General features: G+C 73.6%; 48 protein-coding genes and 1 pseudogene (1 of these 49 running past the window's edge). 33 read left to right on the top strand and 16 right to left on the bottom strand.

Going from position 1 to position 57,497, the window contains the following annotated elements:
* From FJR00_RS08985 to FJR00_RS08970, 4 genes are all read right to left on the bottom strand, one after another.
* Positions 1–68: the beginning of a glycosyltransferase gene (locus tag FJR00_RS08985; RefSeq protein ID WP_141338418.1), read on the bottom strand. The gene continues 1,108 nt to the left of window position 1, outside the view; the window shows 68 of its 1,176 coding nt (coding positions 1–68); the start codon lies at positions 66–68; its stop codon lies off the left edge, out of view.
* 16 nt (positions 69–84) lie between these two features.
* Positions 85–1,353, bottom strand: a complete 1,269-nt coding sequence (locus FJR00_RS08980) for an NAD-dependent epimerase/dehydratase family protein (protein ID WP_141338417.1) — start codon at positions 1,351–1,353, stop codon at positions 85–87.
* A gap of 57 nt (positions 1,354–1,410) precedes the next feature.
* Positions 1,411–3,351 carry a BCCT family transporter gene (locus FJR00_RS08975; protein ID WP_238330404.1) on the bottom strand — a complete coding sequence of 647 codons (1,941 nt, stop codon included), beginning with the start codon at positions 3,349–3,351 and terminating at the stop codon, positions 1,411–1,413.
* 97 nt (positions 3,352–3,448) lie between these two features.
* A complete protein-coding gene (locus tag FJR00_RS08970) occupies positions 3,449–4,660 on the bottom strand; it encodes a S1C family serine protease (protein WP_238330403.1) in 1,212 nt (403 codons plus the stop codon).
* A gap of 322 nt (positions 4,661–4,982) precedes the next feature.
* Between FJR00_RS08970 and FJR00_RS08965 the strand changes: the two genes are divergently transcribed.
* Genes FJR00_RS08965 through ehuA form a run of 4 tightly spaced genes read left to right on the top strand, consistent with a single transcriptional unit; the run spans position 4,983 to position 8,163 of the window.
* Entirely contained in the window at positions 4,983–5,951 is a 969-nt protein-coding gene (locus tag FJR00_RS08965) for a transporter substrate-binding domain-containing protein (protein ID WP_141338415.1), read from the top strand.
* Between the two features lie 11 nt (positions 5,952–5,962).
* The gene (locus FJR00_RS08960; RefSeq protein ID WP_141338414.1) at positions 5,963–6,712 is read left to right on the top strand and encodes an amino acid ABC transporter permease; all 750 of its coding nucleotides are present in this window, start codon (positions 5,963–5,965) and stop codon (positions 6,710–6,712) included.
* 7 nt (positions 6,713–6,719) lie between these two features.
* Entirely contained in the window at positions 6,720–7,358 is a 639-nt protein-coding gene (locus FJR00_RS08955) for an amino acid ABC transporter permease (RefSeq protein ID WP_141338413.1), read from the top strand.
* Positions 7,348–8,163, top strand: coding sequence for an ectoine/hydroxyectoine ABC transporter ATP-binding protein EhuA (ehuA, locus tag FJR00_RS08950; RefSeq protein WP_238330402.1), 816 nt, complete (start codon positions 7,348–7,350; stop codon positions 8,161–8,163). The genes FJR00_RS08955 and ehuA overlap by 11 nt, the downstream gene beginning before the upstream one ends.
* A 52-nt stretch (positions 8,164–8,215) precedes the next feature.
* Here ehuA and FJR00_RS08945 read toward each other — a convergent pair whose 3' ends face one another.
* From FJR00_RS08945 to FJR00_RS08930, 4 genes are all read right to left on the bottom strand, one after another.
* The gene (locus FJR00_RS08945) at positions 8,216–9,751 is read right to left on the bottom strand and encodes a sensor histidine kinase (protein WP_238330401.1); all 1,536 of its coding nucleotides are present in this window, start codon (positions 9,749–9,751) and stop codon (positions 8,216–8,218) included.
* 11 nt (positions 9,752–9,762) lie between these two features.
* Positions 9,763–10,476 carry a response regulator transcription factor gene (locus FJR00_RS08940; RefSeq protein ID WP_141338412.1) on the bottom strand — a complete coding sequence of 238 codons (714 nt, stop codon included), beginning with the start codon at positions 10,474–10,476 and terminating at the stop codon, positions 9,763–9,765.
* Positions 10,477–10,562: 86 nt separating this feature from the next.
* On the bottom strand, positions 10,563–11,279 hold the full coding sequence (locus FJR00_RS08935; protein ID WP_141338411.1) for an HAD family hydrolase: 717 nt from the start codon (positions 11,277–11,279) through the stop codon (positions 10,563–10,565).
* A gap of 45 nt (positions 11,280–11,324) precedes the next feature.
* Positions 11,325–13,043: a DNA repair helicase XPB gene (locus FJR00_RS08930; protein ID WP_141338410.1), complete on the bottom strand. Its 1,719-nt coding sequence runs from the start codon at positions 13,041–13,043 to the stop codon at positions 11,325–11,327.
* 99 nt (positions 13,044–13,142) lie between these two features.
* Here FJR00_RS08930 and FJR00_RS08925 point away from each other — a divergent pair, with 99 nt between their 5' ends.
* Together FJR00_RS08925 and FJR00_RS08920 are read left to right on the top strand one after the other, a co-directional pair.
* The gene (locus FJR00_RS08925) at positions 13,143–15,485 is read left to right on the top strand and encodes a glycoside hydrolase family 65 protein (protein WP_141338409.1); all 2,343 of its coding nucleotides are present in this window, start codon (positions 13,143–13,145) and stop codon (positions 15,483–15,485) included.
* Between the two features lie 43 nt (positions 15,486–15,528).
* Positions 15,529–16,476, top strand: a complete 948-nt coding sequence (locus FJR00_RS08920; protein WP_141338408.1) for a hydroxymethylglutaryl-CoA lyase — start codon at positions 15,529–15,531, stop codon at positions 16,474–16,476.
* A 67-nt stretch (positions 16,477–16,543) separates the two neighbouring features.
* Here FJR00_RS08920 and FJR00_RS08915 read toward each other — a convergent pair whose 3' ends face one another.
* Positions 16,544–17,380, bottom strand: coding sequence for a SurA N-terminal domain-containing protein (locus FJR00_RS08915; RefSeq protein ID WP_141338407.1), 837 nt, complete (start codon positions 17,378–17,380; stop codon positions 16,544–16,546).
* A gap of 113 nt (positions 17,381–17,493) precedes the next feature.
* Here FJR00_RS08915 and FJR00_RS08910 point away from each other — a divergent pair, with 113 nt between their 5' ends.
* Entirely contained in the window at positions 17,494–18,504 is a 1,011-nt protein-coding gene (locus tag FJR00_RS08910) for a lysylphosphatidylglycerol synthase transmembrane domain-containing protein (protein ID WP_181409561.1), read from the top strand.
* Here the strand turns inward: FJR00_RS08910 and FJR00_RS08905 are convergent.
* Together FJR00_RS08905 and FJR00_RS08900 are read right to left on the bottom strand one after the other, a co-directional pair.
* Positions 18,474–20,072 carry an ABC transporter permease gene (locus FJR00_RS08905; RefSeq protein WP_141338405.1) on the bottom strand — a complete coding sequence of 533 codons (1,599 nt, stop codon included), beginning with the start codon at positions 20,070–20,072 and terminating at the stop codon, positions 18,474–18,476. The genes FJR00_RS08910 and FJR00_RS08905 overlap by 31 nt on opposite strands.
* On the bottom strand, positions 20,069–20,959 hold the full coding sequence (locus tag FJR00_RS08900) for an ABC transporter ATP-binding protein (RefSeq protein ID WP_141338404.1): 891 nt from the start codon (positions 20,957–20,959) through the stop codon (positions 20,069–20,071). The genes FJR00_RS08905 and FJR00_RS08900 overlap by 4 nt, the downstream gene beginning before the upstream one ends.
* A gap of 87 nt (positions 20,960–21,046) precedes the next feature.
* Here FJR00_RS08900 and FJR00_RS08895 point away from each other — a divergent pair, with 87 nt between their 5' ends.
* The 3 genes from FJR00_RS08895 (at position 21,047) to FJR00_RS08885 (ending at position 23,984) form a co-directional block, all read left to right on the top strand.
* Complete coding sequence (locus FJR00_RS08895) at positions 21,047–23,077, top strand: M13 family metallopeptidase (RefSeq protein WP_141338403.1); 2,031 nt, start codon at positions 21,047–21,049, stop codon at positions 23,075–23,077.
* Positions 23,078–23,208: 131 nt separating this feature from the next.
* Positions 23,209–23,601 (top strand): thioredoxin, encoded by a 393-nt coding sequence (trxA, locus tag FJR00_RS08890; RefSeq protein ID WP_141338402.1) that lies wholly within the window; start codon positions 23,209–23,211, stop codon positions 23,599–23,601.
* Positions 23,598–23,984 (top strand): DUF302 domain-containing protein, encoded by a 387-nt coding sequence (locus tag FJR00_RS08885; protein WP_141338401.1) that lies wholly within the window; start codon positions 23,598–23,600, stop codon positions 23,982–23,984. Before trxA ends, FJR00_RS08885 begins: the two co-directional genes overlap by 4 nt.
* 58 nt (positions 23,985–24,042) lie before the next feature.
* Here FJR00_RS08885 and FJR00_RS08880 read toward each other — a convergent pair whose 3' ends face one another.
* Positions 24,043–26,376 carry a helicase-associated domain-containing protein gene (locus FJR00_RS08880; RefSeq protein WP_141338400.1) on the bottom strand — a complete coding sequence of 778 codons (2,334 nt, stop codon included), beginning with the start codon at positions 26,374–26,376 and terminating at the stop codon, positions 24,043–24,045.
* Positions 26,377–26,445: 69 nt separating this feature from the next.
* On the bottom strand, positions 26,446–27,945 hold the full coding sequence (locus FJR00_RS08875; RefSeq protein ID WP_141338399.1) for a gluconokinase: 1,500 nt from the start codon (positions 27,943–27,945) through the stop codon (positions 26,446–26,448).
* 47 nt (positions 27,946–27,992) lie between these two features.
* Between FJR00_RS08875 and menD the strand changes: the two genes are divergently transcribed.
* A complete protein-coding gene (gene menD, locus FJR00_RS08870; RefSeq protein WP_141338398.1) occupies positions 27,993–29,720 on the top strand; it encodes a 2-succinyl-5-enolpyruvyl-6-hydroxy-3-cyclohexene-1-carboxylic-acid synthase in 1,728 nt (575 codons plus the stop codon).
* Between the two features lie 7 nt (positions 29,721–29,727).
* Here the strand turns inward: menD and FJR00_RS08865 are convergent, their stop codons facing one another.
* Positions 29,728–31,041 (bottom strand): GNAT family N-acetyltransferase, encoded by a 1,314-nt coding sequence (locus tag FJR00_RS08865; RefSeq protein WP_141338397.1) that lies wholly within the window; start codon positions 31,039–31,041, stop codon positions 29,728–29,730.
* 221 nt (positions 31,042–31,262) lie between these two features.
* On the opposite strand from FJR00_RS08865, the pseudogene FJR00_RS16655 reads away from it, so the two are divergent.
* Positions 31,263–31,664: pseudogene (locus FJR00_RS16655) on the top strand (MFS transporter); the annotation flags it as partial.
* A gap of 56 nt (positions 31,665–31,720) precedes the next feature.
* On the top strand, positions 31,721–32,449 hold the full coding sequence (locus FJR00_RS16300) for an MFS transporter (protein WP_238330400.1): 729 nt from the start codon (positions 31,721–31,723) through the stop codon (positions 32,447–32,449).
* Here FJR00_RS16300 and FJR00_RS08850 read toward each other — a convergent pair.
* Positions 32,439–32,939, bottom strand: a complete 501-nt coding sequence (locus tag FJR00_RS08850; protein WP_075956655.1) for a GNAT family N-acetyltransferase — start codon at positions 32,937–32,939, stop codon at positions 32,439–32,441. The two genes, FJR00_RS16300 and FJR00_RS08850, sit on opposite strands and share 11 nt — an antisense overlap.
* Positions 32,936–34,264: an isochorismate synthase gene (locus FJR00_RS08845; RefSeq protein ID WP_141338395.1), complete on the bottom strand. Its 1,329-nt coding sequence runs from the start codon at positions 34,262–34,264 to the stop codon at positions 32,936–32,938. Before FJR00_RS08845 ends, FJR00_RS08850 begins: the two co-directional genes overlap by 4 nt.
* A gap of 35 nt (positions 34,265–34,299) precedes the next feature.
* On the opposite strand from FJR00_RS08845, the gene FJR00_RS08840 reads away from it, so the two are divergent.
* The 20 genes from FJR00_RS08840 (at position 34,300) to FJR00_RS08745 (ending at position 57,450) form a co-directional block, all read left to right on the top strand.
* Complete coding sequence (locus FJR00_RS08840) at positions 34,300–35,004, top strand: demethylmenaquinone methyltransferase (RefSeq protein WP_141338394.1); 705 nt, start codon at positions 34,300–34,302, stop codon at positions 35,002–35,004.
* Positions 35,005–35,041: 37 nt separating this feature from the next.
* The gene (locus FJR00_RS08835) at positions 35,042–36,892 is read left to right on the top strand and encodes a DUF294 nucleotidyltransferase-like domain-containing protein (RefSeq protein ID WP_141338393.1); all 1,851 of its coding nucleotides are present in this window, start codon (positions 35,042–35,044) and stop codon (positions 36,890–36,892) included.
* Between the two features lies 1 nt (position 36,893).
* The gene (locus tag FJR00_RS08830; protein ID WP_141338392.1) at positions 36,894–37,640 is read left to right on the top strand and encodes an exonuclease domain-containing protein; all 747 of its coding nucleotides are present in this window, start codon (positions 36,894–36,896) and stop codon (positions 37,638–37,640) included.
* A gap of 124 nt (positions 37,641–37,764) precedes the next feature.
* On the top strand, positions 37,765–39,060 hold the full coding sequence (locus FJR00_RS08825) for a geranylgeranyl reductase family protein (protein ID WP_141338391.1): 1,296 nt from the start codon (positions 37,765–37,767) through the stop codon (positions 39,058–39,060).
* Between the two features lie 91 nt (positions 39,061–39,151).
* Positions 39,152–39,517: an NADH-quinone oxidoreductase subunit A gene (locus FJR00_RS08820; RefSeq protein ID WP_075956650.1), complete on the top strand. Its 366-nt coding sequence runs from the start codon at positions 39,152–39,154 to the stop codon at positions 39,515–39,517.
* 90 nt (positions 39,518–39,607) lie between these two features.
* Positions 39,608–40,162, top strand: a complete 555-nt coding sequence (locus FJR00_RS08815) for a NuoB/complex I 20 kDa subunit family protein (protein WP_075956649.1) — start codon at positions 39,608–39,610, stop codon at positions 40,160–40,162.
* Complete coding sequence (locus FJR00_RS08810; protein WP_141338390.1) at positions 40,159–40,962, top strand: NADH-quinone oxidoreductase subunit C; 804 nt, start codon at positions 40,159–40,161, stop codon at positions 40,960–40,962. The genes FJR00_RS08815 and FJR00_RS08810 overlap by 4 nt, the downstream gene beginning before the upstream one ends.
* 146 nt (positions 40,963–41,108) lie before the next feature.
* On the top strand, positions 41,109–42,419 hold the full coding sequence (locus FJR00_RS08805; protein WP_238330414.1) for an NADH-quinone oxidoreductase subunit D: 1,311 nt from the start codon (positions 41,109–41,111) through the stop codon (positions 42,417–42,419).
* Positions 42,416–43,354, top strand: coding sequence for an NADH-quinone oxidoreductase subunit NuoE (nuoE, locus tag FJR00_RS08800; RefSeq protein WP_141338389.1), 939 nt, complete (start codon positions 42,416–42,418; stop codon positions 43,352–43,354). Before FJR00_RS08805 ends, nuoE begins: the two co-directional genes overlap by 4 nt.
* Complete coding sequence (gene nuoF / locus FJR00_RS08795) at positions 43,351–44,664, top strand: NADH-quinone oxidoreductase subunit NuoF (protein WP_075956647.1); 1,314 nt, start codon at positions 43,351–43,353, stop codon at positions 44,662–44,664. Before nuoE ends, nuoF begins: the two co-directional genes overlap by 4 nt.
* Positions 44,661–47,237: an NADH-quinone oxidoreductase subunit G gene (locus FJR00_RS08790; protein WP_141338388.1), complete on the top strand. Its 2,577-nt coding sequence runs from the start codon at positions 44,661–44,663 to the stop codon at positions 47,235–47,237. The genes nuoF and FJR00_RS08790 overlap by 4 nt, the downstream gene beginning before the upstream one ends.
* Positions 47,234–48,646 (top strand): NADH-quinone oxidoreductase subunit NuoH, encoded by a 1,413-nt coding sequence (nuoH, locus tag FJR00_RS08785; protein WP_075956646.1) that lies wholly within the window; start codon positions 47,234–47,236, stop codon positions 48,644–48,646. Before FJR00_RS08790 ends, nuoH begins: the two co-directional genes overlap by 4 nt.
* The gene (gene nuoI, locus FJR00_RS08780) at positions 48,639–49,367 is read left to right on the top strand and encodes an NADH-quinone oxidoreductase subunit NuoI (RefSeq protein ID WP_141338387.1); all 729 of its coding nucleotides are present in this window, start codon (positions 48,639–48,641) and stop codon (positions 49,365–49,367) included. The genes nuoH and nuoI overlap by 8 nt, the downstream gene beginning before the upstream one ends.
* Positions 49,364–50,305, top strand: coding sequence for an NADH-quinone oxidoreductase subunit J (locus FJR00_RS08775; RefSeq protein WP_141338386.1), 942 nt, complete (start codon positions 49,364–49,366; stop codon positions 50,303–50,305). Before nuoI ends, FJR00_RS08775 begins: the two co-directional genes overlap by 4 nt.
* Complete coding sequence (gene nuoK / locus FJR00_RS08770) at positions 50,305–50,604, top strand: NADH-quinone oxidoreductase subunit NuoK (RefSeq protein ID WP_075956645.1); 300 nt, start codon at positions 50,305–50,307, stop codon at positions 50,602–50,604. Before FJR00_RS08775 ends, nuoK begins: the two co-directional genes overlap by 1 nt.
* Before the next feature lie 127 nt (positions 50,605–50,731).
* Positions 50,732–52,591 (top strand): NADH-quinone oxidoreductase subunit L, encoded by a 1,860-nt coding sequence (gene nuoL / locus FJR00_RS08765; protein ID WP_141338511.1) that lies wholly within the window; start codon positions 50,732–50,734, stop codon positions 52,589–52,591.
* Complete coding sequence (locus FJR00_RS08760) at positions 52,591–54,120, top strand: NADH-quinone oxidoreductase subunit M (RefSeq protein ID WP_181409559.1); 1,530 nt, start codon at positions 52,591–52,593, stop codon at positions 54,118–54,120. Before nuoL ends, FJR00_RS08760 begins: the two co-directional genes overlap by 1 nt.
* Positions 54,120–55,661 carry an NADH-quinone oxidoreductase subunit NuoN gene (nuoN, locus tag FJR00_RS08755; RefSeq protein ID WP_181409558.1) on the top strand — a complete coding sequence of 514 codons (1,542 nt, stop codon included), beginning with the start codon at positions 54,120–54,122 and terminating at the stop codon, positions 55,659–55,661. The genes FJR00_RS08760 and nuoN overlap by 1 nt, the downstream gene beginning before the upstream one ends.
* On the top strand, positions 55,658–56,704 hold the full coding sequence (locus FJR00_RS08750) for a polyprenyl synthetase family protein (protein ID WP_377466494.1): 1,047 nt from the start codon (positions 55,658–55,660) through the stop codon (positions 56,702–56,704). The genes nuoN and FJR00_RS08750 overlap by 4 nt, the downstream gene beginning before the upstream one ends.
* A gap of 56 nt (positions 56,705–56,760) precedes the next feature.
* Complete coding sequence (locus FJR00_RS08745) at positions 56,761–57,450, top strand: response regulator (RefSeq protein ID WP_141338384.1); 690 nt, start codon at positions 56,761–56,763, stop codon at positions 57,448–57,450.
* Positions 57,451–57,497 lie beyond the last annotated feature (47 nt).

The following is a 57,497-nucleotide window of genomic DNA, read 5'->3' as shown; positions in this document are numbered from 1 at the left end:
CGGGTGATGCGCGTGACGACCCCGTCGACCTTGGGCAGGAAGACCTCGGTGAACAGCGCGACGCGCACAGGGGTATGCCGTCGCTCAGGCGGACTGCGGGGCGGCGGCCTCCGCGGGGCTCGAGGTCGGCGACGGTCCCGGCCCCGACGGAGGGGTGGGCACCCGGGAGGTGGGCACGCCCGGCTGCTGCTCCACCGTCCACACCGAGGTGCAGGGGATCTTGTCCAGGTCGGCCCGGTCGGCGTAGCGCCGGGCGACGTCCTCGACCTCGAGCAGGAGGCCCTCCTCGAGGAGGGTCGGCTCCAGCCCCAGGTCCAGGAAGGTGTCGTTGCTGACGTGCAGCTCGTTCTCGGCCGCCTCGTGCCGGGGGTTGGGGACCAGCTCGACGGAGGCGTCGCTGATCCGGGCGACCATCTCGGCCAGGTCCCGGACCCGGTGGGTCTCGGTCATCTGGTTGAAGATCTTCACCCGGTCGCCGCGCCCGGGCGGGTTGTCCAGGGCGATCTGCACGCACCGGACCATGTCGCGGATATGGATGAAGGCCCGCGTCTGGCCGCCGGTGCCATGGACGGTCAGGGGGTAGCCGACGGCGGCCTGCATGAGGAAGCGGTTGAGGACCGTGCCGTAGTCGCCGTCGTAGTCGAACCGGTTGATCAGCCGCTCGTCGCGCAGCGTCTGGTCGGTGTGCGTGCCCCAGATGATGCCCTGGTGCAGGTCGGTGATCCGCAGCCGGTCGTTCTTGGCGTAGTAGGCGAACAGCTGCTGGTCCAGGCACTTGGTCATGTGGTAGATCGAGCCCGGGTTGGTCGGGTACAGGATCTGCTGGCCGATGCGCTCACCCTGGTCGGTCGTGACCTCCACGTCCAGGTAGCCCTCGGGGATCTTCATGCCCGCGGTGCCGTACCCGTAGACGCCCATCGTGCCCAGGTGCACGAGGTGGGCGTCCAGGCCGGACTCGACGAGGGCGCACAGCACGTTGTGTGTGGCGTTGGTGTTGTTGTCGACCGTGTAGCGCTTGTGGGCCGGCGACTTCATCGAGTAGGGGGCCGCGCGCTGCTCGGCGAAGTGCACCACGGCGTCGGGCCGCTCGGTGACGAGCAGGTCCAGGAGGGCGTCGTAGTCCTGGGCCACGTCGATCTCGGCGAACCGGATCTGCCGGCCGCCCACCTCCTGCCAGGCCGAGAGCCGCTCCTCGGGGGTGACGATCGGGGTGAGCGAGGAGGCGCCGAGCTCCTCGTCGATGCGGCGTCGGGACAGGTTGTCGACGATGAGGACGTCGTGGCCGAGGTCGGACAGGTGCAGGGACGCGGGCCAGCCGCAGAACCCGTCACCGCCCAGGACGGCGATCTTCACGTGAGCACTCCTTGTCGCAGGGTCGCCGCGGCGTGGAACGGCGGTGTGGTGAGCGTATCAACGCGGCTCGCCGGCACCCTCCCTCGGCGGCATGACGTCCGTGTCGTCGAGCCCGGGGACGGCGGGGTCCTCGTCCGCCGGCACGACCTCCGTGCCCTCGGCCGCCACGACGGTGGCCCCGTCGGTGGCCACGACCGTCCCGCCCTCGGAGACGACGGTGCCCCCCTCGGAGACGACCGTCTGGGCCTCGTCGACGTGCAGCTCGGCGTCCTCCCCGAGGGTGCCGTGGTACTCCACGACGTAGTCGGGCTGCTCCGGGTGGGCGATCTCCGGGGCGTTCTCCGGCTCGGTGCCGTGGACGTAGTCGGGGGCCACGACGACGACGTCCTCCAGGGTGCCCTCCTCCGAGCGGCGCTGGAACTCCTCCGGCGGCAGCACCTTGCGCCAGCGGCGGGTGGTCAGCACGCCGACCTCCCCGGCGTCCTCGCGGAGCGCGCGCAGCAGCGAGTAGATCTGCAGGTAGCCGAAGACGAAGAACGGCAGGCCGATGAGGATGGCGGTGTTCTGCAGGGCGGTCAGCCCCCTGGTCCCCGTCGCGGTGAGCAGGACCGCGGCGATGACGCCGATGGCGACCACCCAGAAGACCCGCTGGTGCACCGGCGACTCCTCCTCGTGGCCGCTGCCCATCGTGTCCATCACCAGGGCCGCCGAGTCGATCGAGGTGATGAAGAAGAGCACGACGACGAGCACGCCGACCGCCGAGGTGATCGAGGCCAGCGGGAAGTTGGCGAGGAACTCGAACATCGCCCCCGGGATGTCGCCCTCGTCGACGACGGCCTCGACCAGCCCGCCGTCCCCGTTGAGCTCGATGTCGAAGACGCCCATGCCGAAGATGCCGAACCAGACGACCGAGAAGAGCGTGGGGAAGGCAAGCACGCCGAAGACGAACTGCCGGATCGTCCGGCCGCGGGAGATGCGGGCGATGAAGATGCCCACGAACGGCGACCAGGTGATCGTCCACGCCCAGTAGAAGACCGTCCAGCCGCTCTGCCAGCCGGTGTCGGCCAGGGTGTCGTTCCAGAACGCCAGCTGGGGCAGCATCGACAGGTAGGTGCCGGCCGACTCCACCATCCCCTTGAGCATCATCACGGTCGGTCCGGTGAGCAGGATGAAGACCAGCAGGCCGACGGCGATGAGGATGTTGGTGTTGGACAGCCGCTTGATGCCCTTGTCCAGGCCGAGGGCCACCGAGACGGAGGCGACGATCGACACCGCGGTGATGATGAGGATCTGCGACAGCGCCGACTCGGAGACGCCGAAGAGCCGGGCCAGCCCGCTGTTGATCTGCATGGTGCCCAGGCCGATCGAGACGGCCACGCCGAACAGGGTGCCGACGATCGCCAGGATGTCGGTGGCCCGGCCGACCGGCCCGTGGATCCCCTCGCCGAGCAGCGGCTGGAACATCGAGCTGACCCGCGGCGGCAGGTTGCGCTTGTACATGAAGTAGCCGAACGCCAGCGCCGGCAGGGTGAAGATCGTCCAGGTGTGCAGCCCGAAGTGGTAGAGCGTGAAGCCCATCGCCTCGGTGGCCGCCTCCATCGACGCCGGCTCCACGCCCTGGCGCGGCGGGTTGGCGAAGTGGTTGACCGGCTCGGCCACGGCCCAGAACATGAGGATCGTCCCGATGCCGGCGGCGAAGAGCATCGCGAACCAGGACAGGTTGGAGTGCCCCGGCGACTCGTCGTCGGCCCCGAGCCGGACCTGGCCGAACCGGCTCATCGCCAGGTAGAGCAGGAACAGCAGGAAGACGGTGACGCCCAGGACGTAGAACCAGCCCAGGTTGGTGATGAGCCAGGCCGAGCCGCCGGCGAACAGGGCGTCCATCTGCTCGGTGAGCAGCAGGGTCGCCAGGACGAACAGGACGATGAGTCCTGCCGACCCGAAGAACACCACCGGGCTGGTGCGCAGCCGCAGCGCGTCGTGCAGTCTCGTGAGCATCGTCGTCTCCTCGTGCGGGCGCAGGCCGCGGCCGCCGGTCGGGGTCGGGGGGCGAAGAACCGCGACGACGATACAGAGAGTGCTCAGGTCAACGGAATCAGCCGCCGTCGGGGCGGGTCGCCAGGGTGACGGTCACCTGGACCCGCTCCCCGTCGCGGACCACCTCGAGCTCGACCTGCTCCCCGGACGCGCGCTCGCGCACCTGGCCCACCAGGGCGATCGCCGAGCGCACCTGCTCCCCGTCGATGGCCACGACGAGGTCGCCGTCCTGGATGCCGGCCTCCGCGGCGGGGGACCCGGGCTCGACCTGGCGGACCTCGGCCCCGGTCAGGGCCGCGCCGTCGGTCTCGGCCGCCCCGTCGCGCAGACCCACCCCGAGGAAGGCGTGCTCGGCGGTGCCGTCGGTGATGAGCTGGTCGGTGATCACCTGCACCTTGGCCGCCGGGATCGCGAAGCCGATGCCGATGGAGCCGGCCTGCGACGTTCCCGCGGCAGGCAGCGCGGCGATCGAGGAGTTGATGCCGACGAGCTCGCCCGCGGCGTTGACGAGGGCACCGCCGGAGTTGCCCGGATTGATCGCGGCGGAGGTCTGGATCGCGTTGGTCACCACCTCGGTGGCCACCGGGTCGCCGCCGGGCGTGGTGCCGGTGGCGCGGGTGGTGACCGGCCGGTCGAGCGCGCTGACGATCCCGGTGGTGACCGTCCCGGACAGGCCGAGAGGGTTGCCGATCGCCATGACCGGGTCGCCCACGGCCAGGGCACCGTCGTCGCCGACCGCCACCGGCTCCAGGTCCGCCGGGGCGTTCTCGAGGGCCAGCACGGCCAGGTCGCTCGAGGGGTCCTGGCCGACCACCGAGGCGGGGTAGCGCCGGCCGTCGGAGAGGACCACCTGGACCTGCTCGGCCGTGCCCACGACGTGGGCGTTGGTCACCACGTGCCCGTCGGTGTCCCAGACCACGCCGGAGCCCGACCCCTGGCCCTGCCGACCGACCACGTCGATGGAGACGACGCCGGGGGTCACCGCGTCCGCCACCGCGGCCCAGTCCTGGTCCTTGGACAGGGACACGGGCGTGCCCTCCGCCGCGCCGTCGTCGCCGGTGTCCTGCGGCGCCGCCGAGGGTGCGCTGGTGGCCGCCGGGTCCTCGTCGTCGAGGCCCTGCACCGCGGCGTAGGTGCCGACGGAGGCGAGCACGGCCGAGAGGAGGGCGGCCGCCAGGACGTCGACCCACCGCCGTCCGCCGCGGCGGCGCGGGGGCGACGCCGGCACGTGCTGGGTGGTGGTGTCCGGGCCGGGCTGGGGGGTCGTCATGGTCACCATGGCAGCACGTCCCGGTGGATCTGCCCTGGGGGTAGGCTGAGCGTCGGCTGGGAGCCGGAGCCCCCCGGCACGGGGGCAGGGAACCACAGCGTCGGTGCCGCGCGGGTCACGAACCGGTCGCGCGCAGGTTGCTATCGGATAACGATGACGCCCTTGAGGGGGCGGACCGGGGTCGGACGGTTGAGCGGTCCACGAGCCTCTGGCACGGTCGAGGGGTTACCAGTCAGTCCAATCGGGGCGACGTGTTCCCCGGCGTGCTCGCACGCGACGGGGAGGCATGTGCCTCGTCCAACCGAAAGGACCGTGGTCGACCATGACCCAGCACACCCTCCGCAGCGGCGGCACGCCTGCCCGCCGCCGAGTCTCCCTCATCGCGGCCGTGGCGGCCGCCGGCCTCGGGCTGGCCGCCTGCGGCGGCGAAGACGGCGGCGACGCCGGCGACGGTGGCGGCGACGCCGAGAGCGCGTCGACGCTCGAGCGGCTCCAGGAGGAGGGCACCATCAAGGTGGCCTTCGCCGGGGAGATCCCCTACAGCTACGAGGAGGACGGCGAGCTCACCGGCGCCACGATCGCCCTCGACCGGGAGATCTTCGCCGCGATGGGCATCGACGAGGTCGACGGGCAGCTCGTCGAGTGGGACGCGCTCATCCCCGGCCTGAACGCCGGCGAGTACGACGCGGTGTCCGCGGGCATGTCGATCCTGCCGGACCGCTGCGAGCGGGCCGCCTTCGCCGAGCCGACCATCATGTACACCAGCACCCTCATGGTGCCCGAGGGCAACCCGGAGGGCCTGAGCGACTTCTCCAGCTTCGAGGGCAACGACCTGACGCTCGCCGTCCAGTCCGGGGCGATCGAGCAGGGGTTCGCCGACGACATCGGCTTGGAGAACACCATGACGGTCAACTCCGCGCAGGACGGGATGGACGCGGTGTCCAGCGGCCGCGCGGACGCGTTCTCGCTGACCAACATCACGCTCTCGAAGATGGTCGAGGAGAACCCTGACGCCGGGGTGGAGACGACCGGCGGGTTCGTCGCCGAGGTCGACGGCGTCAAGCAGATCAGCGCGGGCTCGACGGTCTTCCGCCCGGAGGACACCGAGCTGCTCGAGGCCTACAACGAGGAGCTGGCCAAGATCGTCGGCGACGCGGACCGCTTCGAGGAGGTCGTCGGCGAGTTCGGCTTCACCGACGCTGAGCGTCCGCCGGAGGGCCTGACCGCCCAGATGCTCTGCGACGGTGACCTGGAGGCCGCGAACGAGGCTGCCGACCAGGCCGACGGCTGAGTCGTCGGTCCGTGACCGAGTTCTTCTCGGACCTCGGCACGGCCCTGCCGAGACTGCTGGGAGAGGGTCTGCGCGACACTCTCCTGTCCTTCCTCGGCGGGGCCGTGCTGATGGTGGTCGTCGCCGTCGTGCTCGGCGTGGCGATGCACCAGGGGCCCCGCTGGCTGCGGGTCGTCGCGCGGGTGGTCGTGGAGTTCTTCCGCGGCACCTCGCTCGTGGTCCAGCTGTTCTTCCTCTTCTACGTCCTGCCCAACCTCACCGGCCTCGGCAGCCTGGGCGGCACGTGGACGGCCATCCTGGCCCTGGGGCTGAACTACGGCGCCTACGGGGCCGAGGTGGTCCGGGGCTCGCTCAACGCCGTCCCGGCGGGGCAGTGGGAGACCGCCACCGCCCTGTCGATGCCCTGGGCCACCAAGATGCGTCGGATCATCTGGCCGCAGGCCTGGGCCCTGATGCTCCCGGGGTTCAACAACCTCATGGTCATGCTCGTCAAGGGCACCGCCGTCGTCGGGCTGGTCCTGCTCAACGACCTCACCTTCGAGTCCGAGCAGGTGCGCCGGGAGGTCGGCACCTGGCCGGCCTTCCTGGCGGCGCTGCTCATCTACTTCGTCATCGCCTGGGTGGTCTCGCTGGCCCTGCGTGGCCTGGAGGCCCGGGCCCAGCGTCGGCTCGGGCTCGGCGACTTCGAGGTCCGCAAGGCCCGGCAGGACGCCGACAAGGTCATGGCGGGCGCTGCCGCCGACGACCAGGACGGGCGGTGATCTGAAGATGTTCGAGACCGAGCTCTTCCTGGAGGCCCTGCCCATCCTCGTGATGGCCTTCCTCAAGGTCACCCTCGTGGTCACCGTGGCCAGCTCGCTGCTGGCCGCCGTGCTGGGCCTGGTGTGGGCGATCGCCCTGCGCGAGCTGCCGGGGGCGCTGGCCCGGCCGCTGGCGTTCGTCCTGGACTTCATCCGGATGACGCCCCTGCCGGTCCACCTGCTGGTGATCTACTACGCCTTCACCCAGCTGAGCCCGATGACGGTGGGCATCCTGGTGTTCGGGGTGCACTACTCGACCTACATGGCCGAGTCCTACCGCGCCGGGATCGAGTCCATCCGCAAGGGGCAGTGGGAGGCCGCCAAGGCCCTGTCGTTGCCCCCGTCCCGGACGTGGCGTGCGGTCATCCTGCCGCAGGCGATCCGCAACACGCTGCCGTCGCTGGGCAACTGGGCCATCGCGATGTTCAAGGACACCCCGTTCCTGATCTTCATCTCGGTGCCGGAGATGGTCACCCGCGCGCGCGAGTTCGGCGGGCAGAACTTCTCCTACATCGAGGCGATGACCCTCGCCGGCCTGCTCTTCCTGCTGGCCAGCTATCCCACCGCGGTCCTCATGCAGAAGCTGGAGAAGAAACTTGCCTACTGACCCGGACCACCGACCCACCACCGACGCCCGGACCTCCGAGGAGGAGCCCCGGGTCCGGTTCGAGGACGTGCACAAGAAGTTCGGCCGGACCACCGTCCTGGAGGACCTCAACTTCGTCGTCGGACGCGGCGAGCGGGTGACCCTCATCGGGCCGTCCGGCTCCGGCAAGACGACGATCCTGCGCCTGCTGATGACCCTGGAGACGCTCACCGGCGGCTACATCTGGGTGGACGGGGACCCGCTCACCCACGACCGGCGCGACGGCAAGCGGGTCGAGCTGCGGCCCAAGCAGGTCGCCGAGGTGCGCAAGCGCATCGGCATGGTCTTCCAGCAGTTCAACCTGTTCCCCAACATGACCGTCCTGCAGAACATCGTCGAGGCACCGGTCCACGTGCTGGGCCAGAGCCGGGACCAGGCTGCCGAGAACGCGCTCTCGCTGCTGGACAAGGTGGGGCTGCGGGACCGCGCCGACGCCCATCCCACCGAGCTCTCCGGTGGCCAGCAGCAGCGGGTGGCGATCGCGCGGGCGCTGGCGATGGACCCGGAGATCCTCCTGCTCGACGAGGTCACCTCCGCCCTCGACCCCGAGCTCGTGGGCGACGTCCTCAACGTGCTCAAGGACGTGGCGGCCAGCACCGACATCACCATGCTCATCGTCACCCACGAGATGCAGTTCGCGCGTGACGTGTCCAACCGGGTGATGATGTTCGACAGCGGGCGGGTGCTCGAGGAGGCGCCGCCCGAGCAGCTCTTCTCCAACCCGCAGCACGAGCGGACCCAGAAGTTCCTCGAGGCCGTCGTCTGACCGGCCGGGGCCGGCCGGCAGGCCGTGCCCCTTGCGCGCGGGCCCGTCAGGCTCAGGAGCCCGTCGACACCTCGTCGACGGGCTCCGGTGCGTCCGCCCCGTCGGGCGCGGCCGCCGGGAGCTCGACCCGGAAGGTCGCGCCGCCGCCCGGCGTGGGCCGGTGCCGCACCGACCCGCCGTGGCGGGCCACGATGGCGGCCACGATCGCCAGGCCCAGCCCGGTGCCGCCCGAGGCCCGGCTGCGGGAGCGGTCGGCCCGGTAGAAGCGCTCGAAGGCCCGCTGGGCCGCGTCGTCGTCGAGGCCGGGCCCGTGGTCGCGGACCTCCACGGCGACCGTGCCGTCCACCCGCCCCACGGCGACCTCGACCGGGGTGCCGGCGGGGGTGTGGGTCAGGGCGTTGGCCACCAGGTTGGTCAGCACCTGGCGCAGCGCCCCGTCCTCGCCCACGACGACGCAGGAGGCGGAGCGCTCCCCGTCCTCCAGGGCCACCAGCCGCACCGTCCGGTCCGGCGTCCGCACCCGCGCGTCCTGGACGGTGTCCGAGGCGAGGACGGTCAGGTCGACCCGGGTGGGTGACATCGGCGGCTCGGAGTCCAGCCGGGTCAGGGTGAGCAGGTCCTCCACGAGCCGCGACATCCGGGTGGCCTCGTCCTCGATCCGCCGCATCGCCCCGGGCACCTCGCTCGGCGGCACCGCGCCCACCCGGAACAGCTCGGCATACCCCTTGACCGTGGCCAGCGGCGTGCGCAGCTCGTGCGAGGCGTCCGCCACGAAGTCGCGCATCCGGCGCTCCGACCCCTCCCGCACCGCGAACGAGTGCTCGATCTGGGCCAGCATCCGGTTCAGCGAGTCGGCCAGCGAGCCGACCTCGTCGTTCGTGCCGCGCGGGGGGATGCGGCGGGCGAGGTCCCCGGCCGCGATGGCGGCCGCGGTGTCCTCGATCCGGGTCAGCGGGCGGAAGGCCCGGCGCACCGCGAACCACCCCAGGACCCCGACGAGGACCAGGGTGGTCAGCCCGATGACCGCGGTCAGCCAGGCCAGCTGCCGCACGGTGCTCTCCACGCTCGTCAGCGGCAGCGCCACCGCGATCGTCCCGCCGGTGCGGCCCTGCCCGTCGGTCAGCTGGGCGGCCAGCACCCGCCAGGACCCGACCCCGTCCTCGCCCCGGACGGTGAAGTGCTCGCCGAGCCGGGAGTCGTCCACGTCGACCCGGTCCAGCGCGGGCATGCTCACCTCGAGGCGGCGCGGCTGGAAGACCCGGGTCTGGGCGGGGGCGTCCGGGTCGGCGGGCGTGAAGACGACCACGTAGGGGTTGGGCGGCACGAACGTCTGCTGCTCCAGGTCCACCTGCTCGCCGGTGGCCTCCTCGACGATCTGGCTGTAGGTCCGCTGGGCCAGCGGCTCGATGTAGGCGCCCAGGTCGGCGTCGGCCCGGTCCACCAGGTAGCCGCGCAGCATCATGAGGGACACCGACGTCGTGAGCACGTAGGCCGCCAGCACGAGCAGCACCACCACCGCGACGAGCCGGTGGGTCAGCGACAGGCCGTGCAGCCGCTGGTAGGTCCATCCCTTCAGCCGGCCGACCACGGCCGGGACCCTCAGGCCGGGCGGGGCGCGCGCAGCACGTAGCCCACGCCCCGCTTGGTGTGGATCAGCGGCTCGCCGACGACGTCGATCTTGCGACGCAGGTAGGAGATGTAGGACTCCACGATGTTCATCTCGCCCCGGAAGTCGTAGTCCCACACGTGGTCGAGGATCTGGCTCTTGGACAGCACCCGGCCCGGGTTGAGCATGAGGTAGCGCAGCAGCTTGAACTCGGTGGGGGAGACCTCGATGACCTTCCCCGCACGGCGGACCTCGTGGCTGTCCTCGTCCAGCTCCAGGTCGGCCACGCGCAGCACGTGGTCGTCGTCGGGGTCGACCAGCCGGGTGCGTCGCAGCACGGCCCGGATGCGGGCGACCACCTCCTCGAGGCTGAACGGCTTGGTGACGTAGTCGTCGCCGCCGACGGTCAGGCCCTTGATCTTGTCGTCGAGGGAGTCGCGCGCGGTGAGGAAGACGATCGGCAGGTCGGCGCCGCGCTCTCGCAGCGTCCGGGTGACGCTGAAGCCGTCCATGTCGGGCAGCATGATGTCGAGCACGGCCAGGTCGATCTCGTGCTCGCCGGCCAGCTGCAGGGCGGTCCGTCCGTCGGGGGCGGCGTGCACCTCGAAGCCGGCGAAGCGCAGGCTCGTGGTGAGCAGCTCGCGGATGTTCGTCTCGTCCTCGACCACCAGCAGGGTGGCCTCCGGCTCCTGGGTCGTCGCGCTCATGGACCCATCGTCCTCCTCCCTGCTGGGAGTCGTCTGGGAGCAGGCTGGGAGCCTCGTCCCCGCGGTCGGTCGGGGACCCGTCCGGCTCAGCCGGCGCTGCGGTCCAGGGGCGTGCGGTCCTCCCGCGCGGTCGGTGCCGGCTCGGCCGACAGCAGCCCGGCCCAGTCGGCCTCGAGCAGCTCGGCGGGGGTGCCGGCCACGTGCACCGCACCGGCGTCCTCGAGCTCGACCCGGCCGAAGCCCCCCGAGAGGAGCGCGACGCACGGGGAGCCCATCCGGGCGGCGGCGGTGACGTCGTAGGTGGTGTCGCCGACCACGAGGGCCGAGGAGCCGCCCGCCGCCTCGAGCGCGCTGGCGAGGATGTCCGGGGCGGGCTTGGAGTGCTCGGCGTCGTCGGAGCTGGTCGTGGCGGCCAGGGTGCCGTCGGGCAGGTCGAGCAGGCCCACCACGTGGTCGGTGAAGCGGGCCTTGCCGGAGGAGGCCAGCGCCACCCGCACGCCCCGGTCCGCCAGCAGCAGCACCAGGTCGCGGGCGCCGGGCAGCAGCACGATCTCGGGCAGGAGCCGGTCGTACTCCTCCTCCCACCGCTCCCGCAGGGCCTCGCCGTGCTGCTCCTCCACCTCGTCGCCGGCGACGGCGGCGACGAGCTTGTCGCCGCCCATCCCGATGGCCCGGTGCACCTGCCACAGCGGGGGGTGGAGGTCGTGCGCGGCGAAGGCGCGGGCCCACGCCAGCGCGTGGTGGTAGGTGGTGTCGGCGAGGGTGCCGTCGACGTCGAGCAGGACGGTGTCGTGGGGAGCCATGTCCCCATTCCACCCGGTATGCCCTCCCGCGTCACCCCGGGGGGTTCAGGCGCGGTCGAGGGTCTCCAGGTCGTCGGCGTCGACGATCCGGTAGGCGTAGCCCTGCTCGGCGAGGAAGCGCTGGCGGTGGGCCGCGAACTCCGCGTCCACCGTGTCCCGGGCGACCGTGGTGTAGAAGTGCGCGGTCCGGCCGTCGCCCTTGGGTCGCAGCACCCGCCCGAGCCGCTGGGCCTCCTCCTGGCGGGAGCCGAAGGTGCCCGAGACCTGGATGGCCACGGACGCCTCGGGCAGGTCGATGGAGAAGTTGGCGACCTTGCTCACGACGAGCAGGTCGATCTCGCCCTCGCGGAACTGGCGGAAGAGCTCCTGACGGCGGGTCACCGTCGTCTCCCCGGTGATGAGCGGCGCGTCCAGCCGGTCGGCCAGCTGCTCGAGCTGGTCGAGGTACTGGCCGATGACCAGCGTGGGCTCGCCCCGGTGCCGCTCCACGAGCGTCTCGACGACCGCGTCCTTGGCCGGGGCGCAGGCGGCGAAGCGGTAGCGCTCGTCCGGCTCGGCCGCGGCGTAGGCCATCCGCATCGACTCCGGCAGGGAGACCCGCACCTCGACGCAGTCGGCGGGGGCGATCCACCCCTGGGCCTCGATGTCCTTCCACGGGGCGTCGTAGCGCTTGGGCCCGATGAGGGAGAACACGTCCGACTCCCGGCCGTCCTCCCGCACGAGGGTCGCGGTCAGCCCGAGCCGGCGACGGGCCTGCAGGTCGGCGGTCATCCGGAAGATCGGGGCCGGCAGCAGGTGCACCTCGTCGTAGACGACCAGCCCCCAGTCCCGGGCGTCGAGCAGGTCCAGGTGGGGGAAGACACCCTTGCGCTTGGTGGTGAGCACCTGGTAGGTGGCGATCGTCACCGGCCGGATCTCCTTGCGGGCGCCGGAGTACTCGCCGATCTCGTCCTCGGTGAGGCTGGTGCGGCGCAGCAGCTCCTCGCGCCACTGGCGGGCGGAGACGGTGTTGGTGACCAGGATCAGGGTGGTCGTCTGCGAGCGGGCCATCGCGCCGGCCCCGACGAGGGTCTTGCCGGCGCCGCAGGGCAGCACGACGACCCCGGACCCGCCATCCCAGAAGCCGTCGACCGCCTGCTGCTGGTAGGGGCGCAGGGACCAGGCCGGGGTCCGGCCGCCGTGCCCGTCGTCGACGCCCTCGGTGGCCAGCTCGATCGGGTGCGCCTCGCCGTCGACGTAGCCGGCGAGGTCCTCGGCCGGCCAGCCGACCTTGAGCAGCTCCTGCTTGAGGTGGCCCCGCTCGGAGGCGTGCACGACGACGGTGTCCTCGTCCACGCGCTCGCCGACGAGGGGCTTGATCCTCTTGTGGCGCAGCACCTCGGTGAGCACGGCCCGGTCGGTCGTGCGCAGCACCAGCCGGGTCGGCGGCAGGCCGGTCCGCGGGTCCTCCTCCCCGTCCACCGGTTCCTTGAGCAGGGTCAGCCGGCCGTAGCGGGCCATGGTGTCGGCGACGTCGACGAGCAGCGGCTGGGGCACGGGGTAGCGGCTGTGGGTCAGCAGGGCGTGCACCACCTGCTCGGCGTCGTGCCCCGCGGCCCGCGCGTTCCACAGGCCCAGGGGGGTGACCCGGTAGGTGTGCACGTGCTCGGGCGCCCGCTCCAGCTCGGCGAACGGCGCGATGTCACGACGGGCCGCCTCCGCGTCGGGGTGGTCGACCTCGAGGAGGAGGGTCTTGTCGGACTGGACGATCAGGGGGCCGTTCATCGTGGGGACAACGGCGGGACGGGGGGCGGACATTCCGCCGGGGCGTCGGCCGGGGCCCACGGGTGGCGCGGGCGCGGTCCAGCCGGTATGACGGTGCACGTGGCTGCCCCGGAGCTGGACGTCGACCCCTGGCGGGTGACCGAGCCCGACGTCGACGTGTCCGACGACGTGCTCGCGGTCTCGGAGACGCTCTTCTCCCTGGCCAACGGCTTCGTCGGGATGAGGGGCACGTTGGAGGACGGGCGGCCTGCCCGCGTGCGCGGCACCTTCCTGTCGGGCGTCTTCGAGCACTACCCCCTGTCCTACCCCGAGCGCGGCTACGGCGACCCCGTGCAGGGCCAGGCCATCGTGTCGGTCGCGGACGGCACCGTCGTCCGGCTGGTCGCGGACGGCACGGCGATGGACGTGGGGAGCGTCCGTCCCCGGCACCACTCCCGCACCCTCGACCTGCGCGCCGGCACCCTGGACCGCCGCGTCGAGTGGGCCCTGCCCTCGGGCACGACCCTGCAGGTGAGGTCCCGACGGCTGGTCTCCCTGGCCGAGCGGTCCGTGAGCGCGATCCGGTATGCCGTGCGCGCCGTCGACGGGCCCGTGCACCTCGTCCTGCGGTCCGACCTCGCCGGGCTGGTCGACCGGCCCTCGGTCACCAAGGGCGACCCCCGGGTCGGGGAGGCGCTCGCCGAGCCGTTCGAGGTGGTCCGCCAGCGGTGCGGGGACGCCGGCGGCACCATGGTGGGCCGCACGCGGTCCTCCGGGATGGTCGTCGGTGCCGCCGTGGAGCACCTCGTCGACGGGGCGGGCGAGGTGACCACCGAGGCCCGCGACCACACGGTGCGCACGGGCGTGACGGCATACCTCGAGGCGGGGGAGGAGCTGGTCCTGACCAAGGTGCTGGGCCACGCCTGGGTCCACGAGGGCGACCCGGACGACGTGCTGGACCTGGCCGAGGCGGCGGTCGCCTCCGGGCTGGACCGCGGCTGGGAGGGTCTGGAACGGGCCCAGCGGGAGGTGCTCGAGGACCTGTGGCAGACCGCCGACGTCGAGGTGGACGGCGATCCGCAGCTGCAGCAGGCCCTGCGCTACTGCCTGTTCCAGCTCTTCTGCTCGGCGGCGCTCATCGGTGACGCGCCGGTCGGGGCCAAGGGGCTGACCGGGCTGGGCTACGACGGCCACACGTTCTGGGACATCGAGGGCTTCGTGGCTCCGGCGCTGAGCCTGCTGCGCCCGGAGGCCGCCCGACGGCTGCTGCGCTGGCGGGCGGGCACGCTGGAGGAGGCGCGGCACCGGGCTCAGGTCCTCGACCTGCAGGGCGCCACCTTCGCCTGGCGGACCATCGACGGGCACGAGTGCTCGCCCTACTGGCCGGCGAGCACTGCGGCCATGCACGTCAACGCGGACGTGTGCCGCGCCTTCTGGCTGCACCGCAACGTCACCGGGGAAGCCTTCGACGACGACCTGCGGCTCTTCGAGATCCTCGTGGAGACCGCGCGGCTGTGGACCTCGATGGGTCACCGGGACGCCGACGGCGGCTGGCACCTGCTCGGCACGACCGGGCCGGACGAGTACACCGGCGTCGTCGACGACAACGTCTTCACCAACCTCATGGCCCGCCGCAACCTGCTGTGGGCCGCCGACGCCGCTGAGGAGCAGGACGAGCTGGCCGGGGGGATGGGGGTGACGCCGGAGGAGGTCGCCAGCTGGCGGGACGCGGCGACCTCGGTGCACGTCCCGTGGGACGAGGAGCGGGGGGTGCACCCGATGAACGACCACTTCACCACCTACCGCGAGTGGCGCTTCGCCGACCACCGGGACTGCTACCCGCTGCAGGAGCACCACCACTACGCCAAGATCTACCGCCGCCAGGTGCTCAAGCAGGCCGACCTCGTGCAGGCCCTGTGGTGGTGCCGCGACGACTTCACCGACGAGGAGGTGGCGCGCGACCTCGACTACTACGAGGCCCGGACCGTGCGCGACTCCTCCCTCTCGGCCGCGGTCCAGGCGGTCGTCTGCGCCCAGGCCGGCCACGCCGACCTCGCCCTGCGCTACCTGCGGGAGGCCGCGACCGTCGACCTGCTCGACGTGCAGGGGGACACCGACGACGGGCTGCACCTGGCGGCCGTCGGCGGGTCCTGGCTCGCGCTCGCGGCGGGCCTCGGCGGGCTGCGGGAGGACCGCGAGGAGCTCGAGCTCTCGCCCGTGCTGCCGCAGGCGTTGGAGCGCACGGCCTTCCACCTCACCTGGCGGGGACGGGTGCTGCGGGTCGAGACGACCCGGGAGGGCACCACGGTCACGCTGCGCCGCGGCGAGGGGCCGGTGTCCGTCGTGGTCGACGGGGCGGCCCTGGAGGTGCGGCCGGACGCTCCGGCGCGCGCACCGCTGCGGACCCCCACGCCGCTCCTGCCCGAGCCGACGCAGCCGGTCGGTCGCGAGCCGGCCGGCTGACCGCCGCGGGAGGTCCGCACCGGCCTGGTGGATGATGGGGCCCATGACGACGGAGTCCCGCCAGCTGCCGATGACCGTGCCCATGCCCGGGCTGCCCGACCGGGTCACGATCTACGAGGTCGGACCCCGCGACGGGCTGCAGAACGAGCCGACCGCGGTGCCGGTCGAGGTCAAGGCGGAGTTCGTCCGGCGGCTCCTGGACGCGGGGCTGGACACCGTCGAGCTGACCAGCTTCGTCCCCCAGCGGTGGGTGCCCCAGCTCGGCGACGCCGAGGAGCTGCTGGACCTGCTCGGCCCCCTGGGCACCGGCCGGCAGCGCCCGGTCCTGGTGCCCAACGAGCGGGGCCTGGACCGGGCCCTGGACAAGGGCGTGAACGCCGTGGCCGTGTTCGCCAGCGCCACCGAGACCTTCGCCCGCAAGAACCTCAACCGCTCGGTCGGGGAGTCCCTGGAGATGTTCGCCCCGGTGGTGCGGCGGGCCCTGGACGGCGGCGCCTGGGTGCGGGCCTACGTGTCCATGTGCTTCGGCGACCCGTGGGAGGGGCCGGTGCCCGTCGGCCAGGTCGTGGACGTGTGCTCCCACCTCATGGACCTGGGCTGCGACCAGCTCTCGATCGGCGACACGATCGGCGTGGGCACCCCCGGCCACGTCGTGCGGCTGGTCACCGCCCTGGACGACGCCGGGATCGGGCCGGACCAGGTCGCGGTGCACTTCCACGACACCTACGGCCAGGCGCTGGCCAACACCCTCACCGCGCTGCAGCACGGGGTGCGGGTGGTCGACGCGGCGACCGGCGGCCTGGGCGGGTGCCCCTACGCCCGCTCGGCGACCGGCAACCTGGCCACCGAGGACCTCGTCTGGGCCCTCGACGGGATGGGCGTGGAGACGGGCGTGGACCTGGACGCCCTCGTGTCCACGAGCACCTGGATGGCCGAGCAGCTGGGACGCCCGGCCCCCTCGCGGGTCGTGCGGGCGCTCGCCGGCGGCTGACCGGCCCCGCCGGGGGCCGGTCGCCGGCAGGCGCGGCCGGGGCGCGTGGAGCTGGCGCTCGGGGTGCTCAGAGGTGGCGGGTGATCTCGGCGTCCGCCTCCAGCTCGTCCAGGATCGTGGTGAGGGCCTCGTTCTCGCGCTGCTCGGTGAGCTGCTGCTCGAGCACGTCGCGGACGTCCTCGAAGGGCGGCACCCCCTCGGCCCCGTCGGTGGCTGCCGCGCCGTCCATCCCGTCGGTCAGCTCGGCGTAGTAGTCCTGCAGCTCCTGCTCCGTCGGCGGCTCGACCCCGCCGCGCTCGGCGACGATCTCCTCGATGAGCAGCAGCCGGCCCATCTCCTCGCGCACCTGCTCCTCGGGCAGCCCCTGCTCGCCGAGGGCGGCGACCAGCTCGTCGGCGGACCCCAGGCCGTTCTGCTCGGCCAGCGAGGCCAGCTCGGCGTCCACCTCCTCGGCGTCGGCCTCCAGGCCCAGCCGCTCGCCCTCCTGGCGGAGCAGCTCGCTGGCCACGAGCGACTCGAGCACGCCGTCGCGCAGGGCGGCCTCGTCGACCGGGGAGCCGGCGGCCGTGGCCTGCTGCCGGGCGGCGTCGCGCTGCTGCTCGAAGACCTCGACGAAGTCGGCGCGGCTGATCTCCTCGCCCTCCACCTCCGCCACGGGGTCGGGCAGCTCGTCGGGGTCGACCGTGGTGCCCGCCGCGTCCACCGACGACCCGTCCTCGGCCGTGCCCGTCGCGCCGCCGCCCGCCGTCGCCGTGGCGGCGTCCACCCCCGGGTCGGCCCCCTCCGGGCCCTCCTGGGCCGAGCAGGCGCCGAGGGTGAGCGCGGCCGCCAGGGCGAGGGCACCGACCATCCCGCCGTTCGTCGTGCGGCCAGGTCCGGTCGGGGTCGTCCGTGTGCGTCGCATCCGCCGGACGTTAGGCGGCCCACCTGGGTATGCCTCCCAGGTCCCGTCCAGGCGCCGTGCAGCGACGTCGTGGGGCGGCTGGACGCCCGGCCGGGCCGATACGCTTCCCGACCATGAGCGGTCCGGGCGAGCTGCGGACCGGGGGCCCCGCGGAGCACGGGCGTGGGCGCGCCCGCGTGCTCCGTGCCCTGGACCTCCTGCGCTCGCCCTGGGCCCGTCGCGGGTTCCTGCTCGCCGCGGTCGCCGCCGCGGTGCTGGCGCTCGTCGTCGAGCGGGAGGCGGCCGGGCGGGCGCTCGACCAGGTGTCCTGGTCCTTCGTCGCCCTCGCCCTGGGACTGTCGGTGCTCAACGTCCTCTTCGCCGCGCTGTCGTGGAGGGCCGTCGCCGGCGGGCTCGGGGTCCCGCTGGGGGTGCGGGACGCGGCGGTCGTCTATCTCGTGGGGCAGGTCGGCAAGTACCTGCCCGGCTCGGTGTGGAACCTGCTGGCCTCCGCCGAGCTGGGGCGCGACCGGGGCGTGGGCCGGCGGCTGACCGTGGGCACCCTGCTGGTGGGGGTGCTCCTGTCCGCGGTCGTCGGCGGTGCCCTGGTGCTGGTGACCCTGCCGGGGGCCCGGGGGACCCCGCTGGAGCCGCACGGGTGGCTGGTGCTGCTCGCCCCCGTCGTGCTGCTCCTGGTGCTCCCCCCGGTGCTCGGCAGGGTGCTCGAGCTGGCCCTGCGGGTCACCGGGCAGGCCCCGGCGCGACGGCGCCCGGACGCGGGGTCGGTCGCGGCGGGGTCGGCGTGGTCGCTGGCCTCGTGGGTGGCGATCGGCCTGCAGGTCCTCGTGCTGGCGGTGGCGGTCGGGGCGCAGCCCGGCGTCCCGCTGCTGCGGACCTCCCTGGGCGGCTACGCCCTGGCCTGGCTCGTCGGGACGGTCCTGGTGTTCCTGCCCGCCGGTGTGGGGGCCCGCGAGGCGGTGCTGGCGCTCGTGCTGGCCCCGGTGCTCGACGCCGGAGCCGTCCTCGTGGTGGTCCTCCTCTCCCGGGTGCTCCTCACCCTGGCCGACCTCCTCGCCGCGGGGAGCGCCATGCTCGTCCAGCGGTGGTGGCCGCCTCAGCCCACCCCCAGGTCGCGCCGCCGGTAGCCGACGAGCCCCGCCCCCGACAGGCCGAGGGCGACGAGGAGCACCATGGCGATCGGCGTCCAGGCCATCTCCTCCACCGGCAGCGCGGGCAGCGGCTCCCAGGGGGACAGCCGGGTCAGCCACTCCGGCAGACCGAGCACCGCGCCCACCCAGACCATGAACAGCGACCACCCGACGACGACCCACACCAGCCACCCCAGCCGGGGGGCCCAGCCGTGCAGCGCCACCGCCAGTCCGAGGACGAGCAGGGCGCCGGGCGTCAGGACGAGCGAGGCCCAGGTGGTCCGGGCGACGACGTCGCCGCTGCCGGTCTCCAGCGCGTACGGCAGGCCCAGGAGGGCCCCGAAGAGCGCGGCGGCAGCCACGCCGACCGCGACGGCGACCAGCAGGTGCGCCAGCGCCAGTCGGGTCCGCGGGACGGCGGTGGAGAGCACGAGCTCGGCGTGGCCCCGCCGTTCCTCCACGGCCAGCCGTTGCCAGACCTGGACCACCAGGACGGCGACCAGGATCGCGACCAGGCCCAGCATCGCCACGTAGAACGCGTCGACGAGCTGCTCGGCGCCGCCGCCCATCCGTCGCAGCACCATCTCGAACTGCGGCAGGTCGGCGATCATCCGCCCGAAGCTGCCCGTCAGCGACCCCATCCCCAGGGCGAAGACCGACAGTCCCACGAGCCAGCCGGCGACACCCGGGCGGTGCAGCCGCCAGGCGAGCGCGATCGGCGACCGCAGGCCCCGGGCCGCCCGGGCCGGGCCGGGGCGCACGGCATACACCCCCGAGCCGTGGTCCCTCCGCGCCTCGAGGGCGAACGCGCCCGCCACGAGCGCGGCCGTGAGCAGCAGGGGCAGGAGAAGGACCCCCCAGCGCTCGTCCGCGTAGGGGCGGGCCAGCGCCATCCACTCCACGGGCGAGGCCCAGCGCAGGAGCTGCGCCGTCGAGCCGTCCGTCGCCGCGTCGGCGACCGCCCGCAGCAGGTAGGCCGCCGCGAGGACGGCCAGGCCCAGGCCCCGGGCGGCGCGGGCGCTCGCGGTCAGCTGGGCGGTGACCGCCCCGACCCCGACGAAGACGGCGCCGGTGAGCGCGGTGCCGGAGCCGAACGCCAGGGACCCGGCCGGCGGGGCACCGACGCCGACCATCCCCGCCGTCACCAGCATCCCGAGGACGGCCACGGCGGCCAGACCCACGACCACGGCGGCGGTCAGCGGGGCCGACCGGTCCACGACGCCGGAGCGCAGCAGCTCGGTGCGGCCCTCCTCCTCGTCGGCCCGGGTGACCCGCACCACGCCGAGGACGGCCATCAGCCCGGCCAGGGTGGCCAGGAAGGTGCCCACCCGCCAGACGGTGAAGCCCCCCGGCGTGGTCAGGTCGTAGGGCGGACCGAGCATCGCCCGCATGGTGGGGTTGGCGGCCATCACGTCCAGGGCGCCGGCGCCGGCCAGGCCGCCGACGATCGTCTCGTAGGCGGCGGCGGTGGCCGGGGCGAGCACGGCCAGGCCGAGGATCCAGGCCAGGTGGAACCACCGGCTGCGCCGCAGCGCCAGCGCGACGAGGACGCGGGTGCCGGTCATCGCCCCGTGCCGTCGTAGTGGCGCAGGAAGAGCTGCTCCAGAGTGGGCGGCGAGGTCCGCAGGCTGCGCACCCCCAGGGGCGTCAGCCGGGCCAGCAGGTCGCCCAGGGCGGTGTCGTCCACCTGGCAGGTCAGCCGGTGCCCGTCGACGATCGCGTCGTGGACCCCAGGGGCCGCGCACAGCTCCTGCGGCACGGGGCCCCCGAGCTCGACCTCCACCTGGGTGCGGGTCAGGTGGCGCAGCTGGGCCAACGTGCCGCTCTCCACGACCCGGCCGGCGCGGATGATCGAGACCCGGTCGCAGAGGTGCTCCACCTCGGAGAGGATGTGGCTGGAGAGCAGCACGGTCCGTCCGTCGCCCCGCCACCGGCCGACGACCTCACGGAACTGCGCCTCCATGAGCGGGTCCAGGCCGGAGGTCGGCTCGTCGAGGAGCAGCAGCTCGACGTCCGAGGCCAGGGCGGCCACGAGGGCGACCTTCTGCCGGTTGCCCTTGGAGTAGGTCGAGCCCCGTCGCCGCGGGTCGAGGTCGAACCGCTCGAGCAGCTCGTCCCGGCGGCGCGGGTCGATGCCGCCCCGCAGCCGGCCGAGGAGGTCGATGACCTCGCCGCCCGTGAGCCCCGGCCACAGGGCCACGTCCCCGGGGACGTAGGCCAGCCGCCGGTGCAGCTGCGCGGCGTCGGCCCAGGGGTCGCCCCCGAGCAGCCGCGCCGAGCCGCCGTCGGCCCGCAGGAGGCCGAGCAGGACGCGCAGCGTCGTCGACTTCCCCGAGCCGTTGGGCCCGAGGAACCCGTGCACCTCCCCCTGGGCCACGGACATCGTCAGGCCGTCGAGGGCGACCGTGCTCCCGAACCGCTTGGTCAGGTCGCGGATCTCGATCGGGTCCATGCCCGGCAATCTACGCCCGGACCGACCAGGGGTCCGGGGAGCGGCGCCGACGCGCGGCCGGGACGCGTCGCCGCATACGGTGGGGGTATGCAGTTCCTCACCCAGAGCCAGACCCCCACCGATCCCGACGGCGCCGGGACGCCGGCCGCCGGCATCGACCGTTCCCTCATGGACCCGTCGGTGCGGCCGCAGGACGACCTGTTCGCCCACGTCAACGGGACCTGGCTGGCGACCGCCGAGATCCCCGCCGACCGGGCGCGCTACGGAGCCTTCGACATGCTCCGGGAGACGGCCGAGGCCCACGTGCGCGAGCTCATCGAGCGTGCCGCCGAGCGGCTGCCGGAGCCGGAGAGCCCCGAGGGCAAGGTCGGTGCGCTCTACGCCAGCTTCATGGACACCGCCCGGGTCGCGGACCTGGGCACCGACCCGCTCGTGGAGCCCCTGGGCCGGATCGCGGCGGTGACCGGCCCGTCCGACGTCGTGCGCGTGAGCGCCCAGCAGGAGCGCGAGGGCGCCGACGGCCTGGTGCACACCTGGGTCACCGCCGACGCGGGCAGCCCCGAGGAGTACGTGGCCTACCTGCACCAGGGGGCGATCGGGCTGCCGGACGAGGCCTACTACACCGACGACGAGCACGCCGAGGTCCGCGCGGCCTACCGGAGCTACCTGGGCCGGCTGCTGGAGCTGGCGGCCCCCGCGCTGGACCGGGCCGGCCTCGACCTGGGTCCCGACCCCGTCGCCGCGGTGTACGGCCTGGAGGAGCGGATCGCGGCCGCCCACTGGGACCGGGTCGCGGCCCGCGACGCCGTCCGGTCCTACACGCGGCTGGAGCGTGCCGAGCTCGCGGACCGCACGCCCGGGTGGGACTGGGACGCCTGGGCCGAGGGCCTGGGCGCGCCTGCGGGAGCCCTCGACCGGGTCGTGGCCCGGCAGCCGGACGTGCTCGCCGCGGTCGCCCTGGCCCTCCAGGAGGTCCCGGTGGACACCTGGCGGGCCTGGCTGGCCGTCCGGCTGCTGGACGCCACGGCGCCCTACCTGACCGACGAGCTGGTCGCCGCGCACTTCGACTTCCACGGCCGGGCCCTGTCCGGCACCCCGGAGAACAAGGAGCGGTGGAAGCGCGGCGTGGCGCTCGTGGAGGCCCTGCTGGGCGAGGCCGCCGGCGAGCTCTACGTCGCCGAGCACTTCCCCCCGGCGGCGCGGGAGCGCATGGAGCAGCTCGTGACCAACGTCGTCGCCGCCTTCCGGGAGCGGATCGGCCAGCTGGAGTGGATGAGCCCGGAGACCCGGGACCGCGCCCTGGAGAAGCTGGCCGCCTTCCGGCCCAAGATCGGCCACCCGCCCACCTTCCGCGACTACGCCGCCTACCGGCTCGACCCGACCGACCTGGTCGGCAACGTGCGGCGCGGCAACGCGTTCGAGACCGACCGGCAGCTGGCCAAGGTCGGGCGGCCGATCGACCGCGACGAGTGGCTGATGACGCCCCAGACCGTCAACGCCTACTACCACCCGATGCTCAACGAGATCGTCTTTCCCGCGGCCATCCTCCAGCCGCCGTTCTTCGACGTCGACGCCGACGACGCGGCCAACTACGGCGGGATCGGGGCGGTCATCGCCCACGAGATCGGGCACGGGTTCGACGACCAGGGCAGCCGCTACGCCGGGGACGGCTCGCTGACCGACTGGTGGACGCAGGAGGACCGGGAGCGCTTCGACGCCCGGGCCCAGCGGCTCGTCGAGCAGTTCGGCACCCTCTCCCCCCGGGACCTGCCCGACGACGAGGCCACCGTCAACGGCGGCCTGACCGTCGGGGAGAACATCGGCGACCTGTGCGGCCTGGAGCTGGCCCACCTGGCCTACCGGATCGCCAGCGGGGACCGGGCGCCCGAGATCGGGGGCTGGACCGGGGACCAGCGGTTCTTCCTCGGGTGGGGCTCGGTGTGGCGCACCACCGCCCGTCCGGAGGAGGCCCGGCGGCTGCTGTCCGTCGACCCGCACGCGCCGGCCGACCTGCGGGCGAACACCGTGCGCAACGTCGACGCCTTCCACGAGGCGTTCGGGACCACCGCCGGCGACGGGCTCTGGCTCGCGCCCGAGGACCGGGTGCGCGTCTTCTGACCCGTGACCGGTCGTCGACGCACCCGGCCGGAATACCCCACCGGGTATGTCGTGTTGACGCCCCCGACGCCCGGGAGCGAAGGCCCCGGGCCCGACCGAGACCCTCACCCGACCCCGAGGAGCACCGTCACATGGCAACCGTCGACCTGGCCACGACCGACTTCGAGAGCACGCTGACCGACAACGACATCGTCCTCGTCGACTGGTGGGCCTCCTGGTGCGGGCCGTGCCGGATGTTCGCCCCGGTCTACGAGAAGGCCAGCGAGCAGCACGACGACGTCGTCTTCGCCAAGGTGGACACCGAGGCCGAGCGCGAGCTGTCCGCGGCCGCCCAGATCAGCTCCATCCCCACCCTCATGGCCTTCCGGGAGGGCATCCTGGTGTTCGAGCAGGCAGGCGCCCTGCCGGCTCCCGCCCTGGAGCAGGTCATCGAGGCCGTCCGCGGGCTGGACATGGACCACGTCCGGACGCAGATCGCCGAGCGGCAGGCGTCCGGCACCGAGAAGGAGGAGGCAACGCGATGAGCTACACCATCGGCGTCACCGTCGAGCAGGACTACCCGACCACCGTCGAGGCGACCCGGGCCGCGCTGGCCGAGCAGGGCTTCGGCGTCCTCACCGAGATCGACTTCGCCAGGACGCTCAAGGAGAAGCTCGACGTGGACGTGCCGGCCCACATCGTGCTCGGCGCCTGCCGTCCGCCGCTGGCGCACCAGGCGCTGCAGGTGGACCCCTCGGTCGGCACCGTGCTGCCCTGCAACGTCGCCGTGCGCGACCTGGGCGACGGCACGACCCGGGTCGAGGCGTTCGACCCCGACGCGATGAGCCGGCTGGCCGGCGACGCGTTCGCCCCCGTGGCCGCCGACGCCAAGGAGCGGCTGCAGAAGGCGCTGGACTCCCTGGGCTGAGCCTGCCCGAGCACGGCCCGGTCCCCCCGCGGGGGCGGGGCCGTCGGCGTCCCGCGCCTCAGCCGGCCGGCGAGACCCCGGTGATGCGGTGCAGCAGGAAGGTGCGCCGGGCGTCGCCGTCGCCGACCCCGGCCCGCAGCCGCCCGGCCTCCACGGCCAACGGCCGCACGAGGTGCCAGCCCACGCCGCCGGCGTCGTCGGCGTAGCCGATCCGCACGGGGACCCCGTCGGCCACGGCCTCGTGCAGGACCGAGGCCACCACGACCGGGTCCGCGGTCCGACCGCCCGCCGTCGCCGCGCTCCCCTCCGCGCCCCTCCCGCCGGTGGCCGACCCGCCGGGGGTGGGCCCATGACCGCCGTGCTCCGCACCCTCGTCCCGGTCCGCCCGGGGGCGGGACGCCTCGCCCCGGCGGAGCTGGGCCACGACCTGGCGGGCCACCTCCTCGTCCACCGTGCTCACGCGCACCGGCGAGGGAGGCCGGGGGGAGGTGCGCCGGGCCGTGGTCGGGGCGACCCGCAGGCCCCCGTCGCCGCCCTCGACGAGCGGGCCGTACTGCTCCTCCCGCAGCAGGTCGACGACGGTCGGCGCCGGGACCGGGCTGACCAGCACGGTCGGGGCGACGCGCCGCCACTGGAGCATGCCCAGGGCGCGGTCGCGCTCGATCCGGTCGAGCAGGGCGGGGTCGTCGGAGCGCAGGTAGGCCGAGCACGCACCCACGCGGGCCTGGCCGTGCCGCCGGGCCACGTCGCGGACGAGGTAGTCCAGCGGCTGCGGCACCCCGGTCCGGGAGGCCTCGGCCAGCTCGGCGAGCACCCGGTCGGCCGACCACCCCAGGTCCAGGGCCCGCCGCACGCTGGCCTCGCTGAACCGGTGCACGCTGGCCCCGCCGCGCGACTCGACGTCGCTGACCACGTGCAGCAGGGAGCGCGCCGGTCCGTCCAGCCGGCCCGGCGCCACCGCGGTGAGGTCGGCCTGCAGGAGGACGTGGTCGACGGCCGGGGGGACGAGGGGCTCCATGTGGCCGGCCGCGACCGTCGGCGGGTCCCCGGCCACCACGGCGCGGCCGGGGCCGCCGAGGGCCCCCCTGCCGGTCACCCCGGCCCACTCGGCCTCCCGGGCCACGACCTCCAGGCCGGGTCCGAGGTCGGCGGCCCGCGCCGTGCGCAGCGGGTGCCGCCAGCGCAGCAGCTCGGTCAGCCCGTCGAGGGTGGGCGCGGAGCCGGGGGGCAGCGTGGCCAGCGCCGTCAGGGCGTCGTGCCGACGCACCCGGCCCAGGGGGTAGGAGGTGTGCACCGACAGGGCGCTGACCCGCCCCGCGTCCCCGGACGTCGCCAGGCTGGGCGCGGCGGCCATCGACCACCAGGCCGTGGCCAGGGCCGCCCACCGCTCGCCCGGGGCGGCCGCGAGCCACTCGTCGGCGGCCGTGGTCGGCACCCAGGCCGCTTCGGCGTCCCCCCGCGGGCCGCCGCCGTCGGCGGCCACCAGGCCCGCCGCCAGGGCGGTCTCCAGCAACCAGGCCGCCTCGTCCCGGTCCACCTCCAGGTGCGTGGCCAGCCGGGCGAGGTCGCGCACGGCCAGGCCGCCGGACCGCAGCACCCGCGGTGGCCGGACCCCCCACCGGTCGATCACCTCGGTGACCAGCACGAGCAGGTCCCCGGCCCGGCCGCCCACGGCCGCGTCGACGACCTCCTGGTCGAGGACGGCGCTCTCCACCGCCGGCGGCTCGGGCGCCGGGTGACGGTGCAGCCGTCCCTCCCGCAGTGTCAGGGCCACGGCCCGGGGCAGCACGACGTGCGCCTCGTCCTGCCGCACGAGCAGGCCCGCCGCCACCAACGACCGGGCGGCCCTCGCCATCGGGGCGTCCGGGTCCTGCGGCAGCGTGCCCACGGCCGGGCCCCAGGTGAGCGCGTCCAGGAGCTGACGCTCGGCCGGGCCGGTCCGCGACAGGGCGGCGCCCGGGTCGCCGGCGGTCGGGTCGGCCGCCGCCGGACCGGGCCGGACGTCGGCGGGAGCCAGGCCGGCGGGGTCGCCGACCACCTCCAGGACCGGCCGGGCCGCGACCAGCCCCTCCGGGGACCGCCAGCACAGCGCCAGGGCCCGCAGCCGGTCGGTCAGCCGTCCGGCCAGCGCGACCGAGGTGCCGAGCAGTCCGGCGACCTCCTCCTCGGCGGCGGGGGCGGCCACGACGACCGCCTCGAGCGCCTGCAGGTGGGCCAGGTCGAGGTGGTCCAACGCCCGGCGCACGCTGGCGAGCGTGGTCGCGCGGGCCGCCAGGGTGGTGACGTCGGCGGGGGCCGGCCGGGCCAGGTCCGGACGCGCCCGCAGCAGGGCGGCCAGCTCGTCGTCGCCGCGGGCCCGCAGGTCGTCGGCGAGCGACCGGACGCTCACCATGCCGGTGCCCCCCGGCCCCGGCGGGGACGGGCCACCGGGTCCTCGAGGGCCGTCACGGTGGTCGGCGGCTCAGCCGAAGAGCGCGTCGTAGACCCGCTCGAACCGCTGGAACCGGTCGGTGTAGTAGCGGCGCCGGTTGTAGTCCGGCGTCAGGGCCCGCCCGCGGTCCGGCCGGGCGCGGCGCACGTCCGGGGCCAGCGACTCCAGGGCCAGCAGCGCGGTGCCGTGCAACGTGGTCCGCTTGATCCGGACCGGGGTCACCGGGGTGCGCATCGCGTCGGCCATCACCTGCAGCAGCTCGGGGTGGTCGGTGGTCACGCTGCCGCCGGCGAACAGCCGCTCCGGCTGCGGGGCGACCTCGCGCAGCTGGCTGACGATGCGGGCGTAGGACAGCGCGATGCCCTCGACGACGCCCCGGTACACCTCCACCGGCGCCGACCCCGCGGACACGCCCGCGACGACGGCCCGGGCGTCGGCGGCCCAGCCGGTGCTGCGCTCGCCGGTGAAGAACGGCAGCACGAGGGGCGTCGTCGGGTGCGGCTCGGCCAGCAGCGCGGCCGACAGCTCCTCGTCCTCGATCTGGTCGACGGCCAGCGTCACGTCGGCCCAGGCCAGCGCACGGCCGACGTCGTTGAGGGCGCCGCCGACGAGGGCCCGGTCGTGGGAGACCCGGTAGCACCACAGCCCGGGCGGCAGCTCGTCGGGCATCTCCCGGACCAGGACCCGCAGCGCGCCCGAGGTGGCGCAGGAGGCGCCCATGCTCGTCTCGTCGTAGGCGCCGAGGCCGACGTTGGCGGCCAGGCCGTCGGTGATCGCGGCGTACCAGACCGCGTCCTGCAGGGTGGGCCACCGCTTGGCGATCTTGGCCGCGCGACGCTCGTCCACCTGCAGCGGCTGGTCCAGGTGGTGGATCGGTGGCAGCTGGCCGGGCGCGATCCCGACGATCTCGGCCAGCTCGGGGTACCAGTCGGCGGTGTGCCGGTCCACCATCCCGGTCCACGCCGCGGTGGAGGTGCCGGTCCCCAGCGCGCCGGTGAGGCGGTGCAGCACGTGGTCGCCCAGGGACAGGTAGCGGGCGGCCTGCCCGACCACCTCGGGGCGTTCCTCGGCCAGCCAGCGCAGCCGGGCCGGCCAGTAGCTGGCGTGCACCCGGGTGCCGGTCCGCTGCTGGAGGGCCTCCTCGTCGAGCTCGACCCGCAGGGCGGCCACGTGGGGGGCGCAGCGGGAGTCGGCGTAGGTGAAGCAGGGGGTCAGCGGGCGGCCGTCGTCGTCGACCACGACCATCGAGGAGGCGAAGGTGTCCAGCGCCACCCCGGCGACGGGGGTGCCGTCGAGCGCCTCGACCAGCTGGTCGATGAGGGTGGTGACCTCGTCCACGACCTGGTCGGGGTCGATCTCGGAGGTGCCGTCGGGCGCGGTGGTGAAGGTGTGCGGGACCTTGGCGCGCTTGCCGACCGGACGACCGTGCGCGTCGTAGACGGCGCCCCGGCTGGCGGTCGAGCCCACGTCGAGCGCAAGGACCAGGGGAGGGACGGCGTCCTTGAGCTCGATGTCGAAGTCGGAGGCCATGGTCGGCACTCTACTGGGGCCTGCGCGGGCCGTGGCAGGATCGCCCCGTGCACCCCTCCACGGCCCTGGCCACGGTCCTCGTCGACGAGCTCGTGCGCGGCGGTGTCCGGGAGGCGGTGCTGTGCCCGGGGTCCCGGTCCGCGCCGCTGGCCTACGCCCTGGAGGAGGCCGACCGGGCCGGCCGGCTGCGGCTGCACGTGCGCGTGGATGAGCGGTCGGCGGCCTTCCTGGCGCTCGGTATGGCGCGCGCTTCCGGTCGCGCGGTCCCCGTGGTCACCACGTCCGGCACGGCGGTGGCCAACCTGCACCCGGCGGTGCTCGAGGCGCACCACGGGGGCGTGCCCCTCGTGGTCCTGTCGGCCGACCGGCCGGCCGAGCTGCGCGGGACCGGCGCCAACCAGACGACGGTCCAGCCGGGTCTGTTCGGCCCCGCCCCCCGGTGGGAGGTCGACCTGCCGGCCCCCGGGCGCCGCGCCGGGCAGGTCGCGCACTGGCGGTCGACGGTGTGCCGGGCGTTGGCGGCGGCGCTCGACCCCGCGTCCGGACCGGGCTGGTCCAGGAGGGGCCCGGTGCACCTCAACGTGGGCCTCCGCGACCCCCTGGCCCCCGCGCTGGAGGACGTCGACGGCTGGCCCGAATCGCTCGACGGCCGGCCCGACGGCCGGCCCTGGGTGCGGGTGGCCGGGCCCGGGGAGACGGTGGGCCCGGGGGAGCGGACGCTGGTGCTGCTCGGCGACCTGCCGACCCCGGAGCTGACGCGGGCGGCCCTGGGCTGGGCCCGCGCCGCCGGGTGGCCGGTGCTCGCCGAGCCCTTCGGGGTCCTGCCCACCGGCCCGCACGTGGTCCGGCACGCGCCCGTGGCCGCCGCCCGTGCGCTGGCGGACCCCGCCCTGCGGCCGGACCGGGTCGTCGTCGTGGGGCGGCTCACCCTCTTCCGGGAGCTGGGCGCCCTCGTGCGGCTGCCCGGTGCGGTCGTCGAGCACGTGTCCGCGGGCCCGTCCTGGACCGACCCCTCCCACGTCGTGCAGGTGGTCCGCGGGCCCGAGGTGCTGCGGACGCCGCCGGCGCCGGCCCCCGGCGCACCGGCCTGGGTGGGGGCGTGGACCGCGCTGGGGGAGGAGCTGACGGAGCAGGTCCGGGCCGCCTCGACGGACCCGTCCGCCGGCCCGACCGGCCCGTCGGTGGCCACGACCGTGGCCGCCGCCCTGGGCGACGACGACGTGCTCGTGCTGGGGTCCTCCAACGGGCCCCGCGACCTGGCCACCGGGCTCGGGCTGCTCGCGCAGCCCGGCGCCCCGCGGGTCGTCGCCGGCCGGGGCCTGGCGGGCATCGACGGCACCGTCTCCACCGCCGTCGGGGTCGGCCTGGCCGGCGTGGGTGGTGGCCGCACGGTCGCGCTCCTGGGCGACCTGACCTTCCTGCACGACGCCAACGGCCTGCTCGTCGGGCCGGACGAGCCCCGCCCGGACCTGACCGTCGTCGTGGTCAACGACGACGGCGGCGGCATCTTCTCCACCCTGGAGTACGGGGACCCGGCGCGGGCGGGCACCGCCGGGAGCCGGGCGGCCACCGAGCGGCTGTTCGGCACCCCGCACGGCACCGACCTGGAGGCCCTGTGCGCCGCCCACCGCGTGGAGCACCACCGGGTGGGCACCACCGAGGCCCTCGCCGACCTCCTGGGACGGCCGGCCTCCGGCATCCGCGTCCTCGAGGTGCCCGTCGACCGGGCCGGCCACCGGCCGCTGCGCGACCGGCTGCGGCCACCGGCCGGCTGAGCGTCGGTCAGAAGCCGATGGCCCCCACCGGCTCGGTGTCCGCCCGCATCGCGCGGGACAGCCGGCCGACCGCGCCCGCCCTCAGCTCGCGCACCCCGAGCGTGGGCACCTGGGCGGCGACCGTCCGCCCGCCCGCGTAGGCGGCCCCCAGGGCGGCCACGGGCAGGACCACGTCGGGCTCGTCGCCGTCGGCGGCGCGCTCGCAGGTCGCGGTTCCCGAGCCGTCGACGGCAAACCGCCAGCGGCCCGCGTTCCACGGGCAGAGGTCGTCGACGACCTCCAGCACGAGGTCGAGCGGGGCGGACACCGCATACCCCCGCTCGGTGAGGGCCCGGGGCAGGTCCACGAGCCGCAGCCAGAGGCTGTCGATGGCGCGGACGCCCACCGAGCGCGGGCCTCCGCTCCACCACAGGACCGGGTCGTCGACGGAGCGGCCCCACAGGGTCACCTTCGTCGTCAGGTCGAGGTCGACGAGCCGGCGCACGAGGGCGAGCAGGCTCGCGTGGTCGGTCGCGCCGAGCTCGGCGACGTCGACCGCGCTGCGGGGCGTCTCGTCCTCCCACCTGCTCTCGCGGCGCAGCACGGCATACCCGGTCGGGACGCCGTCGCGGCGGGCGAGCAGCAGCCGGCGCGGCTCCTTGCTGCCGCGGGCCTTCGGCACGTCGCGGAACCAGGAGCCGGCGAAGGCGTCCGGGCGGGTCACGGCGCCCACGTTGGTCGCGGCGCAGGCCCGGTGCGCCTCGTGCAGGGCCGCCGCGCCCTCCGGGGTGGGGAGGGTCACCAGGTGGGTGTCGACGGTCTCCGCCGCGGCCGCCAGCTCGTCGGGGACGCGCAGCTCCTGGCCCCGGGAGAGGACGAGCTTGACGTCCAGGCTGGCCGCGCCGTAGCCGTAGCGCCCGTAGATCGCCGGCTCGGAGGCGTGCAACCCGGCGACCGCGGCCTCGCCCCGGTCGTGCACCCGGTGCAGGTGGTCGCGCATCATCCGGGTGAGCATCCCCTGGCGGCGGGCGTCGGGGTGGACGCCGACCCAGGTGAGACCGTCCATCGGCACGGTCCGCAGCCCGTCCTCGGGACCGGGCACGGTGAGCTGCAGGTCGTAGGCGCTGTAGATGCCCACCAGCGGAGGGCGGTCCCGCCCCGGCTCGCCGGGCAGCGGCGGCCCGGTCCGCTCCAGCGCCCGGGCGTGCCGCAGGTCGAGGTGCTCGACCAGCTCCTCGGGCCGGGTGCCGGGCACGACCTCGAACCAGACGGTGGTGTCCAGCTCCTGGACGCGGGCGAGGTCCTCCGGGGTCAGGTCGATGAGGCGTGCGTCGATGTCCACCGGACCAGTGTGGCGTCGTAGGGTGGGCGGGGCCAGGGGTTTTCGGGGACGTCCAGCCCCGCCGCCCTGCCGTCTCCGCGTGCCGACGTCGCCGCGCCCCCACGCCTTCCCGAGAGGACCGCCGCACCGTGCCCGCCGACGCCCCCCGTCCGACCGCCGTCGACCCGCGCGCCGGTGGTGGGCACGGCCAGGTGCCCGCCCGGGGGTCGGTGACGGCCGTGATGGTCGTCTTCGCCGCGGCGGGGTTCGTCATGGGGCAGGCGCTGGCCCGGGTCCCGGCGGTGCGCGACGCGCTCGGGGTGGACAAGGCCCAGCTGGGGCTGGCGCTCATGGGGATGGGGCTGGGGTCGCTGCTCGCGATGCCGTTCACGGGGCGGCTGGTCGACCGACTCGGCAGCCGCCGGGTCGTCCTCGTCGCCGTCCTGGTGGGCTGCGTCGGGTGGGGGGCGGTCGCGCTCGCCCCGTCGGCGCCGGTGCTCATGGCCACGCTGGTCGTCACCGGCGTCGCCGTCGGCATCTGGGACGTGGCGATGAACATCCAGGCCACCCACGTCGAGCAGCAGCGGGACCGGTCCTGGATGCCCTACTTCCACGCCGGGTTCTCCGCCGGCGCGGTCCTGGGCTCGGGGGCGGGCTGGTCCAGCTGCCCGCCCTGGCCGCGCTGGCCGCCGTCGCGGGGGTGCTGGGCGCCGCCCGGTTCGTGCCCGAGACGGTCGGGGAGGAGCAGGACGGGCCGTCGTCCGGCCGGTCGACGTCCACGCCCGGCGGGGAGCCGGTTGCGGACCCGGCGGCGGAGCAGGCACGGCCCGCCCGGCGGGGGCTCACCGGGCTGGAGGTCCTCATCGGGCTGGTCTGCCTCGCCGCCGCGCTGGCCGAGGGGGCGGCCAACGACTGGCTGGCGCTGCTCCTCGTCGACGTCCAGGGTGCGCCCGAGGCGTTCGGCGCGCTGGCGCTCACGGCCTTCAACCTCACGATGACGGTCGGCCGGCTGGCCGGTGGACCCACGATCGACCGGTTCGGGCGGGCCGCGGTGGTGCGGGCGGGCGGCGTGCTGGCCGCCACCGGGATCCTCGTGGTGACCCTGGTGCCCTCGACGGCGCTCGCCCTCGCCGGGGGGCTGCTGTGGGGGCTGGGGGTGTCGACGATCTTCCCGGCCGCGATGTCGGCCGCGGGGGAGGTCCCCGGCCGGGGCAACCGGGCGATCACCGTGGTCTCCACGATCGCCTACGGCGCGTTCCTCTTCGGCGCCCCCACGATCGGGCTGCTCGCCGAGCTCGTCGGGCTGGACCGGGCGCTGTTCCTGGTCGTCGCGTTCCTGCTGGGCATGGTGGCCCTCGCGCCGGTCATGCGCGACCGGCGGGCCGGACGGGACCGCCGCGCCGGGGACGACGTTCGGGTCAGGGCGTGATCCAGTAGCGCCGCTTCGGCAGGTGCCCCTCCACGGTCCGGACGTCCTCGAGCACGCCCCCGCAGGCCTCGATCACCCGCGCGGAACCGGTGTTGTCGTCGTCGCAGGTAACCAGGACGAGCTCCACCCCCAGGTCGCGCAGGCGGGCGAGCGACTGCCGCAGGATCTCGGTGGCGTGGCCGCGCCTGCGGAACCGGGGGCCCACGGCATACCCCACGTGCCCGCCGACCTCGAGCAGGGAGGGGGTGAGCTCGTGCCGGACGGAGACCCGCCCCACCACCTCGCCGTCCACCTCGGCGAGCAGGAAGTCGGCCCGCACCCGGTCGGGCGGGAGGTCGGTGCCGGCGGCGTCGCGCTCGCAGCTGGCCAGCACCTCCTCCCACGTCCCGTCCGAGAGGAGGAAGCTGAAGCCGTCGGCGAGCAGCTCCTCGTGGAGGGCCCGGGCGGCCGCCTCGTCGCCGGGGCCGGGCGGCCGCAGCCGCAGGGTCACCGCTGCTCCGGGAGCAGCCCCAGCGCGTGGCGCATCGCGGTGAGCTTGACCTCGGTCTCGGCCAGCTCGGCCCGGGGGTCGGAGGCGGCCACGATCCCGCCGCCGGCGAAAATCCGCAGCGAACGCCGGTCGGGGGCCAGCTCGCCGCAGCGCAGGGCGATCCCCCAGTCGCCGTCGCCCGAGCCGTCCACCCAGCCGACCGGGCCGGCGTACCGGCCACGGTCCATCCCCTCGAGCTCCTCGATGACCGCGGCGGCGGCGGGCGTGGGCGTGCCGCAGACCGCGGCCGAGGGATGCAGGGCCGCGGCCAGCCGCAGCGACGTGGCGCCGCTGACCATCCGGCCCGTCAGGTCGCTGGCCAGGTGGTAGACGTCGGGCAGCTCCAGGACGTAGGGGTCCTCGGGCACCTGCAGGTCGGTGCAGTGCGGCCTGAGGGCCTCGGCCACCGACCGCACGGCGTAGGCGTGCTCGTCGAGGTCCTTGACGCTGCGGACCAGCCGCAGGCGGGGATCGGTCGGGTGGTCCCCGGCCGGGGTCGGCGGCACCGGCGACGCGGCGGCGGCCTCCGCGCGGCGGATCGTGCCGGCCAGGACCCGGGACCGGGCCCGCCCGCCCTGCAGCCGGACGAGCATCTCGGGGGTCGCGCCCACGAGGCCGTCGACGGCGAACGTCCAGGTGGCGCCGTACCGGGCCTGCAGGCGCTCCAGCACCGGGGCGACCCGGACGACGTCCCCGTCGCGGTGGCGCACCGCCACGTCCCGGGCGAGGACGACCTTCTCGACGGCGCCGGTGCCGATCCGGCGGACCGCCCGGGCCACGACCCGCGGCCAGTCCGTCGCCGGCACGGTCCCGGGGAGCTCCACAAGGGGGTCGAGCCGGCCCAGGTGCGGGTTGCTCCGGGCCAGCATCTCGGCCGGGTGGCCGGCCGGCCACGGCTCGTCCCCGGCCACCACCTGGGTCACCCAGGCCAGGCCGTCGCGCCGGCCGATGAGCGTCCGGGGCACGGTCAGGACGCTCTCGTCGCCGGAGCGGGGGGAGAAGGCGAAGGAGCCGAAGGCCACCAGACCGCTGCCGGGCAGCCGGACCTCGTCCTCGACCTGCGCGTCCGCGCGGACCTGGTCCCACCAGGCCTCGGCGGCCTCGAAGCGTCCGACCCCGGCGGTCCGCACGACGGCGGCCCGGCCCCAGCCGACCATGCCGTCCCCCTCCCGCAGCCAGGCGACCACCTCCCGGGGGTCGACCTCGTCGGGGACACGGGTGAGCAGGTCGCCGGTCACGTCGACCGCGACCGAACGCGCACGCAGGTGCGGTGGAGGCGGGGGCACGAGGGATCACTGTAGGTGGTGCGAGGATGGGCCCCATGAGCCCCTCCCGCGCCAGCCTGGAGAAGAACCCCCGCGAGGTCGCCGAGATGTTCGACGGGGTGGCCCGTCGCTACGACCTGACCAACACCGTGCTGTCCGGGGGGATGGACCACCTGTGGCGGCGTGCCGTGGCGCGGGCGGTGGACGCCTCCCCGGGCGAGCGGGTGCTGGACATCGCCGCCGGGACGGGCACCTCCAGCGAGCCCTACGCCGACCGGGGGGTGCATGTCGTGCCGGCGGACTTCTCCCTCGGGATGCTGCAGGAGGGCTACCGGCGCCGTCCCGACCTGCCGTTCACCGCGGCCGACGCGATGGCGCTGCCCTTCGCCGACGACTCCTTCGACGTGGTGACGATGAGCTTCGGGCTGCGCAACGTCGCCGACGTGGACCGGGCGCTGCGGGAGTTCCGCCGGGTCGTCCGCCCGGGCGGCCGGCTGGTCGTCTGCGAGTTCTCCACCCCGGTCGTGCCGGTCTTCTCCACCGTCTACAGCGGCTACCTCATGAAGGCCCTGCCGCGGGTCGCCCGACGGGTCAGCTCCAACCCCGACTCCTACGTCTACCTGGCCGAGTCGATCCAGGCCTGGCCGGACCAGCGCACGCTGGCCCGGCGCATCCGGGACGCCGGCTGGGAACGGGTGCGGTGGCGCAACCTCACCGGAGGCGTGGTGGCCGTCCACCACGCGGTCGCCGCCGGGGACTGACACGGCATACCCCGGGACTGCCGAAGGAGGCACCGACATGGACGTCGAGCTCGCCGAGGTCAGGGACTTCCTGGCCCAGCACCCGCCCTTCGACGCGCTGCCGGAGGAGGTGCTCGACCGGCTGCCCGCCCGGTGCAGCCTGCGCTACGCGCGGCGGGGGAGCGTCGTGCTGCACGCCGGCGGGCGGGGGGACCGGCTGTGGGTGGTGCGCAGCGGTGCGGTCGACATCACCGACGAGGGGCGGCTGGTGGACCGGGTGGGGGCGGGGGGCTGCTTCGGGATGTCCGCCCTCGTCGAGCACGGACCCATCCGCTACGACGCGACCGCGCGGGAGGACAGCCTGTTCATCACCCTGCCGCAGGCCGACTTCGACGAGCTCGCCCGGGACCACCCCGAGGTGGCCGTGTTCTTCGCGGCGACCCACCACGGCCGCATCCGCACCGCCCTCGGCCAGCTGCAGCAGCCCCGGACGGGGTCGGCCGTCTTCCGCACGGCGGTCGCCGACCTGCTGCGCTCGGCCCCCGTGTCCACCGCGCCGCAGGTCACCATCGCCGAGGCCGCCCGGCGGATGACCGAGGCGGGGGTCTCCTCGATCCTGGTGATGGAGCAGGACCGCCTGGTCGGGATCCTCACCGACCGAGACCTGCGCCGGCGGGTCGTCGCGGCCGGCACGCCGACGGACCGCCCGGTGCGGGAGGTGATGACCCTGGACCCGGTGACGATCAGCAGCCAGGCGCTGGCGCTGGAGGTCATGCTGGAGATGACCGGCCGCAACATCCACCACCTGCCGGTCGTCGACGCCGAGGGGCAGGTGGTGGGACTGGTCACCACGACCGACCTGGTCCGGCTGGAACGGTCCAACCCGGTCTACCTGGTCACCGACCTGGCCAAGGCGCGCGACGTGGACGCCGTCGTCGGCCTGGCCGCGCGGATCCCGCGCATCGTGGAGCAGCTCGTCACCGAGGACGCCACCGCCGAGGACGTCGGCCGGGTGGCCACGGCCCTCACCGACGCGGTCACCGTCCGCGTCCTCGAGCTCGCCGAGGCCGAGCTGGGCTCCGCACCGGCCCCCTGGGCCTGGGTGGCCCTGGGGTCGGCCGCCCGCGAGGAGCTGACGCTGCGGGGCGACCAGGACCACGCGATGGTGCTGGCCGACGAGGCCGACCCCGAGGACCCGTGGTGGGGCGCGGTGGCCGGACGGGTGACCGACGCGCTCGAGGCGTGCGGCCTGGAGCGGTGCGACGGCGACGTGATGGCGACCAACCCCCGGTGGCGCAAGCGGGTCCACGACTGGCAGGTCCAGTTCGCCCGGTGGGCGCACGAGCCGCAGCCCGACGCGGTGCTGTGGGCCGCGATCTTCTACGACATGCGGGCCGTGCACGGCGACGCCGAGCTCGTCCGTCGGCTGCGCGAGGAGGTGGTGGCGCGTGGCGCACGGTCGGACCTGCTCCTGGCCCACCTCGCCGGCCAGGCCGCCCGGATGCGTCCGCCGATCGGCTTCTTCCGGGGCTTCGTGCTCGAGGACGCCGGGGAGCACCGGGACACCCTCGACATCAAGCGGGGCATCTCGGCCATCGTCCAGCTGGCGCGGGTGCACGCGCTGCGGGCCGGCGCCACGGCCCTGCCCACCGGGGCCCGGCTCGCGGCGGCCCGGGCGCGCGGGGTCCTGCCGGTCGAGTCCGCGGTCGACCTGGCGGACGCGCACGAGCTGATGTCCTACCTGCGCCTGCAGCACCAGGTGGCCCAGGTGCGCGACGGGCGCCGTCCCGACAACCACCTGGACCCCGAGAGCCTCAGCAGCCTGGACCGCCGGCACCTGCGCGACGCGTTCCAGATCGTGCGGCAGGCCCAGCACGGGCTCAGCACCCGGCTGCCGCAGGTGACCTGAGGTGGGCCGGTGGGACGACTGGCGGGCCCGGCTGGGCCTGGGCCGGTCCCCGGGCGTGCGTCGGCGGGGTCCCCTCCGAGAGGACCTCGACCCGTCCCTGGCGCAGGCGTGGGAGCGGCTGTCCGCCGCGGCCCCGTACGCCCCGGGCACCCCCCTGGACGAGGTGGAGCTGCTGGCCCTCGACCTGGAGACCACCGGCCTGCAGCCGTCGAGGCACGAGCCGCTCTCCTTCGGCCTCGTCCCCGTGCGGGCCGGGGAGGTGGTCCTGGCGGGGGCCCGGCACCTCCCGGTCCGGCCCCGGGGCGACGTCGGGGAGTCGGCGACCCTCCACGGGCTCACCGACGACCGGCTGGCCACGGAGCCGACCGTGGCCGAGGTGCTGCCGGAGGTGATGACGGCCTTCCTGACCGACGACGGGCACCGTCGCGTGCTGCTGGCGCACTTCGCCCAGGTCGAGACGACCTTCCTCGAGGACGCGGGGGTGCGTGAGCTCGGGACCTGGCTGGACCTGCAGGTGGTGGACACCCTCGAGGTGGAGCGGCGGCTGCTCGGGGCCCAGCACAGCGAGATGCGGCCGGGCGCGGTCCGCCTGCACGCCTGCCGGGCCCGGCACCACCTGCCGCGCTACCGGGCGCACTCGGCGCTCGTCGACGCCGTCGCCTGCGGGGAGCTCTTCCTGGCCCAGACCGCCACGCTCGCGCTGCGCCGGAAGCGGGCGCTCCTGCTCTCCGACGTCCTCGAGCGCTGACCGGGACCTTCGGGCATGCTGACGTCCCCTAATTCGGGGCAGGGTCCCCTCGCCCGGCCCGGGGGACGGTGCCACCTAGACTGACCGGGTTCGTGAAGGTTGGCACAAGCGAGGCGTAGACACCGTGGGTGAACAGGTCGAGACGGCCGACGTGATCGTCGTCGGGGCGGGCCCGGGAGGGGCCTCGACCGCCGCATACCTGGCGGCCCACGGGCTGGACGTGCTCCTGCTCGAGAAGGCCTCCTTCCCCCGCGACAAGATCTGCGGGGACGGCCTGACCCCCCGCGCGGTGCGCGAGCTCATCAGCCTGGGCGTGCCGATCCGGGAGGAGGACGGCTGGCACCGCACCAAGGGCCTGCGGATCCTCGGCGGCGGCGTCCGGATGGAGCTGGACTGGCCCGGCAACGCCACCTTCCCGCCCTACGGCCTGGTCCGCACCCGGATGGACCTCGACGAGATCCTCGCCCGGCACGCGGAGACGCGCGGGACCCGGCTTATCGAGCGGATGAACGTCTCCGAGCCGGTGCTGGACCACCGCGGCCACATCTGCGGCGTGCGGGCCAAGGTCATGGGGGAGAACGGGCGGCCGACGGGCCAGACCCGGGAGTTCCGGGCCCAGGTGGTCGTGGCCGCCGACGGCAACTCCAGCCGGCTGTCGCTGTCGATGGACCGGCCCAAGCGCGACGACCGCCCGATGGGGGTGGCGGTCCGCACCTACTACACCACGCCCCGGCACGACGACGACTACATCGAGTCCTGGCTGGAGCTGTGGGCCAAGGGCGAGAACGGCGAGCAGGACGTGCTCATGCCCGGCTACGGGTGGATCTTCCCCGTCGGCGACGGCACCGCCAACGTCGGGCTGGGGATCCTGGACACCGCCAAGGACTTCGGCACCTTCGACTACAAGGACGTCATGCGCCGGTGGGTCGCCGGCATGCCGGAGGAGTGGGAGTTCGGCGAGGAGACCCAGATCGGGCCCATCCGTGGCGCGGCCCTGCCGATGTGCTTCAACCGCCAGCCGCTCTACGACCGGGGCCTGCTGCTGGTCGGGGACGCGGGCGGGATGGTCAACCCGTTCAACGGCGAGGGGATCGCCGAGGCGATGGAGGCGGGCAGGCACACGGCCGAGGTGGTCGCCTCGGCCCTGGCCCGCGCCACGCCCGGGGAGCGGGAGGCGGTGCTGCAGTCCTACCCGTCCGTCATGAAGGCCTCGCTCGGCGGCTACTACATGCTCGGCAAGCAGTTCGCCACGCTCATCGGCAACCCCGAGATCATGCGGCTGGCCGTGCGCTACGGGCTGCCGCGCAAGGCCCTCATGCGGCTGCTGCTGAAGATCATGGCCAACCTGCCGCAGGAACGCGGCGGCGGTCTGGACGACCGGATCATCAACGCGCTGAGCCGGGCCACCCCTGCCGCATGAACCCCTCGACCATGACTAGGCTAGGCGCGTGCCCGCCCCCTCCCTGGGCCGGACCGACGCCGTGCTCGTCCCGAAAGGAGTCCTGGCTCTGATGGACTACCACCCCTATCTGCCGGTTCTCTTCTTCCTCTTCTTCGGTCTGCTCTTCGCCTTCGGGTCCGTCTTCGGCGGTGGTCTGCTGGGGAGGTCGAACTACAACCGGGCCAAGGCCGAGGCCTACGAGTGCGGCATCCAGCCCACCCCCCAGGCCGAGGAGGGCGGCCGGGTCCCGATCAAGTTCTACCTGACCGCGATGCTCTTCATCGTCTTCGACGTCGAGGTGCTCTTCCTCTACCCGTTCGCGGTCGCCTTCGACCAGGTGGGGCTGTTCTCCGTGCTGGCGATGCTGCTGTTCCTCGTCGTCGTCTCGGTCCCGTTCGTCTACGAGTGGAGCCGGGGTGGTCTGGAGTGGGACTGAGCAGGGCGAGGGTGGACGACGGCAGCGGGTATGACGAGGTGCCGGTGACCGGGGCGCACGCCCCGGCCGGCGGAAGGACGAGTGAGACACATGGGACTTGAGGACAAGATCCCCGGCGGCATCCTGCTGACGACCGTCGAGGGCATCGCCGGGCAGCTGCGGCAGCAGTCGGTGTGGCCGGCCACCTTCGGCCTGGCCTGCTGCGCGATCGAGATGATGGCGGTCGGGACCCCCGACTACGACATCGCCCGGTTCGGGATGGAGCGCTTCGCCGCGACCCCCCGCCAGGCCGACCTGATGATCGTCGCCGGGCGCGTCTCGCAGAAGATGGCCCCCGTCGTGCGGCAGGTCTACGACCAGATGCCCAACCCCAAGTGGGTCATCTCCATGGGCGTGTGCGCCAGCTCGGGCGGCATGTTCAACAACTACGCGATCGTCCAGGGCGTGGACCACATCGTCCCGGTCGACGTCTACCTGCCCGGCTGTCCGCCACGCCCCGAGATGCTGCTCAACGCCATCCTGGAGCTGCAGCGCCAGATCCGGGAGTTCAAGTTCGGCGTCCACCGCGAGCAGGCGGCGAGGGCGGCCGAGGCCGCCGCGCTGGCCGCCGTGCCCCGGCAGGAGATGAAGGGGCTGCTGGCATGAGCGAGGAGAAGACCCCTCCCGCGGACGGAAGCACCCGCGACGAGGTCCACCAGCCACGTCAGGACGAGGACCAGCTCGCGGACACCACGCACGCCCAGGAGGGCGCGTCCTCCGCGGTCCCCGCCCGGTCGGGCACGCCCGGCGAACCGGTGCAGGTGGGTTTCCGACGGGGCATGTTCGGGGGCTCCCTGGGTACGGACACCAGCGGGTACGGCGGTCTGAAGGCCCCCGTCCTCTACCCGGGTGCGGCCGAGCCGCCCTACGGCTCCTACTTCGACGAGGTCGTCGAGGCGCTGCGGGACGCCGCGCCCGAGGCGTTCGAGGCCGGCGTCGAGCGGGTCGTCGTCGACCGTGGCGAGCTGACGCTGGTCACCCGCCGCGAGCAGCTCCGCGAGCTGCTCCAGCCGCTGCGCGACGACGCCCGCCTGCGCTTCGAGATGTGCAACGGCGTCTCGGGGGTGCACCTGCCCGGGCACGAGGGTGCCGAGCTGCACGCCGTCTACCACTTCCTGTCGATCACCAACGGCGGACGCCGGGTGCGGTTCGAGGTGACCTGCCCCGACGCCGATCCGCATATCCCCTCGATCGTGGACATCTACCCCGGCAACGACTGGCACGAGCGGGAGACCTTCGACATGTTCGGGATCGTCTTCGACGGCCACCCGGGCCTGACGCGGATCCTCATGCCCGACGACTGGGCCGGCCACCCCCAGCGCAAGGACTACCCGCTCGGCGGGGTCCCGGTGGAGTACAAGGGCGCCACGATCCCCGCCCCGGACCAGCGGAGGAGCTACTCGTGACCATCGACCCGACCGCCCGCGGCGGCAAGATCACCGACCCGGAGCACGGCGACCCCGAGGCCGACTACGCCGACACCAAGCCCGACGAGGGCGGCGAGCGCCGGGTGCGGGCGTCGACGGACTACTACTCCACGAGCGGCCCCTCCGTGGAGACCGTCGAGAGCGACCCCGTCTTCGACGCGGCCGGCGGCGACTGGGACGACATCGCCCAGGACGTCTCGACCCTCGGCGCCGAGCGGATCGTGGTCAACATGGGTCCGCAGCACCCCTCGACCCACGGCGTGCTCCGGCTCGTCCTCGAGCTCGACGGGGAGACCGTCCGCGAGGCCCGGGCCGGCATCGGCTTCCTGCACACCGGGATCGAGAAGAACATGGAGTTCCGCACCTGGGTGCAGGGCACCACGTTCTGCACCCGGATGGACTACCTGACGCCGATCTTCAACGAGGCCGCCTACAGCCTGGCGGTGGAGAAGCTGCTGGGCATCACCGACCAGGTCCCGCAGCGGGCCAGCGACATCCGCGTGCTCACCATGGAGCTCAACCGGATCTCCTCCCACCTCATCGCCCTGGCCACCGGCGGCATGGAGCTGGGCGCCACGACGATCATGACGACCGGCTTCCGCGAGCGGGAACGCATCCTGCGCTTCCTGGAGGCCATCTCCGGCCTGCGGATGAACCACGCCTACGTCCGGCCCGGCGGTGTCGCCCAGGACGTGCTCCCCGAGCACCTGGACCAGCTGGAGGCCGAGCTGCCCGAGCTGCGCCGGGGGATCCGGCAGCTGGAGACCCTGCTGCTGGAGAACCCGGTCTTCAAGGGCCGCACCGTCGACGTGGGCTACCTGTCCCTGTCCGGCTGCATGGCCCTGGGGGTCACCGGCCCGATCCTGCGCTCGACCGGCCTGCCGCACGACCTGCGCAAGCTGAACCCCTACTGCGGCTACGAGACCTACGAGTTCGACGTGCCGACCCGCCGCGACGCCGATGCCTACGCCAGGGTCGTCATCCGGTTCGAGGAGATCTGGCAGTCCCTGCGGATCGCCGACCAGGCCATCGAACGGCTGCGCGCGAGCCAGGGCGAGCCGGTGATGGTGGCGGACAAGAAGATCGCCTGGCCCGCCCAGCTGTCCGTGGGCGCCGACGGGCAGGGCAACAGCCTGGACCACATCCGCGAGATCATGGGCGAGTCCATGGAGGCGCTCATCCACCACTTCAAGCTGGTCACCGAGGGCTTCCGGGTCCCGCCGGGGCAGGTCTACTCCGCGATCGAGTCGCCCAAGGGCGAGCTCGGCGTGCACCTGGTCTCCGACGGCGGCACCCGGCCCTACCGGGCCCACTTCCGGGACCCCAGCTTCCACAACCTGCAGGCGGCGTCGGCGCTGGCGGAGGGCGGCCTCATCGCCGACGTCATCGTCGCCGTCGCATCGATCGACCCCGTGATGGGAGGCGTGGACCGATGACCACCCACACCGACGGAGGGGCGCAGCCCGGCTCCGGCCCCGCAGGGCACGACGCCCACGGGGAGGCGCCGCTGCACCACCACACGCCGCTGCACGCCTCCGAGGAACCCTACGCCGACGACGTGCTCGAGGCGCTGCGCGCGGACGCGGCCCAGATCGTGGCCCGCTACCCGCAGAAGCGCTCGGCCCTGCTCCCGCTGCTGCACCTGGTCCAGTCGGTGGACGGCTACGTCACCGGCCGCGGCGTGCAGTTCTGCGCCGAGCAGCTCGAGCTGACGACGGCCGAGGTCAGCGGCGTCGCGACGTTCTACACCCAGTACAAGCGGCACCCCAACGGGGACTACACCGTCGGGGTGTGCACCAACACCCTCTGCGCGGTGATGGGTGGTGACCAGATCTTTGAGGAGGTCAGCGAGCACCTGGGCGTCGGGCACGACGAGACGACCGAGGACGGCCGGATCACCCTCGAACGGGTCGAGTGCAACGCGGCCTGCGACTACGCGCCGGTCGTCATGGTCAACTGGGAGTTCTTCGACCAGCAGACCCCTGACTCCACCAAGCAGCTGGTGGACCGGCTCCGCGCCGGCGAGGAGGTCGCCCCCACCCGCGGGCCCTCCCGGGTCTGCAGCTTCAAGCAGATCTCCCGGGTGCTGGCCGGGTTCCCCGACGGCCTCGCCGACGAGGGGCCGGGCGCGGGAGGGCCCTCCCTGGAGGGGCTGCGCGTGGCCGAGGAGCACGGCTGGACGGCCCCGGTGTCCCAGAAGGACGAGCAGCCGGGCACCGACCAGGAGGCCACCGCCGAGGGCCGTGCGGGCGGCCTGTCCGCCGGCCGGCACACGTCGGTCAACGCGCCCACCAACGAGCCCGACGAGAAGCCGGGCGACGCCGAGGTCGGCGACGGCACGCCGGCCGGGGAGAAGGAGGACGGCCAGTGAGCACGCAGCTGACCCCGATCCTGACCAGGTTCTGGGACGACCCCCGGTCCTGGACGATGGAGACCTACGAGGCCAACGAGGGCTACCAGGCCCTCCGGCGCGCCCTCGAGACCCCGGCCGAGGACCTCGTCCAGGCGGCCAAGGACTCCGGCCTGCGCGGCCGTGGCGGCGCCGGCTTCCCCACCGGGATGAAGTGGGGCTTCCTGCCTCCGCCGGACGGCGGCCCCCGCTACCTGGTGGTCAACGCCGACGAGTCCGAGCCGGGCACCTGCAAGGACATCCCGCTGCTCATGGCGGCGCCCCAGTTCCTCATCGAGGGCATGGTCATCACCAGCTACGCCATCGGCTGCCACCACGCGTTCATCTACCTGCGCGGGGAGACGGTGCACGTCTACCGCCGGCTCATGCGCGCGGTGGAGGAGGCCTACGCCAAGGGCTACCTGGGCAAGGACATCCTCGGGTCCGGCTTCGACCTGGACATCACCGTGCACGCGGGCGCCGGTGCCTACATCTGCGGCGAGGAGACGGCCCTGCTGGACTCCCTCGAGGGGCGCCGCGGGCAGCCGCGCCTCAAGCCGCCCTTCCCGGCGGTCGCCGGGCTCTACGCGCGGCCGACAGTGGTCAACAACGTCGAGAGCATCGCCTCGATCCCGCCGATCGTGCTGCACGGGGCCGACTGGTTCGCCGACATGGGCACCGAGAAGTCGAAGGGCTTCGGCATCTTCAGCCTCTCCGGCCACGTCACCCGGCCCGGCCAGTACGAGGCGCCGCTGGGCATCACGCTGCGCGAGCTGCTCGAGATGGCCGGCGGGATCCGGGAGGGGCACCGGCTGAAGTTCTGGACCCCCGGGGGATCCTCGACGCCGATCTTCACCGACGCCCACCTCGACGTGCCGCTCGACTTCGAGTCCGTCGCGGCCGAGGGGTCGATGCTCGGCACCCGCGCGCTGCAGATCTTCGACGAGACCACGTCGGTGGTGCGCGCGGTCTCCCGCTGGACCGACTTCTACGCCCACGAGTCCTGCGGCAAGTGCACCCCCTGCCGCGAGGGCACCTTCTGGCTCAAGCAGATCATGATGCGGCTGGAGGCGGGCAAGGGTCTGCCGGGCGACATCGAGAAGCTCGACGACATCTGCGACAACATCCTCGGCCGGGCCTTCTGCGCCCTGGGTGACGGCGCCACCAGCCCGATCACCTCGGCCATCAAGTACTTCCGGGACGAGTTCGAGGCGGGCATGCACACCCCGTGGCACGAGCTGTTCCCGGCCGAGCGCTCGACGCTGTTCGCGAAGGAGACGCAGCCCGCATGAGTGTCAACACCTCTCCGGCCGCCGGCGGCAACGCCGTGACCGACGGCGGCAACGCCGAGCCCCCCGCCGAGCCGGACGTCAAGAAGGTCACGCTGACCATCGACGACGTCCCGGTCAGCGTCCCCGAGGGCACGCTGGTCATCCGGGCCGCCGAGGAGGTCGGGATCCAGATCCCCCGCTTCTGCGACCACCCCCTCCTCGACCCGGTCGGCGCGTGCCGTCAGTGCCTCGTCGACGTGGCGATGCCGGACCGCGAGGGCAACGTCAAGCCGATGCCCAAGCCGCAGGCCTCCTGCACGATGACCGTCTCCGAGGGCATGGTCGTCAACACCCAGCACACCAGCCCGGTCGCCGACAAGGCCCAGCACGGCGTGATGGAGATGCTGCTCATCAACCACCCGCTCGACTGCCCCGTCTGCGACAAGGGCGGCGAGTGCCCCCTGCAGAACCAGGCGATGTCCAGCGGACGGCCGACCTCACGCTTCGACGACATCAAGCGGACCTTCCCCAAGCCGATCAACATCTCCTCCCAGGTCCTCCTGGACCGCGAGCGCTGCGTCCTGTGCGCGCGCTGCACCCGCTTCTCCGACCAGATCGCCGGCGACCCGTTCATCGCGCTCATCGAGCGCGGCGCGCTCCAGCAGGTCGGGATCTACGAGGAGAAGCCGTTCGAGAGCTACTTCTCGGGCAACACCGTGCAGATCTGCCCCGTGGGCGCCCTGACGGGGGCGGCCTACCGCTTCCGGTCCCGCCCGTTCGACCTCGTCTCCACCCCCAGCGTCTGCGAGCACTGCGCCTCCGGGTGCGCGATCCGGACCGACCACCGGCGCGGCACCGTCCTGCGCCGGATGGCGTTGGACGACCCCGCGGTCAACGAGGAGTGGAACTGCGACAAGGGCCGTTGGGCCTTCACCTACCCGACCCTGCCCGACCGGCTGCGCGACCCGGTGGTACGCGGCGAGGACGGGCAGTACGCCGTCGTGCCCTGGCGCGCCGCCTACCAGGCCGCGGCGCGGGGCCTCGCCGCGGCCCGTGACGCCGGCGGCGTCGGTCTGCTCGTCGGTGGCCGGGCCAGCGTCGAGGACGCCTACGCCTGGGGCAAGTTCGCCCGCGTCGCCGTCGGCACCAACGACGTCGACCACCGCGCCCGTCCGCACAGCGCGGAGGAGGCCGACTTCCTCGCGGCCAGCGTCGTGGGCCGGCGCGACGTCAGCTACGAGACCCTGGAGAACGCCTCCTCGGTGCTCCTCGTCGGCCTGGAGCCGGAGGAGGAGAGCCCGATCGTCTTCCTCCGCCTGCGCAAGGCGGTCCGGCGCAACAAGACCCAGGTCTACGCGGTGGCCCCCTTCGCCACCCGGGGCCTGACCAAGATGGACGGGACCCTGCTCGCGTCCGCCCCCGGGACGGAGGCCGAGGTGCTCGGCGCGCTCACCGGACGTCGCCGCCAGGGTGGCGAGCCGGTCGACGGCACGGCCGTTCCGCTGGACGTCGAGGGCGGCCCCGTCAACGAGTACCACGCGGCCTCCGACTCCCTCGGCGCCGGCTCGGTCATCCTCGTGGGCGAGCGCATGGCCACCGTGCCCGGGGCGCTGTCCGGTGCCGCCGCGCTGGCCGAGCTCACCGGTGCCGCCCTGGCCTGGGTGCCGCGCCGCGCCGGGGAGCGCGGTGCCGTCGAGGTCGGGGCGATGCCCAACCTGCTGCCCGGTGGCCGGCCCGTGGCCGACGACACCGCCCGGGAGGACCTGGCCGCGACCTGGGCCGCCGGCCGCGCCCTCCCCGGGACCGCAGGCCGGGACACCGGCGAGATCCTCGCCGCAGCGGCCCGCGGCGAGCTGTCCGCGCTGGTCGTCGGCGGCGTCGAGGTCGAGGACCTGCCCGACCCCGAGCTGGCCCGGCAGGCCCTCGCCAACACCTTCGTCGTCTCCCTGGAGGTGCGGGAGAGCACCGTGCACGAGTACGCCGACGTCATCCTCCCGGTCGCCCCGCAGCAGGAGAAGTCCGGCGCCTACGCCACCTGGGAGGGTCGCCTGCGACCGTTCGAGAAGGCGCTCGACTCCGCCTCCTCCTCCGACCACGTGGTCCTGGACCGTCTGGCCGAGGCCATGGGCGTGCGCCTGGGCACGGCCACCGTCTCGGCGGTCCGGCAGGAGCTGACGGCGCTCGGGACGGTCTCCGGCGCCTCGCCGGCCCCGCAGGTCTCCCCGTCCGGTCCCGCCGCACCGGGGGAGGGCGAGGCCGTGCTGGCCACCTGGCACCACCTGCTGGACGCCGGTGCGCTCCAGGACGGCGAGCCCTTCCTGGCCGGCACCGCGCCGCGGCCGGTCGCCCGGGTCTCGGCGGCCACCGCCGCCACGGCCGGGGTCGCCGACGGCGAGCTGCTCGCCGTGGCCACCGACCGGGGCGAGATCGTCCTGCCGGTCGTGGTCACCGCGATGCACGACGGCGTCGTGTGGCTGCCGACCAACTCCGCCGGCTCGGCCGTGCGCGCGACCCTGGGGGTCGACGCCGGTGCGGTCGTGCGCATCTCGGCCGCGCCCGCGGCCGCCCCGCAGAACCCGCGAGGTGAGGCATGAGCATGCTGACGGCATACCCCGACCTGCTGGCGGCCGTCCCCCTGGTGACGGAGGACCTCCCGGCGGCCGACTTCAGCGACACCCCCCTGTGGCTGTCGTTCGTCAAGGCGGCGCTGGTCTTCGTCTACCTGCTGGTCCAGGTCGTCATCGTCATCTGGTTCGAGCGACGGGTCGTCGGGCGGATGCAGCAGCGTCCCGGCCCCAACCGGTTCGGTCCGCTGGGCATCCTGCAGACCGCCGCGGACGGGATCAAGCTCTTCCTCAAGGAGGACGTGACCCCCAAGAACGCCGACCGGCTGATGTTCTACGCGGCGCCGCTCCTCGTCGCCAGCCTGGCGTTCGTCTCCTTCGCGATCATCCCGATCGGCGGTGAGGTGCAGATGTTCGGGCACACCACGCCGCTGCAGCTGACCGACACCCCGGTGGCCGTGCTGCTGGTGCTGGCCGTGGCCGGCGTGGGCGCCTACGGCTTCGTGCTGGCCGGCTGGTCCTCGGGCTCGACCTACCCGCTGCTGGGCGGGCTGCGCTCGACGGCGCAGGTCGTCTCCTACGAGATCGCGATGGGCCTGTCCCTCGTGGCCGTCTTCCTCTACGCCGGGTCCATGTCGACCAGCCAGATCGTCGAGGCGCAGGCGCAGACCACGGTGCTCGGCCTGCCCATGTGGTACGCCGTGCCGCTGTTCTTCAGCTTCGTCGTCTACGTCATCACGATGGTGGGGGAGACCAACCGGCTGCCGTTCGACCTGGCCGAGGGTGAGGGTGAGCTCGGCGGCGGGTTCCACACCGAGTACTCCTCGATGAAGTTCGGCATGTTCTTCCTCGGCGAGTACATCAACATGTTCACCGTCTCGGGCCTGGCCACCACCCTGTTCCTGGGCGGCTGGCACGCGCCGTGGCCGATCAGCCTCATCGGTGACGGCATGTTCGACCAGGGCTGGTGGGGCGTGCTCTGGTTCACGCTCAAGATGTGGCTGTTCATCTGGTTCTACGTCTGGCTCCGCGGGACCCTGCCGCGGGTGCGCTACGACCAGTTCATGAAGCTGGGGTGGAAGATCCTCATCCCGCTCTCGCTCGTCTGGGTGATCGCGGTCATGATGATCCGCGCCGCCCAGGAGGGCTACTTCGGCGACGGCGTCTGGCCGCTCGTGCTGACCCTCATCATCATCGGCGTGTTCGTCGTGGCGGGGATCCTCGTCTGGGACCACTACACGCAACGACGGGCGGCCGAGCGCGAGGAGCAGATGGAGGTGCCGACCGAGGTGGACCCGTTCGCCGACGGCTACCCGGTGCCCCCGCTGCCGGGCCAGAAGCTCGTCGAACCCCGTCGCGCCGTGGGCGCCGCCCCGCCGGTGACCGCCGCCCGCGGCACCGCCGAGACCGACACGACCCCGGAGGACCGCCGTGGCTGACCCGACCGATCCGACCACCAGCGGGCCGGAGGAGACCTCCCCGACCCGCCGTCCCCGCGCGCAGGCACCGGCCCGCCAGGACGGCGCCAGCGACCCCACCGGCGGCAAGGAGGAGCCCGGGCTGCTCGGCCAGCTCTTCGCCCCCGTCGCCGGCTTCGGGGTGACCTTCGCCCAGCAGTTCCGCAAGGTCCCCACCCAGGAGTACCCGGAGGAGAAGCGGCCGACGGCCAAGCGCTTCCACGGGCGCCACCAGCTCAACCGGCACCCGGACGGGCTGGAGAAGTGCGTGGGCTGCGAGCTGTGCGCCTGGGCCTGCCCCGCCGACGCGATCTACGTCGAGGGCGCCGACAACATCGAGGGCGCCCGGTTCTCGCCCGGCGAGCGCTACGGCCGCGTCTACCAGATCAACTACCTGCGCTGCATCTTCTGCGGGCTGTGCATCGAGGCCTGCCCCACCCGGGCGCTGACGATGACCAACGAGTACGAGCTGGCCGACGACAGCCGCCGGCCGTTGATCTACGAGAAGCACCAGCTGCTCGCCCCGCTGCGCTCCGACATGCTCACGCCGCCCTTCCCGATGGCCGAGGGCATGGAGGAGCGGGACTACTACCGCGGCCACGTCACCGGGCCGACCCAGGCGCAGAAGGACCACGTCGCCGCGCGCGAGGCCCAGGCCGGGCACGCCCAGGGCGACCCGAACCACGAGGAGGTCCCCCGATGACCCCCACCCCCGGCGCCGAGGTCATGGGCGGGGGTGAGAGCGTCGTCTTCTGGCTGCTGGCGGCCGTCACGGTCCTGGGGGCCCTGGGCCTGCTCTTCTCCCGCAAGGCGGTGCACGCCGCCATGGCCATGGCGATGACCATGGTCGGCCTGGGGATCCTCTACATCGTCCAGGACGCGGAGTTCGTGGGGATCATCCAGATCTTCGTCTACTCCGGCGCGGTGATGATGCTCTTCCTCTTCGTCGTCATGACGATCGGCGTGGACGCGTCCGACTCGCGGGTGGAGACCCTGCCCGGCCAGCGCTTCTGGGCCTTCCTGCTCGGTGGTCTGTTCGCGGCCGTGGCCGTCTTCGGCCTCAGCAGGGTGGCCTGGCCCCAGGGCGTGGGCCTGTCCCAGGTCCAGGCCGAGGGACCGGTCACCGCGCTGGCGCGGGAGATCTTCGAGCGCCAGGTGCTCTCCTTCGAGGTGCTCGGCGCCCTGCTCGTCATCGCGGTCATGGGGGCCATGGTGCTGGCGCACCGGGAGCGGCTGACCCCGCGCCGCACCCAGCGCGAGTGGAGCGAGGCCAAGATGCGCTCGGGCCGGTGGCTCGCGGGCAAGCCGAACCCGGGCGTCTACGCCCGGCACAACGCGGCCGACACCCCGGCGCTGGCGCCGGACGGCCGACCCGTGGAGGAGTCGGTCCCGCGGGTGCTGGTGGCCCGCGGCCAGGTCGGCTCGCCGTCCGCCTACCGGCTGCAGGACCCGCGGGAGACCTCGCTCGAGCACGAGCCGGAGCTCGTCGACGACACGCCCGCCGCCGACGCCGGTCACCAGGGTGCGGCCGAGCCCACCCAGACCGCGACCGGCGAGGTGGCCGCGGGAGCCCGCGTCCACGACTCCGGGACCGCGGCGACGACCGACGCAGGGACCCGGACCGGGGAGGGTGAGCGCTGATGGGGCTCGAGGCCTACATCTACCTGTCGGTGGTGCTGTTCACGCTCGGTGCCGTCACGGTGCTGATCCGGCGGAACACGATCATCGTCTTCATGGGCATCGAGCTCATGCTCAACGCCTGCAACCTGGCGCTGGTGACCTTCTCGCGCATGCACGGCACGCTGGAGGGACAGGTCTACGCCCTGTTCGTCATGGTCGTGGCCGCCGCGGAGGTCGTCGTCGGGCTGGCGATCATCATGGCCATCTTCCGTGCGCGCCGGTCGGCCTCGGTCGACGACGCCAACCTCTTGAAGCTGTAAGGAGCGAGCTGACGTGTCCTTGCTCGAATCGACGCTGCTCAGCGTCGCCCCTGCGGCCGCCGACATCGGGACCAACTCCGGGAGCTACGCCGTCGTCGACGGCGGCGTGGCGGCCGTGGGCTGGTTGATGGTCGCGCTGCCCCTGCTCGGTGCCGCGGTGCTGCTGCTGGGCGGCCGCGCGACCGACCGGTGGGGGCCGCTGCTGGCCACCGTGCTGTCCTGGTCGGCCTTCGTCGTCGGCGTCCTCGTCATCGTCCAGATGCTGGGCCTGGCCCCGGAGGACCGGGCGCTGCAGCTGCCGATGTGGGAGTGGGTGGCCGCCGGCTCCTTCTCCCTGACGGCCGGCCTGCTCATGGACCCGCTGTCGATGGCGTTCGTCATGCTCATCACGTTCGTGGGCTCGCTCATCCACGTGTACTCCCTGGGGTACATGGAGCACGACCCGGACAAGCGGCGGTTCTTCGCCTACCTGAACCTGTTCGTGGCGGCGATGCTGCTGCTCGTCCTGGCCGACTCCTACATGCTGCTCTTCGTCGGCTGGGAGGGTGTCGGGCTGGCCTCGTACCTGCTCATCGGGTTCTGGAACCACAACCCCGCCTTCGCCTCGGCGGCCAACAAGGCCTTCATCGTCAACCGGGTCGGCGACTTCGGGCTGATCACCGCGATGGCCCTCATGCTCGCCACCTTCGGCGCCCTCGACTTCGCCACCGTGCACGCCAACGCCCCGGGGGCGAGCGGCACCGTGCTGACGCTCATCGGGCTGGCCCTGCTGCTCGGCGCGACCGGCAAGTCGGCCCAGTTCCCCCTGCAGAGCTGGCTGGGCGACGCGATGGCCGGCCCGACGCCGGTGTCGGCCCTCATCCACGCCGCGACCATGGTCACCGCGGGCGTCTACCTCGTGGCCCGGTCCCAGGCCATCTACGACCTGACCCCCGACGCCCGCCTCGTGGTCGCCGTCGTCGGCGCGATCACCCTGCTCTACGGCGCGATCGTCGGGTCGGCCAAGGACGACATCAAGAAGGCGCTGGCCGCCTCGACGATGTCCCAGATCGGCTACATGATGCTGGCCGTGGGCCTGGGCCCGATCGGCTACGTCTACGCGATCTTCCACCTGCTGACCCACGGCTTCTTCAAGGCCGGGATGTTCCTGGGCGCCGGCTCGGTCATGCACGCGATGGGCGACCAGGTCGACATGCGGCGCTTCGGGGCGCTGTCCACGAAGGTGAAGATCACCTGGCTGACCTTCGCCGCCGGCTGGCTGGCGATCATCGGCTTCCCGTTCACCGCCGGGTGGTTCTCCAAGGACCACATCATCGAGTCGGCGTTCACCGCCCCGGGCTGGCAGGGCTGGGTCTTCGGCCTCGTCGCGCTCCTGGGCGCCGGGATCACCGCCTTCTACATGTCGCGGTTGTTCTTCATGACCTTCCACGGCAAGGCCCGCTGGACCGACGACGTGCACCCGCACGAGTCGCCGCTGACGATGACGGTGCCGATGATGGTGCTCGCGCTCGGCTCGCTCGTGCTGGGTGCCGTGCTCTACCCGACCGGCATCCTCACCGGCTGGCTCGACCCGGTGTTCGGCACCGCCGAGCACGGCGAGCCGCTGATCCCGCTCCTGGCGATCCAGGTCTCGGTCTTCGTCCTCATGCTCCTCGGCGCCGGGCTGGCGTGGAAGATGTACGCCGCCGGCGACGTCCCGCAGGAGGCCCCGCACGGGTCGGCGCTGACCCGCGCGGCCCGCCGCGACCTCTACCAGGACGACGTCAACGACACCTTCTTCGTCGGCCCCACCCGGACGCTGGCGAGGACGGCCGTCGAGACCGACCGCGACCTGGTCCAGGCCGGTCTCACCGGCGGCACCACCGCCGGTCTGACGGGCCTGGCCTCGTACCTGCGGAAGGCCCAGAACGGGTTCGTCCGCTCCTATGCCCTGACGATGCTGATCGGCGTCGTCGCCATCCTCGGTGCAGTGTGGGTGATGCAGTGATGAACTTTCCCTGGTTGACCACCCTGCTGGTGCTGCCGCTGCTCGGCGCGCTCGTGGTGGCCCTGCTTCCCCGGGCCAGCACCGCGGTGCGCCCGGTCGCGCTCGGCTTCTCGCTGCTGACCCTGGCGGTCGGCGTGGCGATGGCCACGCAGTTCCGCACCGGCTCCGACGAGCCCTTCCAGCTGACCGAGACCTACTCGTGGATCCCGCAGTTCGGCGTCTCCTACGCCCTGGGCATCGACGGCATCTCGCTGACGATGATTCTCCTGGGGCTGGTGCTGGTGCCGATCTGCATCGTCGCCGCGTGGGACGACGTCCCCGCGGTCGACCGCCGCCAGCACACCTACTTCGCCCTCATGCTGGCGCTGGCCTCGATGATGGTCGGGGTCTTCGCGGCGATCGACGTCTTCCTCTTCTACGTCTTCTTCGAGGCGATGCTCATCCCGGTGTTCTTCCTCATCGGGGTCTTCGGCGGGGCCCGCCGCTGGCAGGCCGCCACGACCTTCCTGCTCTACTCGCTCGTGGGCGGACTGGTCATGCTCGTCGCGGTGATCGGCGTCTACCTCGCCGGCCCCCGTGGGCCCGAGGGCTTCCTCGTCACCAACCTCACCGGTCTGGACCTGTCCGTGGCCGCGGGCCGCTGGCTGTTCGTCGGCTTCTTCATCGCCTTCGCGATCAAGGCCCCGATGTGGCCGGTGCACACCTGGCTGCCGCTGGCGGCCGAGCAGGCCCGCCCCGCCACCTCGGTGCTGCTGGTCGGTGTGCTCGACAAGGTCGGCACCTACGGCATGATCCGGTTCGTCGTGACGATGTTCCCGGAGGCGACCCAGTGGGCCACGCCGGTCATCCTGGCGCTGGCACTGGTCTCCATGTTCGTCGGCGCTTTCCTGGCCATCGGCTCCAACGACATCCTGCGCCTGATCGCCTACACCTCCGTGAGCCACTTCGGGTTCATCGTGCTGGGCATCTTCGCCTTCACCACCGTCGGCGGCGCCGGGGCCACGCTCTACATGGTCAACCACGGGTTCACGACCGCCGGCCTGTTCCTCGTGGCCGGGATGCTCATCGTGCGCCGCGGCTCGCGGGACCTGCGCGACTTCGGCGGCTGGCAGCGGGTCACCCCGCTCATCGCCGGCTCGCTCCTGGTCGCCGGCCTCTCCGGGCTGGCCCTGCCCGGCCTGAACTCCTTCGTCAGCGAGTTCATGGTCATCATCGGGCTGTTCCAGCGGCACCCGTGGCTCGGCTTCCTCGCCGCCCTCGGCGTCATCCTGGCGGCGGTCTACATCCTCGTCATGTACCAGAAGGTGGCCACCGGCCCCCGGCCGCAGCTGGCCGACGTGCCGGACATGACCGGGCGCGAGAAGTTCGTCGTCGCCCCGATCATCGCCGCGTTCCTCATCCTGGGGTTCTTCCCCCAGCCGGTCCTCGACGTCCTCGAGCCCGCCGTGGAGCAGACGCTCCAGCACGCGGGTGCGAGCGAGCCCGAACCGGCCGTCGACACTGCTAACGCTGAGGGGAGTGGCCGCTGATGACCGACGTCTTCGTCGCGCCCGACATCGACTGGATCGCCCTGCTTCCGCTGATCATCGTCTTCGTCGGCGGCCTGGTCGGCGTCCTCGTGGAGGGCTTCGCTGGCCGGGCCAGCAGGTATGCGGTGCAGGTGCCCCTGTCCGTGGCCACCCTCGTGCTGGCCTTCGTCGCCCTCGTCGTGCTCGGCCCGGACCGGCAGGGCCGGACCGGGGCCGCGGTGCTGGTGCTGGACGGCCCCGCCCTGCTGCTGCAGGGCCTGGTCCTCGTGCTGGCGCTGCTGGGCCTGATGGTCATGGCCGAGCGGCTGGGCGGTGCCCAGGCGGACACCTTCACCCAGGCGGGCGCGCTCGTCCCGGGGTCCCCGGAGGAGTCCGACGCGACCCGGCGCGGAGCCACCACCACCGAGGTCTTCCCGCTGACGCTGATGTCGGTCGGCGGGATGATGCTGTTCGTCGCCGCGAACGACCTCCTGCTGCTGTTCATCGCGCTCGAGGTGCTCTCGCTGCCGCTCTACATCCTGGTGGGTCTGGCCCGCCGGCGTCGCCTGCTGTCCCAGGAGGCCTCGCTGAAGTACTTCCTGCTGGGGTCCTTCAGCTCGGCGTTCTACCTCTTCGGCGCCGTCCTGCTCTACGGCTACGCCGGTTCGATGCGGTTCGACCAGATCGCCCTGGCGATCTCGAGCAACGTGGGCATGGACGGCCTCCTCGTCCCCGGCGTCCTGCTGGTCGCGGTCGGCCTGCTGTTCAAGGTCGGCGCGGTGCCCTTCCACGCCTGGACCCCCGACGTCTACCAGGGCGCCCCGACCCCGGTCACCGGCTTCATGGCCGCCTGCACCAAGGTCGCCGCCTTCGGAGCCATGCTGCGAGTCTTCTACGTGGCCGTCGAGGGCGTGCGCGCGGAGTGGCAGCCGATCATCGCCGCCGTGGCCACCCTGTCCATGGTGGTCGGTGCGCTGATGGCGATCGTCCAGACCGACGTCAAGCGGATCCTGGCCTACTCCTCGGTGGCGCACGCCGGCTTCATCCTCGTGGGACTGATCTCGATGGACCAGGCCGGCATCTCCAGCACGATCTTCTACCTGGGCACCTACGGCTTCATGACCATCCCCGCCTTCGCCATCGTGGCCCTGGTCCGCTCCGCCGGCACCGAGGCCAGCCAGGTCGGTCAGTGGGCCGGGCTGGGGCGGCGCGCCCCGTGGCTGGCGGCAGCCTTCACCTTCCTCATGCTGGCCTTCACCGGCATCCCGCTGACGTCCGGCTTCACCGGCAAGTTCGCGGTCTTCTCGGCCGCGGTCAGCCAGGGCTGGGCGTGGCTCGCCGTGGTCGGCGTCCTGGCCAGCGCGGTCACCGCCTACATCTACTTCAAGCTGGTGGTGGTCATGTGGCTCGGCGACGAGGACGCCGGCGACACCACCGTGGTGAACCCGTCCCTGCTGACCACGACCGCCATCGTGGCGGGCCTGGTCGTCACGCTCGGTCTGGGTGTCATGCCGTCCCCGCTGCTCGACCTGGCGCAGAGCACCGCCACCTTCCTGCGGTGACGGTCGGCGCCAGCGCCGGAGCGCCCGCCGTCCCCACCATCCCGGGGATCGACGAGGCGCTCCAGGCGCGGGTCGTCGACGCGATGGAGGCGGTCGCCGCCCGGCTGTCCGAGGTGGTCGACCACGAGGACCCGTTCATCGCCGAGGCCTCGGGCCACCTGGCCGCCGCCGGCGGCAAACGATTCCGTCCCCTGCTCACCGTCCTGGCCAGCGAGGTCGGCGGTGGCTGGAACGAGCAGGTGGTCGACGCCGCCGTCGGCGTCGAGCTGACCCACCTGGCCTCGCTCTACCACGACGACGTCATGGACGAGGCGGACCTGCGCCGCGGGGTCACCAGCGCCAACGCCCGGTACGGCAACTCCACCGCGATCCTCGTCGGCGACCTGCTCTTCGGCACGGCCTCCAGCGTGGTCGCCGGGCTGGGCGCCGAGGCCGTGCGGATCCAGGCCGACACCTTCGTGCGGCTGTGCGCGGGGCAGATCCGGGACGACCGGCAGGCCGCCCTGGGCGCCGAGGCGGCGGTCCTCGCCGGGGACGCCGACGACGACGGCGCGGTGGCGGCATACCTGCAGATCCTCGCGGACAAGACCGGCGCGCTCATCGCCACCGCCGCGCGCTACGGCGCGATGTTCGGGGGGTGCGACGAGGCGACCGTGCGGGCGCTGACCGCGTTCGGCGAGAAGCTCGGGGTCGTCTTCCAGCTCGCCGACGACCTTCTCGACGTCTCCTCCGACACCTCGGGCAAGCCGGCGGGGGCCGACCTGCGGGAGGGCAAGGCGACCCTGCCGGTGCTCTACGCGCGCACCTCCACCGACCCGGCCGACGCGCGGCTGGTCGAGCTGACGAGGCGTCCCGTCGAGGGTGCGGACGAGCTGGAGGAGGCGTTGCGTCTCCTCCGGGCCCACCCGGCGATGGACCAGGCCCGGCGGCACACCAGCCGGCTCGCCGACGAGGCCCGGGCGCTGCTCGACGAGGTGGGCGACGGCCCCGCCGTCGAGGCGCTACGGTCGTTGGTGGACGGCGTCGCCGAACGCTCCGTCTGACCGACGTCCGCCCCCTGCACCCAGGGTGGCGCCGAGCCCCGGAAGGAGCCACCGAGATGGACAACGTCGACGAAGCGGCCGACGCCGGTGCGGACGGGCCCGCCGACGACCGCCGCATCCGCGTCTACCTGCTCGACGACCACGAGCTCGTGCGGCGCGGCCTGCACGGCCTGCTGTCGGCCGAGCCCGACCTGCTCATCGTCGGGGAGTCCGGGTCGGCGGTCGCCGCGGCGCGGGAGATCGTCGAGCTCGCCCCGGACGTGGCCGTGCTCGACGGCCGGCTGCCCGACGGCTCGGGCATCGAGGTCTGCCGGGAGGTGCGGGCCGCCAACCCCGACATCCGCGGGCTCATCCTCACCAGCTACGACGACGACGAGGCGCTCTTCGCGGCGATCATGGCCGGCGCCGACGGCTACGTCCTCAAGCAGATCGCCGGCAACGACCTCATCGACGGGATCCGCAGCGTCGCCTCGGGCCGGTCCCTCATCGACCCCTCCCTGGTCACCAAGGTCATGGACCGGCTGCGTCGGGGCGACCCGCAGGCCGACAAGCTCGCCCTGCTCACCGACCAGGAGCGGCGGATCCTGGAGCTGATCGCCGAGGGGATGACCAACCGGCAGATCGCCGCGACGATGTTCCTGGCCGAGAAGACGGTCAAGAACTACGTCACCAACGTCCTGGCCAAGCTGGGGCTGGAACGGCGCACGCAGGCGGCCGTGCTGGGCGCCAAGCTCTTCGACAAGTAGCCGCCCAGGCCCAGGTGAGGACCTTGGTCCTGGGCAGGTGTGGACCT

Origin of the sequence: Ornithinimicrobium kibberense (assembly GCF_006519705.1) — a bacterium.
GTDB classification, from domain to species: domain Bacteria; phylum Actinomycetota; class Actinomycetes; order Actinomycetales; family Dermatophilaceae; genus Ornithinicoccus; species Ornithinicoccus kibberensis.
This window is presented reverse-complemented; position numbering and strand designations above follow the sequence as displayed.

What these genes read in the sequence shown, in the direction of transcription:
- FJR00_RS08940 (WP_141338412.1), bottom strand. Translation starts at nt 10,476, where the DNA reads ATGAGCGCGACGACCCAGGAGCCGGAGGCCACCCTGCTGGTGGTCGAG.
- nuoN (WP_181409558.1), top strand. Translation starts at nt 54,120, where the DNA reads ATGACCGACGTCTTCGTCGCGCCCGACATCGACTGGATCGCCCTGCTT.
- FJR00_RS08975 (WP_238330404.1), bottom strand. Translation starts at nt 3,351, where the DNA reads ATGCTCACGAGACTGCACGACGCGCTGCGGCTGCGCACCAGCCCGGTG.
- FJR00_RS08955 (WP_141338413.1), top strand. Translation starts at nt 6,720, where the DNA reads ATGTTCGAGACCGAGCTCTTCCTGGAGGCCCTGCCCATCCTCGTGATG.
- FJR00_RS08835 (WP_141338393.1), top strand. Translation starts at nt 35,042, where the DNA reads ATGGACGTCGAGCTCGCCGAGGTCAGGGACTTCCTGGCCCAGCACCCG.
- FJR00_RS08895 (WP_141338403.1), top strand. Translation starts at nt 21,047, where the DNA reads ATGCAGTTCCTCACCCAGAGCCAGACCCCCACCGATCCCGACGGCGCC.
- FJR00_RS08900 (WP_141338404.1), bottom strand. Translation starts at nt 20,959, where the DNA reads ATGGACCCGATCGAGATCCGCGACCTGACCAAGCGGTTCGGGAGCACG.
- FJR00_RS08775 (WP_141338386.1), top strand. Translation starts at nt 49,364, where the DNA reads ATGACCCCCACCCCCGGCGCCGAGGTCATGGGCGGGGGTGAGAGCGTC.
- FJR00_RS08810 (WP_141338390.1), top strand. Translation starts at nt 40,159, where the DNA reads ATGAGCGAGGAGAAGACCCCTCCCGCGGACGGAAGCACCCGCGACGAG.
- FJR00_RS08880 (WP_141338400.1), bottom strand. Translation starts at nt 26,376, where the DNA reads ATGGTGAGCGTCCGGTCGCTCGCCGACGACCTGCGGGCCCGCGGCGAC.
- FJR00_RS08905 (WP_141338405.1), bottom strand. Translation starts at nt 20,072, where the DNA reads ATGACCGGCACCCGCGTCCTCGTCGCGCTGGCGCTGCGGCGCAGCCGG.
- FJR00_RS08935 (WP_141338411.1), bottom strand. Translation starts at nt 11,279, where the DNA reads ATGGCTCCCCACGACACCGTCCTGCTCGACGTCGACGGCACCCTCGCC.
- nuoK (WP_075956645.1), top strand. Translation starts at nt 50,305, where the DNA reads ATGGGGCTCGAGGCCTACATCTACCTGTCGGTGGTGCTGTTCACGCTC.
- FJR00_RS08885 (WP_141338401.1), top strand. Translation starts at nt 23,598, where the DNA reads ATGAGCTACACCATCGGCGTCACCGTCGAGCAGGACTACCCGACCACC.
- FJR00_RS08760 (WP_181409559.1), top strand. Translation starts at nt 52,591, where the DNA reads ATGAACTTTCCCTGGTTGACCACCCTGCTGGTGCTGCCGCTGCTCGGC.
- FJR00_RS08790 (WP_141338388.1), top strand. Translation starts at nt 44,661, where the DNA reads ATGAGTGTCAACACCTCTCCGGCCGCCGGCGGCAACGCCGTGACCGAC.
- FJR00_RS08820 (WP_075956650.1), top strand. Translation starts at nt 39,152, where the DNA reads ATGGACTACCACCCCTATCTGCCGGTTCTCTTCTTCCTCTTCTTCGGT.
- trxA (WP_141338402.1), top strand. Translation starts at nt 23,209, where the DNA reads ATGGCAACCGTCGACCTGGCCACGACCGACTTCGAGAGCACGCTGACC.
- FJR00_RS08910 (WP_181409561.1), top strand. Translation starts at nt 17,494, where the DNA reads ATGAGCGGTCCGGGCGAGCTGCGGACCGGGGGCCCCGCGGAGCACGGG.
- FJR00_RS08840 (WP_141338394.1), top strand. Translation starts at nt 34,300, where the DNA reads ATGAGCCCCTCCCGCGCCAGCCTGGAGAAGAACCCCCGCGAGGTCGCC.
- FJR00_RS08920 (WP_141338408.1), top strand. Translation starts at nt 15,529, where the DNA reads ATGACGACGGAGTCCCGCCAGCTGCCGATGACCGTGCCCATGCCCGGG.
- FJR00_RS08965 (WP_141338415.1), top strand. Translation starts at nt 4,983, where the DNA reads ATGACCCAGCACACCCTCCGCAGCGGCGGCACGCCTGCCCGCCGCCGA.
- FJR00_RS08930 (WP_141338410.1), bottom strand. Translation starts at nt 13,043, where the DNA reads ATGAACGGCCCCCTGATCGTCCAGTCCGACAAGACCCTCCTCCTCGAG.
- nuoL (WP_141338511.1), top strand. Translation starts at nt 50,732, where the DNA reads ATGGTCGCGCTGCCCCTGCTCGGTGCCGCGGTGCTGCTGCTGGGCGGC.
- FJR00_RS08745 (WP_141338384.1), top strand. Translation starts at nt 56,761, where the DNA reads ATGGACAACGTCGACGAAGCGGCCGACGCCGGTGCGGACGGGCCCGCC.
- FJR00_RS08915 (WP_141338407.1), bottom strand. Translation starts at nt 17,380, where the DNA reads ATGCGACGCACACGGACGACCCCGACCGGACCTGGCCGCACGACGAAC.
- FJR00_RS08815 (WP_075956649.1), top strand. Translation starts at nt 39,608, where the DNA reads ATGGGACTTGAGGACAAGATCCCCGGCGGCATCCTGCTGACGACCGTC.
- FJR00_RS08875 (WP_141338399.1), bottom strand. Translation starts at nt 27,945, where the DNA reads ATGGCCTCCGACTTCGACATCGAGCTCAAGGACGCCGTCCCTCCCCTG.
- nuoE (WP_141338389.1), top strand. Translation starts at nt 42,416, where the DNA reads ATGACCACCCACACCGACGGAGGGGCGCAGCCCGGCTCCGGCCCCGCA.
- FJR00_RS08970 (WP_238330403.1), bottom strand. Translation starts at nt 4,660, where the DNA reads ATGACGACCCCCCAGCCCGGCCCGGACACCACCACCCAGCACGTGCCG.
- nuoH (WP_075956646.1), top strand. Translation starts at nt 47,234, where the DNA reads ATGAGCATGCTGACGGCATACCCCGACCTGCTGGCGGCCGTCCCCCTG.